At 73.1% G+C, this 56,487-nt stretch carries 54 protein-coding genes and 1 pseudogene (1 of these 55 only partly in view); 31 read left to right on the top strand and 24 right to left on the bottom strand.

Features of this window, described 5'->3' with window-relative positions:
• On the top strand, positions 1–64 hold the 3' portion of the coding sequence (locus F8568_RS23890; RefSeq protein WP_151595915.1) for a DUF4349 domain-containing protein. Its footprint begins 980 nt before the window's first position; only the last 64 of its 1,044 coding nucleotides appear in the window; the start codon falls outside the window, past its left edge; its stop codon occupies positions 62–64.
• Positions 65–68: 4 nt separating this feature from the next.
• Here the strand turns inward: F8568_RS23890 and hemE are convergent, their stop codons facing one another.
• Entirely contained in the window at positions 69–1,079 is a 1,011-nt protein-coding gene (hemE, locus tag F8568_RS23885) for a uroporphyrinogen decarboxylase (protein WP_202125283.1), read from the bottom strand.
• A 270-nt stretch (positions 1,080–1,349) separates the two neighbouring features.
• On the opposite strand from hemE, the gene F8568_RS46980 reads away from it, so the two are divergent.
• From F8568_RS46980 to efeU, 4 genes are all read left to right on the top strand, one after another.
• Positions 1,350–1,589 carry a hypothetical protein gene (locus F8568_RS46980; RefSeq protein WP_202125267.1) on the top strand — a complete coding sequence of 80 codons (240 nt, stop codon included), beginning with the start codon at positions 1,350–1,352 and terminating at the stop codon, positions 1,587–1,589.
• A 133-nt stretch (positions 1,590–1,722) separates the two neighbouring features.
• Positions 1,723–2,289, top strand: a complete 567-nt coding sequence (locus tag F8568_RS23880) for a DUF3000 domain-containing protein (RefSeq protein ID WP_151595912.1) — start codon at positions 1,723–1,725, stop codon at positions 2,287–2,289.
• A 340-nt stretch (positions 2,290–2,629) separates the two neighbouring features.
• A complete protein-coding gene (locus tag F8568_RS23875; protein WP_328601001.1) occupies positions 2,630–3,826 on the top strand; it encodes a ribonuclease D in 1,197 nt (398 codons plus the stop codon).
• 176 nt (positions 3,827–4,002) lie between these two features.
• The gene (efeU, locus tag F8568_RS23870) at positions 4,003–4,872 is read left to right on the top strand and encodes an iron uptake transporter permease EfeU (protein WP_151595911.1); all 870 of its coding nucleotides are present in this window, start codon (positions 4,003–4,005) and stop codon (positions 4,870–4,872) included.
• Positions 4,873–4,887: 15 nt separating this feature from the next.
• Here the strand turns inward: efeU and F8568_RS23865 are convergent, their stop codons facing one another.
• The 5 genes from F8568_RS23865 to F8568_RS48495 form a co-directional block, all read right to left on the bottom strand.
• On the bottom strand, positions 4,888–5,250 hold the full coding sequence (locus tag F8568_RS23865) for a hypothetical protein (RefSeq protein WP_151595910.1): 363 nt from the start codon (positions 5,248–5,250) through the stop codon (positions 4,888–4,890).
• A 120-nt stretch (positions 5,251–5,370) separates the two neighbouring features.
• On the bottom strand, positions 5,371–6,561 hold the full coding sequence (locus tag F8568_RS23860) for an ABC transporter permease (protein ID WP_151595909.1): 1,191 nt from the start codon (positions 6,559–6,561) through the stop codon (positions 5,371–5,373).
• On the bottom strand, positions 6,558–7,268 hold the full coding sequence (locus tag F8568_RS23855; RefSeq protein WP_151595908.1) for an ABC transporter ATP-binding protein: 711 nt from the start codon (positions 7,266–7,268) through the stop codon (positions 6,558–6,560). Before F8568_RS23855 ends, F8568_RS23860 begins: the two co-directional genes overlap by 4 nt.
• A complete protein-coding gene (locus F8568_RS48500; RefSeq protein WP_328600995.1) occupies positions 7,265–8,311 on the bottom strand; it encodes a peptidoglycan-binding protein in 1,047 nt (348 codons plus the stop codon). The genes F8568_RS23855 and F8568_RS48500 overlap by 4 nt, the downstream gene beginning before the upstream one ends.
• Positions 8,308–8,823 carry a hypothetical protein gene (locus F8568_RS48495; protein ID WP_236009081.1) on the bottom strand — a complete coding sequence of 172 codons (516 nt, stop codon included), beginning with the start codon at positions 8,821–8,823 and terminating at the stop codon, positions 8,308–8,310. The genes F8568_RS48500 and F8568_RS48495 overlap by 4 nt, the downstream gene beginning before the upstream one ends.
• A gap of 163 nt (positions 8,824–8,986) precedes the next feature.
• On the opposite strand from F8568_RS48495, the gene F8568_RS23845 reads away from it, so the two are divergent.
• From F8568_RS23845 to F8568_RS23825, 5 genes are all read left to right on the top strand, one after another.
• The gene (locus F8568_RS23845; protein WP_151595906.1) at positions 8,987–9,841 is read left to right on the top strand and encodes an RNA polymerase sigma factor; all 855 of its coding nucleotides are present in this window, start codon (positions 8,987–8,989) and stop codon (positions 9,839–9,841) included.
• 14 nt (positions 9,842–9,855) lie between these two features.
• Positions 9,856–10,470: a TMEM175 family protein gene (locus F8568_RS23840; RefSeq protein WP_151595905.1), complete on the top strand. Its 615-nt coding sequence runs from the start codon at positions 9,856–9,858 to the stop codon at positions 10,468–10,470.
• Between the two features lie 101 nt (positions 10,471–10,571).
• Positions 10,572–11,363: an SAM-dependent methyltransferase gene (locus F8568_RS23835; protein WP_151595904.1), complete on the top strand. Its 792-nt coding sequence runs from the start codon at positions 10,572–10,574 to the stop codon at positions 11,361–11,363.
• 55 nt (positions 11,364–11,418) lie between these two features.
• Positions 11,419–12,081, top strand: a complete 663-nt coding sequence (locus tag F8568_RS23830) for a response regulator transcription factor (protein ID WP_151595903.1) — start codon at positions 11,419–11,421, stop codon at positions 12,079–12,081.
• Positions 12,078–13,280: a sensor histidine kinase gene (locus tag F8568_RS23825; protein WP_328600994.1), complete on the top strand. Its 1,203-nt coding sequence runs from the start codon at positions 12,078–12,080 to the stop codon at positions 13,278–13,280. Before F8568_RS23830 ends, F8568_RS23825 begins: the two co-directional genes overlap by 4 nt.
• A 22-nt stretch (positions 13,281–13,302) precedes the next feature.
• Here F8568_RS23825 and F8568_RS23820 read toward each other — a convergent pair whose 3' ends face one another.
• Positions 13,303–15,144 carry an AMP-binding protein gene (locus F8568_RS23820; RefSeq protein ID WP_160573734.1) on the bottom strand — a complete coding sequence of 614 codons (1,842 nt, stop codon included), beginning with the start codon at positions 15,142–15,144 and terminating at the stop codon, positions 13,303–13,305.
• 132 nt (positions 15,145–15,276) lie between these two features.
• Here F8568_RS23820 and F8568_RS23815 point away from each other — a divergent pair.
• The 4 genes and pseudogenes from F8568_RS23815 to F8568_RS23800 all read left to right on the top strand — a co-directional run.
• Positions 15,277–15,945, top strand: a pseudogene (locus F8568_RS23815) (3-hydroxyacyl-CoA dehydrogenase family protein); the annotation flags it as partial.
• Between the two features lie 109 nt (positions 15,946–16,054).
• Positions 16,055–17,542, top strand: coding sequence for an amino acid permease (locus F8568_RS23810; RefSeq protein ID WP_151595901.1), 1,488 nt, complete (start codon positions 16,055–16,057; stop codon positions 17,540–17,542).
• Between the two features lie 82 nt (positions 17,543–17,624).
• Positions 17,625–18,974, top strand: coding sequence for an FAD-dependent oxidoreductase (locus F8568_RS23805; RefSeq protein ID WP_151595900.1), 1,350 nt, complete (start codon positions 17,625–17,627; stop codon positions 18,972–18,974).
• A 129-nt stretch (positions 18,975–19,103) separates the two neighbouring features.
• Positions 19,104–19,469 carry a hypothetical protein gene (locus tag F8568_RS23800; protein ID WP_151595899.1) on the top strand — a complete coding sequence of 122 codons (366 nt, stop codon included), beginning with the start codon at positions 19,104–19,106 and terminating at the stop codon, positions 19,467–19,469.
• 21 nt (positions 19,470–19,490) lie between these two features.
• Here F8568_RS23800 and dxs read toward each other — a convergent pair whose 3' ends face one another.
• The gene (dxs, locus tag F8568_RS23795) at positions 19,491–21,401 is read right to left on the bottom strand and encodes a 1-deoxy-D-xylulose-5-phosphate synthase (RefSeq protein ID WP_151595898.1); all 1,911 of its coding nucleotides are present in this window, start codon (positions 21,399–21,401) and stop codon (positions 19,491–19,493) included.
• Positions 21,402–21,549: 148 nt separating this feature from the next.
• On the opposite strand from dxs, the gene idi reads away from it, so the two are divergent.
• From idi to F8568_RS23770, 5 genes are all read left to right on the top strand, one after another.
• Positions 21,550–22,128 (top strand): isopentenyl-diphosphate Delta-isomerase, encoded by a 579-nt coding sequence (idi, locus tag F8568_RS23790; RefSeq protein WP_151595897.1) that lies wholly within the window; start codon positions 21,550–21,552, stop codon positions 22,126–22,128.
• Between the two features lie 174 nt (positions 22,129–22,302).
• Positions 22,303–23,610 carry an ABC transporter substrate-binding protein gene (locus tag F8568_RS23785; RefSeq protein ID WP_236009080.1) on the top strand — a complete coding sequence of 436 codons (1,308 nt, stop codon included), beginning with the start codon at positions 22,303–22,305 and terminating at the stop codon, positions 23,608–23,610.
• On the top strand, positions 23,607–24,527 hold the full coding sequence (locus F8568_RS23780) for a carbohydrate ABC transporter permease (protein WP_328600993.1): 921 nt from the start codon (positions 23,607–23,609) through the stop codon (positions 24,525–24,527). The genes F8568_RS23785 and F8568_RS23780 overlap by 4 nt, the downstream gene beginning before the upstream one ends.
• The gene (locus F8568_RS23775; RefSeq protein WP_151595896.1) at positions 24,524–25,393 is read left to right on the top strand and encodes a carbohydrate ABC transporter permease; all 870 of its coding nucleotides are present in this window, start codon (positions 24,524–24,526) and stop codon (positions 25,391–25,393) included. Before F8568_RS23780 ends, F8568_RS23775 begins: the two co-directional genes overlap by 4 nt.
• A gap of 260 nt (positions 25,394–25,653) precedes the next feature.
• Positions 25,654–26,097, top strand: coding sequence for an ASCH domain-containing protein (locus F8568_RS23770; protein WP_151595895.1), 444 nt, complete (start codon positions 25,654–25,656; stop codon positions 26,095–26,097).
• Here the strand turns inward: F8568_RS23770 and mug are convergent.
• Positions 26,051–26,650, bottom strand: coding sequence for a G/U mismatch-specific DNA glycosylase (gene mug, locus F8568_RS23765; RefSeq protein WP_151595894.1), 600 nt, complete (start codon positions 26,648–26,650; stop codon positions 26,051–26,053). The two genes, F8568_RS23770 and mug, sit on opposite strands and share 47 nt — an antisense overlap.
• 156 nt (positions 26,651–26,806) lie before the next feature.
• Here mug and F8568_RS23760 point away from each other — a divergent pair, with 156 nt between their 5' ends.
• Positions 26,807–27,454, top strand: a complete 648-nt coding sequence (locus tag F8568_RS23760) for a Uma2 family endonuclease (protein WP_151595893.1) — start codon at positions 26,807–26,809, stop codon at positions 27,452–27,454.
• A gap of 47 nt (positions 27,455–27,501) precedes the next feature.
• On the opposite strand, the gene F8568_RS23755 is transcribed toward F8568_RS23760, so the two are convergent.
• The 11 genes from F8568_RS23755 to F8568_RS23705 form a co-directional block, all read right to left on the bottom strand.
• The gene (locus tag F8568_RS23755) at positions 27,502–28,443 is read right to left on the bottom strand and encodes an aldo/keto reductase (protein WP_151595892.1); all 942 of its coding nucleotides are present in this window, start codon (positions 28,441–28,443) and stop codon (positions 27,502–27,504) included.
• A gap of 51 nt (positions 28,444–28,494) precedes the next feature.
• The gene (locus F8568_RS23750) at positions 28,495–29,532 is read right to left on the bottom strand and encodes an ABC transporter ATP-binding protein (protein WP_151595891.1); all 1,038 of its coding nucleotides are present in this window, start codon (positions 29,530–29,532) and stop codon (positions 28,495–28,497) included.
• Positions 29,529–30,563 (bottom strand): ABC transporter ATP-binding protein, encoded by a 1,035-nt coding sequence (locus tag F8568_RS23745; RefSeq protein WP_236009079.1) that lies wholly within the window; start codon positions 30,561–30,563, stop codon positions 29,529–29,531. Before F8568_RS23745 ends, F8568_RS23750 begins: the two co-directional genes overlap by 4 nt.
• Positions 30,564–30,574: 11 nt before the next feature.
• Positions 30,575–31,459, bottom strand: a complete 885-nt coding sequence (locus F8568_RS23740; RefSeq protein ID WP_151595890.1) for an ABC transporter permease — start codon at positions 31,457–31,459, stop codon at positions 30,575–30,577.
• 13 nt (positions 31,460–31,472) lie between these two features.
• The gene (locus F8568_RS23735; RefSeq protein WP_151595889.1) at positions 31,473–32,399 is read right to left on the bottom strand and encodes an ABC transporter permease; all 927 of its coding nucleotides are present in this window, start codon (positions 32,397–32,399) and stop codon (positions 31,473–31,475) included.
• Complete coding sequence (locus tag F8568_RS23730; protein ID WP_151595888.1) at positions 32,399–33,478, bottom strand: LacI family DNA-binding transcriptional regulator; 1,080 nt, start codon at positions 33,476–33,478, stop codon at positions 32,399–32,401. The genes F8568_RS23735 and F8568_RS23730 overlap by 1 nt, the downstream gene beginning before the upstream one ends.
• The gene (locus tag F8568_RS23725; protein WP_151595887.1) at positions 33,475–34,998 is read right to left on the bottom strand and encodes an ABC transporter substrate-binding protein; all 1,524 of its coding nucleotides are present in this window, start codon (positions 34,996–34,998) and stop codon (positions 33,475–33,477) included. Before F8568_RS23725 ends, F8568_RS23730 begins: the two co-directional genes overlap by 4 nt.
• A 12-nt stretch (positions 34,999–35,010) precedes the next feature.
• Positions 35,011–35,373, bottom strand: a complete 363-nt coding sequence (locus F8568_RS23720) for a hypothetical protein (RefSeq protein WP_151595886.1) — start codon at positions 35,371–35,373, stop codon at positions 35,011–35,013.
• Positions 35,374–35,387: 14 nt separating this feature from the next.
• Positions 35,388–36,338, bottom strand: a complete 951-nt coding sequence (locus F8568_RS23715) for a DUF6772 family protein (protein WP_151595885.1) — start codon at positions 36,336–36,338, stop codon at positions 35,388–35,390.
• Positions 36,335–37,435 carry an exonuclease/endonuclease/phosphatase family protein gene (locus F8568_RS23710; RefSeq protein WP_151595884.1) on the bottom strand — a complete coding sequence of 367 codons (1,101 nt, stop codon included), beginning with the start codon at positions 37,433–37,435 and terminating at the stop codon, positions 36,335–36,337. The genes F8568_RS23715 and F8568_RS23710 overlap by 4 nt, the downstream gene beginning before the upstream one ends.
• Before the next feature lie 158 nt (positions 37,436–37,593).
• On the bottom strand, positions 37,594–38,202 hold the full coding sequence (locus F8568_RS23705) for a TetR/AcrR family transcriptional regulator (RefSeq protein ID WP_151595883.1): 609 nt from the start codon (positions 38,200–38,202) through the stop codon (positions 37,594–37,596).
• 85 nt (positions 38,203–38,287) lie between these two features.
• Here F8568_RS23705 and F8568_RS23700 point away from each other — a divergent pair, with 85 nt between their 5' ends.
• Entirely contained in the window at positions 38,288–39,016 is a 729-nt protein-coding gene (locus F8568_RS23700) for an SDR family oxidoreductase (protein ID WP_151595882.1), read from the top strand.
• A 61-nt stretch (positions 39,017–39,077) separates the two neighbouring features.
• Here F8568_RS23700 and F8568_RS23695 read toward each other — a convergent pair whose 3' ends face one another.
• Entirely contained in the window at positions 39,078–41,843 is a 2,766-nt protein-coding gene (locus F8568_RS23695) for an aconitate hydratase (RefSeq protein ID WP_151595881.1), read from the bottom strand.
• A 250-nt stretch (positions 41,844–42,093) separates the two neighbouring features.
• Positions 42,094–42,501 carry an ATP-binding protein gene (locus F8568_RS23690; protein WP_151595880.1) on the bottom strand — a complete coding sequence of 136 codons (408 nt, stop codon included), beginning with the start codon at positions 42,499–42,501 and terminating at the stop codon, positions 42,094–42,096.
• A gap of 92 nt (positions 42,502–42,593) precedes the next feature.
• Here F8568_RS23690 and F8568_RS23685 point away from each other — a divergent pair, with 92 nt between their 5' ends.
• Entirely contained in the window at positions 42,594–43,466 is an 873-nt protein-coding gene (locus F8568_RS23685) for a helix-turn-helix domain-containing protein (protein ID WP_151595879.1), read from the top strand.
• Positions 43,463–43,645, top strand: a complete 183-nt coding sequence (locus F8568_RS23680) for a DUF397 domain-containing protein (RefSeq protein ID WP_151595878.1) — start codon at positions 43,463–43,465, stop codon at positions 43,643–43,645. Before F8568_RS23685 ends, F8568_RS23680 begins: the two co-directional genes overlap by 4 nt.
• A 3-nt stretch (positions 43,646–43,648) precedes the next feature.
• Here the strand turns inward: F8568_RS23680 and F8568_RS23675 are convergent, their stop codons facing one another.
• Positions 43,649–44,974 (bottom strand): HNH endonuclease signature motif containing protein, encoded by a 1,326-nt coding sequence (locus F8568_RS23675; protein WP_151595877.1) that lies wholly within the window; start codon positions 44,972–44,974, stop codon positions 43,649–43,651.
• Positions 44,975–45,768: 794 nt separating this feature from the next.
• Between F8568_RS23675 and F8568_RS23670 the strand changes: the two genes are divergently transcribed.
• The 8 genes from F8568_RS23670 (at position 45,769) to hpnH (ending at position 55,692) form a co-directional block, all read left to right on the top strand.
• Positions 45,769–47,319, top strand: coding sequence for an MFS transporter (locus F8568_RS23670; RefSeq protein WP_151595876.1), 1,551 nt, complete (start codon positions 45,769–45,771; stop codon positions 47,317–47,319).
• Positions 47,316–47,927: an acyl-CoA-like ligand-binding transcription factor gene (locus F8568_RS23665; RefSeq protein ID WP_151595875.1), complete on the top strand. Its 612-nt coding sequence runs from the start codon at positions 47,316–47,318 to the stop codon at positions 47,925–47,927. The genes F8568_RS23670 and F8568_RS23665 overlap by 4 nt, the downstream gene beginning before the upstream one ends.
• Positions 47,928–48,577: 650 nt before the next feature.
• On the top strand, positions 48,578–49,435 hold the full coding sequence (gene hpnC, locus F8568_RS46975; protein ID WP_328600992.1) for a squalene synthase HpnC: 858 nt from the start codon (positions 48,578–48,580) through the stop codon (positions 49,433–49,435).
• Positions 49,436–49,438: 3 nt separating this feature from the next.
• Positions 49,439–50,356: a presqualene diphosphate synthase HpnD gene (gene hpnD, locus F8568_RS46970; protein WP_202125266.1), complete on the top strand. Its 918-nt coding sequence runs from the start codon at positions 49,439–49,441 to the stop codon at positions 50,354–50,356.
• A complete protein-coding gene (gene hpnE, locus F8568_RS23655; protein ID WP_328600991.1) occupies positions 50,353–51,672 on the top strand; it encodes a hydroxysqualene dehydroxylase HpnE in 1,320 nt (439 codons plus the stop codon). The genes hpnD and hpnE overlap by 4 nt, the downstream gene beginning before the upstream one ends.
• Positions 51,673–51,727: 55 nt before the next feature.
• Positions 51,728–52,759 (top strand): polyprenyl synthetase family protein, encoded by a 1,032-nt coding sequence (locus F8568_RS23650; protein WP_151595873.1) that lies wholly within the window; start codon positions 51,728–51,730, stop codon positions 52,757–52,759.
• Entirely contained in the window at positions 52,759–54,687 is a 1,929-nt protein-coding gene (gene shc / locus F8568_RS23645) for a squalene--hopene cyclase (RefSeq protein WP_151595872.1), read from the top strand. The genes F8568_RS23650 and shc overlap by 1 nt, the downstream gene beginning before the upstream one ends.
• Complete coding sequence (hpnH, locus tag F8568_RS23640; RefSeq protein WP_151595871.1) at positions 54,688–55,692, top strand: adenosyl-hopene transferase HpnH; 1,005 nt, start codon at positions 54,688–54,690, stop codon at positions 55,690–55,692.
• Between the two features lie 34 nt (positions 55,693–55,726).
• On the opposite strand, the gene F8568_RS23635 is transcribed toward hpnH, so the two are convergent.
• Positions 55,727–56,487, bottom strand: a 761-nt coding sequence (locus F8568_RS23635; protein ID WP_151595870.1) for a WS/DGAT domain-containing protein, incomplete at its 5' end; no start/stop codon positions are given.

The following is a 56,487-nucleotide window of genomic DNA, read 5'->3' as shown; positions in this document are numbered from 1 at the left end:
CTCGGCGGACACGGGCGATCCCGGCGCCGAGCCGGTCCGCGGCGACCCGCCGCCTCCCCGGTAGGCGCTCAATGCGTGGAGCCCGCCTCGTGGACGAGGTCGACGAGGCGGGCCAGCACGTCCGGGTCCGTCGACGGCAGGACCCCGTGGCCCAGGTTGAAGATGTGGCCCTCGGCCGTCCGGCCGCGGGCCAGCACGTCCCGCGCCCGCCGCTCGACCGTCTCCCACGGCGCGAGCAGCACCGCCGGGTCGAGGTTGCCCTGCAGCGCCTTGCCCGGCTCGACGCGGCGGGCCGCCTCGTCCAGCGGGACGCGCCAGTCGACCCCGACCACGTCCGCGCCCGCCTCGCCCATCAGGCCGAGCAGCTCGCCGGTGCCGACGCCGAAGTGGACGCGCGGGACGCCGAGCGGCTCGAGCGCGGCGAAGATCCGGCGGGTGTGCGGCAGCACCGAGGCGCGGTAGTCCTCCGGGGCGACCGAGCCGACCCAGGAGTCGAACACCTGGATCGCGCTCGCACCGGCCGCGACCTGCACCTTCAGGAACGCGATCGTGATGTCGGCGAGCCGGCCCATGAGCCGGTCCCACAGGTCGGGGTCGCCGTACATCAGGGCCTTCGTGCGCTCCTGGTTCTTCGACGGCCCGCCCTCGATGAGGTAGGACGCGAGCGTGAACGGGGCGCCCGCGAAGCCGATCAGCGGCGTGGCCCCGAGCTCCCCGACCAGCCCCTGCACGGCCTCGGTGACGTAGGGCACGTCGCCGGGCTCCAGCGGGCGCAGCGCGTCCAGCCCCGCGGCGTCCCGGATCGGGTCGGCGATGACCGGGCCGACGCCCGGCTTGATGTCGACATCGATGCCGATCGCCTTGAGCGGCACCACGATGTCGCTGAAGAAGATCGCCGCGTCCACGCCGTACCGGCGCACCGGCTGCATCGTGATCTCCACGATCATGTCCGGGCGCGCGCACGACTCCAGCATCGGCACGCCCTCGCGGAGCCGCAGATACTCTGGCAGCGCGCGGCCCGCCTGCCGCATGAACCACACGGGGGTGCGGGGCACGGGCCGGCGGCGGCAGGCGAGCAGGAACGGGCTCTCCGCGAGCGGACCGGAATTGTCAGCCGGGTTCGCAGCGGTGTCGGCGGGGTGGGCGGCGTCAGCGGTCACGTTGTGATGGTCCCACGAGAACGCGTGCCGGGCGCACCGGGGTGACGACCGGAGTGACGGCGGTGACCCATGAAGTTCCGGACACGCCGAGCGAAGTCCCGCATTCTGTCACCGGCGCGTGCGAACGTGATGCGTGTCATAGCCGAGGGAGGTTCCCCCTTGCACTGCTCCACCTGCGGTGATGAACGTGTGTTCGAGCAGCCGCCGTGCCCGGACGGGCACGGCGCGGAGTGCCCCGAGCGGGTCTGCGTCGAGTGCGGAGCGGCCGTGCTGGTCGACCCGCCGCTGACGTCCCCTGGCGCCGTGCGCGGCGCGCCTCCCGGCCGGCCCGCCGCGTCCCCCGCGGACCCGGTTCCGGCGTCCCCCGGCGGGACGGGCCCCAGACGCGCCGCCTCCCCGCCGGCCGCATCCGCGCGGGCCGTGGCCTGAACGCCGCGGCCCCCGAGACGAAACCCACTGTGCTGTGCCTGCATCCCCTCCGTTCCCTCCCGTCGCGCGCGGCGGCACCCCGTCCCGGCACCACCGACACGAGTCCCGCCCCCGCACCCAGGCCGGTCCGCCCATGAACCCTCCCGCCTTCCAGCGGGCGCTCGACACGCTGCGCGAGATCCTCGACGGGCCCGGTCCGCGGCCCGAGCTCGACCTGGAGGACATGCCCGCCCCGCAGAGCCTGGCCCCGTACGCCGCGGCCCTGTCCGGGTCGGTGTACCGCGACGACGACACCGAGGTCGCGATGGGCCGGCTGATCGTGCTCTACGACCCCGACGGCGCCAAGGGCTGGACGAACGGCTTCCGGATCGTCGCCTACATCCGCGCCGACCTCGAACCCGACATCGCCGCCGACGAGCTGATCGGCTCGGTCGCCTGGGACTGGCTGCTCGAGGCGCTCGAGCCGGCCGGCTACGCGGGCGTCTCCGGGACGATCACCCGCGCGGTGTCGGAGAGCTTCGGCGACAAGCGCGACGAGCCGTCCACGACCGAGCTGGAGCTGCGCGCCTCCTGGTCCCCGACCGGCGACGATCTGGCCGGGCACGTCGCGGCCTGGTGCGAGGTGATGTGCACCACCGCGGGCCTGCCCCCGGCGGGCGTCGCCGCGCTGCCGGACAGGCCCGGCGGCACGGGCCCCTGAGTCCCCGGGGCACGTCCGGAGGGCGCGGGGGTCGCCCCTCCCCGGGAGGTACCGAGAGCGACGTACGGTAGGGGACGTGAGCACAGCGTCCGGAACCGAGGCGGCGGGGGAGAATACGGGAAAAGTGGGAGTGTCCGAAACGCGTGCCACCGGTCCCGAACGGGAGTCCGGTGGCGAGGAGGCCGCCGCGCTGCCGGCGGGCGCGAAGAAGGCGGGCGGGCCGGGCAAGGCCGTGCCCGCCGAGCCCGGCACGGCGCAGGAGCGGTTCGCCCCGGGCGGCACGGCGGCGGCCGGCACGACGGCGGCCGGCACGACGGCGGCCGTCGAGCGGCCCCCGGCCGTGCTGCTGCTGGAACCTCGCGAGGGCGTCCCCCCGGTCGTGGTCGACGCCGCCGAGCTGGAACGCGTCATCGCCGCGTTCGCCGCGGGCACCGGCCCGGTCGCCGTCGACGCCGAGCGGGCGTCCGGCTACCGGTACGGGCAGCGCGCCTACCTGATCCAGCTGCGCCGCGCGGGCGCCGGCACCGCGCTGATCGACCCGATCGCCTGCCCCGACCTGTCCGCGCTGGACGCGGCGCTCGCCGACGCCGAGATGGTGCTGCACGCCGCCAACCAGGACCTGCCGTGCCTGGCGGAGGTCGGCCTCGTGCCGAAGCGGCTGTTCGACACCGAGCTGGCCGGGCGGCTGCTCGGCTACCCGCGGGTCGGCCTCGGCTCCATGGTCGAGAACGTGCTGGGCTTCCTGCTGGAGAAGGGCCACTCCGCCGCCGACTGGTCCACCCGCCCCCTCCCCGAGGACTGGCTGCGCTACGCGGCGCTGGACGTCGAGCTGCTGGTGGAGCTGCGCGACGCGCTGGAGGCCGAGCTGCGCGAGGCCGGGAAGCTCGAGTGGGCGCTGGAGGAGTTCGAGGCGATCCTGACCACCCCGCCGAAGCCGCCGCGCCCCGACCCGTGGCGCCGCACGTCCGGCATCCACCGCGTGCGCAACCGGCGCGCGCTGGCGACCGTCCGCGAGGTGTGGGAGGCGCGCGACAAGATCGCCCGCGAGCGGGACCTGTCCCCCGGCCGGGTGCTGCAGGACGCGGCGATCGTCGAGCTGGCGCTGAACCCGCCGAAGACCCCCGCCGAGCTGCAGGCGCTGCCGACCATGCGGGGCCGCGGCGCCCGCCGGCACCAGTCGGCGTGGCTGCGCGCGGTGTCGCGGGCCCGCGCGGTGCCCGACCGGCAGTTGCCCGAGGCGAACCTGCCCGGCGACGGGCCGCCGCCCGCGCACCGCTGGGCCGACCGCGACCCGGAGGCCGCCAAGCGGCTGACCGCCGCCCGCGCCGTCGTCGCCGCGCTCGCCGACGAGCACTCGATGCCGTCGGAGAACCTGATCCAGCCCGACTACGTCCGCCGGCTGGCGTGGACCCCGCCGGACGAGCCGTCGGCGTCGGCGGTCGGCGCCGCGCTGCGCGGGCTCGGCGCGCGCCGCTGGCAGGTCGAGCTGACGGCGCAGCCGATCGCGCGGGCGTTCCTGCGGCTCGACTTCCCCTAGTGATCGCCCCTTGGTGATCGATGCGGCGGGCCGCGCCTGCTGGTCCCGCCGCATGTGAGGCGCGTCTCGTCGCGGCGAGGCCGGCCGATCGGGTCTTGCGAGGGGGCGCCGCCCGGGCACACACTGGCTTAGGTTAGCTTTGCCTAAACCATCCGTGCGTCTCGAGGAGGGCAGCGATGCTCCTGGGCAACTTCCTCATCGGAATGCGTGAGGGGCTCGAGGCCGCCCTGGTCGTCAGCATCCTCATCGCCTACCTGGTGAAGACCGGCAACCGCCGGGCCCTCGTCCCCGTCTGGACGGGCGTCGCGATCGCCATCGCGCTCGCCGCCGGCTTCGGCATCGCGCTGACCGCGGCGTCCTCGGAGATGCAGTTCAAGACCCAGGAGCTGTTCGGCGGCCTGCTGTCGATCGTCGCGGTCGGCCTGGTCACCTGGATGGTCTTCTGGATGCGCAAGACCGCCCGGTTCATGAAGTCGGAGCTGGAGGGCAAGCTCGAGGGCGCGCTGAACGTCGGGCCGCTCGCGCTCGCCGCCGTCGCGCTGCTGTCGGTCGGCCGCGAGGGCATCGAGACCGTGCTGTTCCTGTGGACGAACATCCAGAGCTCGTCCGGCGGCTCCACCCAGCCGATCATCGGCGCGGCGCTCGGCCTGGTCGTCGCGATCGTGCTCGGCTACCTGCTCTACCGCGGCGGCCTCAAGATCAACCTGGGCCGGTTCTTCACCTGGACGGGCGGCGCGCTGATCGTCGTCGCGGCCGGCGTGTTCGGCTACGGCTTCCACGACCTGCAGGAGGCCGACGTGCTGCCCGGCCTGAACTCGGTCGCGATCGAGCCGCACCTGTTCTTCGACAAGCTCGGCACCCCCGGCGACTGGCTGCAGACCGTCCTGCAGGGCGTGCTGAACGTCACCCCGCAGATCACCTGGCTGCAGCTGGTCATGTGGACGGTGTACCTGGTGCCGGTGATGGCGCTGTTCCTGCGCAAGACCGGCCCGTCGCGGCCGGCGCCCGCCGCGAAGAAGACCGTCGAGCCCGCGCCGAGCTCCTGACGCCCCGCTCCCCGGCTACAGGTCGGGCAGCGGGTCGCGGGGCAGGCTGTCGCGGGCGAAGACCTCGCTGTCGGCGGCGTTGACGACCGGGACGTACTCGTCGTCCACCTCGAACGCGGCGCCGGCGAACTCGAACGACGCGCCGGCGCCGGTCTCCACCGGGCCGATCCGCGTCCCGCGCGGGTAGGCGCCCCAGATGCTCTTCGGGGTGCTGCGGCCGAGCGGCCCGGTGGAGATCACGGCGACCTGGTCGTCGGTGACGACGAAGATGAAGCCCGCCCCGCCGCCGTAGGACGTCGCGGGGAAGATGTAGCGGATCTCGCCGTCGGTACCGAGGAACTCGCGGCAACGCTCGCGCAGCGGACGTGGCACGGGCATGGCTGTGCGGGCACCTCCCGGGCAGGACGTCGTCGGTGCCCTTATCATGCACCGGCCCGCCGGACCGAGACCAGAGCCGGATCAGGGACGCCGCCGCGGACCGAGGCCGGCCGGCACGTCTCACACAGCGGCCAGCGCGACCGTCGGCGACAGCCGCGCCGCCCGCACCGCCGGATACAGGCCCGCGACCGTCCCGATCAGCAGCGTCGCGCCGAGCGCGCCCGCCGGCGCCCACGCCGGCAGCACCGGCGGCCAGCCCTTCGCCGCCGCGAACCCGGCGGTCACCGCGGCGCCGAGCACCGCCCCCGCCGCGCCGCCGGACGCCGACAGCAGCAGCGACTCGGCGAGGAACTGCGTCCGCACCTGGCCGCGGGTGGCGCCGAGCGAGCGGCGCAGCCCGATCTCGCGGCGCCGCTCCAGCACCGACACCACCATCGTGTTCGCCACCCCGACGCCGCCGACCAGCAGCGCCACCGCGCCGAGCCCGAGCAGCAGCCCGGCGAACGCGCCCGCCGCCTCCGCCTTCGCCCGCAGCGCGTCCGACGGCCGGGCGACCTCGACCTCCTCGGGGTGCTCGGGGCTCACCGTGCGGGCGAGGACGTCCCGGACGTCGTTCACCGACGCGTCCGTGGACCGCTCGTAGATCGTCGTCGGATGCCCGTCGAAGCCGAGGTAGCGCTCCGCCGCGTCCCAGCCGACGAGCGCGGACCGGTCGATCTCCGGGGCCAGCTCCGCGGGCCGCAGCACGCCCAGCACCACGAACCAGCGGCCGCCCGCGAACACCCGGCCGCCCGCCGCGTCCACGCCGAGCCGCCGCGCCGCCTCCGACCCGAGCACCATGCCGGGATACCGCTCGGTCGCCGCGTTCAGCCACCGGCCGCTCGCCGTGCCGGTGCCGAGCGTCGCGAGCAGGTCCGGCGAGGCCGCCTGCACCGCGATGCCCTGCGTGACCTCCACCGGGATCCGGTCGGTGCGGCGCACCGTCGCGTCCACCTCCCCGGTCGCGCCGACGCCGGTGACCGGCCCGATCCGGCGCACCATCTCCGGCGCCGTCTCCGGCAGCTCCGCCTGGTCGCCGAACAGGGTGCTGCCCGGCTTCGCCGTCAGCAGGTTCGTGCCGAGCCGGTCAAGGCGCCGCAGCAGGTCCTCCTTGCTCGACGACGAGATCCCGATGACCGCGACCATCGTCGCGATCCCGATCGCGACGCCGAGCGCCGACAGCGCCGCGCGCGCCGGACGCGTCCGCAGCCCCGCGAGCCCGGTCCGCACCACGTCCCGCGGCCCGAGCCGCGCCGGGACGAGCCCGCTCATCGGCCCACCGCCCCCGCCCGCTCGTCCGCGACGACCAGCCCGTCGCGGACCCGGACCCGGCGCGGCGCGCGGGCCGCGACGTCCAGGTCGTGCGTGATGATCGCGACGGTGGTGCCGGCCCGGTGCAGCTCGTCCAGCAGCGCGAGCACCCCGGACCCGGCCGCCGTGTCGAGGTTGCCGGTCGGCTCGTCGGCCAGCAGCAGGTCGGGGCCGCCCGCCACCGCGCGCGCCACCGCGACCCGCTGCTGCTCGCCGCCCGACAGCTGGTGCGGCCGGTGCCCGGCGCGGCCGCCGAGCCCCACCCGCTCCAGCGCCTCCCGCGCGCGCTTGCGCCGCTCCTTCAATCCCGCGCCGCTGTAGAGGAGCCCGTCGGCGACGTTGTCGAGGGCGCTGACGCCCGGCGCGAGATGGAACTGCTGGAAGACGAACCCGATGTGCCGGGCCCGCAGCGCCGACAGCTCCCGGTCGCTCAGCCCCGCCACGTCGTGGCCCGCGACCCTGACCCGGCCCGCCGTCGGCCGGTCCAGCGTCCCGATCATGTGCAGCAGCGTCGACTTCCCCGACCCGGACGGCCCGACGATCGCCACCATCTCCCCCGTCCCGATCAGCAGGTCCACGCCGCGCAGCGCCGCGACGCTCCCGTACTTCTTCGTCACCGCGGCCAGCTCCACGATCGCGTCGCCGGCCGCGCCGTCCCCGAACCTCATTGCGCCGGCACCCCCACCCGGACGCCCTCCCGGATCCCGGCGCCCTCGACCTCGACCCGGCCTCCGCCGAACGACCCCGTCCGCACCGGGACGAGCCGCCGCCGAGCCCCGTCCACGACCTCCACCCCGAAGCCGCCCTCCTTGAGCGCAAGCAGCGCCTCCACCGGCACCGACAGCACGTTCTCGCGCCGCTCGCTCTCCAGCTCGACGCTGACCGGCGCCTCGTCGAGGCGGCCCGTCCCCTTCCCGCTCAGCGACACGTCGACGCTCACGGTGGTCTTCTGGTCCTGCCCCGACCCGGTCGTCTCGGCGACGCTGCCGACCTCGCTGACCGTCCCGTCCACGGTCGTCCCGCCGGGCAGCTCGACCCGCACCTTCTCCCCCTCGCGCGCCATGTCCTGCTTGTCGGCGTCGAGGTCGATGTGCACGACCCGCCGCGTCCCGGCCACCGTCAGCACCGGCTGCCCCTGCACGGCCCGCTTCCCCTCCGGCGCCTTCACGTCCTTCACCTTCACCGCGCCCGAGAGGAACACCACCTGCCCCGGCGAGACCGTCCCCGTCTGCTCGAGTCCGCGGTCGTCCTGCCAGTCCTCCACCGCGTCCGCGGTCGCGCCGGTGAACTCGTCGTCCACGGTCATCCCGCCGTACCCGAGGGCCCGCAGGTTCTCCTCCAGCTCCCGGACGTCCTTGCCCGAGTCGCCGTCCTTGAGGACCCGGTACATCGGCACGCCGCCGTACATCAGCGTGACCGGGTCGCCCGCGACCTTCAGCAGCGTCCCGCCCCGCCTCACCGTCGCGCCCTGCGCCGGCGCCCACGTCACGACTCCGGAAGCCCCCGCGTACACCTCGCGCTCGTCGCCGTAGGTGAGCTTCCCGTCCACCTTCTCGGTGTCGACGAGGTCGCCCCTGGTCACGGCCGCCGTGCCGAGCCGCGCCGGCGGCGGCTCCGCGCCCTTCCCGTCGCCCGACGTCCAGGCGAGCACTCCCCCGCCGGCCGCCACCACGACGGCCGCGGCGCCGCCCGCCGCCACGGCGCGCCTCACTTCCCGGCCCCCGGCGCGAGGTTCTTGCACGCCTCCCGCGCCCTGTTGACGGTCTCCGGGTTCGTCTTCCCCACCGGGATATGGATCGTCCCGTCGGGATCCGGGTCCTTCATGTCGGCCCCGTGCTCCCGCATGCACTGCGCGAACTTCACGTACTGGTCGCGCACCTTCGGGTCCTTCAGATCCGGCAGTTTCCCGCCGGCCTGCAGCCACGACTGGCATTTCTTGAGCGCGGCCTGCAGCTTCCCCTTTTCGGCGCCCTTCCCGATCCGCATCGTCTCCGCGTGCCCGCTGCCCGGGTCCGGGACGTCCACCCCGTTCTGCCGCATGCACTGCGCGAACTTCAGCTGCGCGTCCTCCGGGCTCAGCGACCGGCTCGGCGACGCGGACGCCTTGGCCGCCGCGCCCCCGACGCTCGCCACGCCGTCCCCGCCGTCACCCCCGCCCCCGCACGCCACCGCCCCGACCAGCACGCCCCCGGCCACCGCGATCATCCGAACCCGATTCCCCATGTCTCCCTTCCCGCGGACCCCACGGCCCAGCGCCCCCACCGAACCGACCCGGGCGTTAAACGTGCATTAGGCGGGCGGGGTGTTGGTTCGGTGATAAAGAGCGGGGCGCGTATGTGTGGTCCGGGCACATAACCGAGCGTGGCCGGTCGGCCATAATCCGTTCGTGCCCAGCAACGCCGCGCCCCCGCTGAACGAGGATTTCCGGCTGGTCGAGGAGCTCCGGGGGCAGCGGCCCGGGGCGGTCGGCCACGTCTACAACGTGTACGGGCCCGAGCTCGTCGAGTACGCGGAGGGGCTGCTCGGCGACCACGGGCGGGCGGTGCGGGCGGTCCGGGAGGCGCTGCTCGCGCTGCGCGCCAAGGGGGCGGACGTCCCGGACGCGGGGACGTTCCGGGACTGGCTGTACGAGATCGTCCGCGACGAGTGCCGCCGGCCCGCGCGCGGACGCAGGCGGGTCGCGGTGATCGGGGCGGCGGCCGCGGCGGTGCTGGCGGCCGGTGTGGTCGCGGCGTTCGAGGCGGGCGGGGACGCGAAGCCCGAGTCGGCTCCGCCGGCGGCGCCGGCGACGCCGGAGCCGAGCCTGCCGCCGGTGACGGTCTCGCCCGCGCAGAAGGGCGCGCAGGAGAAGAAGGACGAGAAGAAGCGCGGAAAGGACGAGCCCGCCGGGAAGAAGCCGGCGAGGCACAAGCCCGGCGGCGGAAGCGGGGGCGGGGCCGGGCGGCTGGCGGTGAGCGACGGCGGGTGCCACGGCCTCGGCGTCGCCGGTCTGCCGAGGTCGTGCCCGGTGCGGCTGACGGCGGTCGGCGGGACGGTCCGCTGGGCGGTGGCGTCGGTGCGGTCGCGGGGCGGGCGGGTCAGCGCGTCCGGCGGCGGGACGCTCAAGGCGGGGCGTTCGGCGACGGTGACCGTGGTGGTGCGGCCGACGGTGCTCTGCTACATCGGCGGTGGCGGCGGAGGGTCGGTCTCCTTCTCTCCGGGCGGCACCGCCACCGTGTCCTACACCTGCTGGCGCCGCTAGTAGCATCACCCTCCATGTCGCGAGCGATCTCCCGGGACCCCGATCGGCTGGTCCTGTTCACCGACGCGGTCGTGGCCATCGCCGTGACGCTGCTGGTCCTGCCCCTGGTCGACGTGGTGCCGGAGACGGTGCGCGGGCACGGGGCGTCCAGCGAGGTGTTCACCGAGCACAAGGCGCAGATCTACAGCTTCCTGCTGAGCTTCGCGGTGATCATCCGGCTGTGGCTGGTGCACCACCGGACGTTCGAGCACATCCGCGGCTACACGCGCGCGCTGATGCTGTGGAACGCGGGCTGGGTGCTGGCGATCGTCGTGCTGCCGTTCACCACCGAGATGGTCGCGTCCTACTCCTCGCACGACCGCTTCACCATCGGGTCCTACATCGTCAACGTGCTCGCCGCGGCGGTGTGCCAGACCGTGATCACGGTGATCGCCTACCGGACCGCCGGCGTGGCGTCGGAGGAGGACCCGCCGACGATCGACGCGGTGCGCGGCGGCCTCTCCACCGTCCTGCTGCTGGTGGTCGCCCTGGTCCTCGGGGTCGTGTTCCCCGCGGTCTCCTACTGGGCCCTGCTGCTGCTCGTCCTGGAACCGCTGGTGAGCAGGGGCTGGCGGTTCGCCGGACTCTAGCGCCCGGACGGGCGGCGCCGGCGCGGCGCGACGGGTATCCGGGCACGGTCCGGGGAAGGTTCCCGGTGGTCGGCACCGCCTCCGGAGACCGAGGAGCTTGCATGGACCAACGGCCCGAGATCGACACGACCGTGCCGCATTCGGCGCGGATCTGGAACTTCTTCCTGGGGGGCACGGACAACTTCCCCGTCGACCGCCAGGCGGGCGAGCAGATCTTCCAGGCCTTTCCCGGGATGGTCGACATGGCCCGCCGGTCGCGGCAGATGCTGACGCGGGTGGTGCGGTTCCTGGCCGCCGAGGCGGGGGTCCGGCAGTTCCTCGACATCGGCACGGGCCTGCCGACCATGGACAACACACACGAGGTCGCGCAGCGGATCGCGCCCGAGGCGCGCGTCGTGTACGTCGACAACGACCCGCTGGTGCTCGTGCACGCCAAGGCGCTGCTGACCAGCAGTCCGGAGGGCGCCACCGACTACATCGAGGCCGACGTGCGCGACCCCGGGCCGATCATCGAGCAGGCCGGGCGCACGCTCGACTTCGAGGAGCCCGTCGCGCTGATGCTGATGGGCATCCTCGGGCTCGTCCAGGACTACGACCAGGCCCGCGACGTGGTGCGGCGGCTGGTCGAGCCGCTGACGTCGGGCAGTTACGTGGCGGTGTACGACGGCACCGACGACGACCCCGCGTACATGGCGGCGATCGCGGCGTTCAACTCCGGCAGCGGCGCCGTCCCGTACACGCCGCGCAGCCCCGAGCAGATCGCCCGCTTCCTCGACGGCCTGGACGTGCTGCCGCCCGGCGTCGTGCCGGTGACGCGGTGGCGTCCCGACCCGGGCCCCGAGGAGGATCTCCCCGACGTGGCGTGCGCCGGCGGCGTCGCGCGCAAGCCCTGACCCGCGCGGCGCCGCCCTTACGGGGGTTTAACCTCGGCCCGGCCATGCTCGCCTCATGCGTGTGCTGATCGTGGAGGACGAGCGGGTCCTCGCGGACACGATCGCCGACGGCCTGCGCGAGGAGGCCATGGCGGTCGACGTCGTGTACGACGGGGACGACGCGCTCGAGCGGGCGTCCTACAACGAGTACGACGTCGTCGTGCTCGACCGGGACCTGCCGACCGTGCACGGCGACGAGGTGTGCCGGGAGCTCGCGCGGCGGCGCGGCCCGGCGCGGATCCTGATGCTGACGGCGGCCGGGGACGTCGAGGACCGGGTGGACGGCCTGTCGCTCGGCGCCGACGACTACCTGCCGAAGCCGTTCGTGTTCGGCGAGCTGGTGGCGCGGGTGCGGGCGCTGTCGCGGCGCTCGGGGGCGCCGGTGCCGCCGGTGCTGGAGCGCCGCGGGATCCGGCTGGACCCGCACCGCCGGCGGGTGGCGCGGGACGGCCGGGAGCTGCGGCTGACGAACAAGGAGTTCGCCGTGCTGGAGGAGCTGCTGCGCGCCGAGGGCGGGGTGGTGAGCGCGGAGCGGCTGCTGGAGCGGGCCTGGGACGAGAACATCGACCCGTTCAGCAACATCGTCCGGGTGACGATGGCGACGCTGCGCCGCAAGCTGGGCGAGCCCGCGGTGATCGAGACGGTCACCGGGTCGGGGTACCGGCTGGAGGCGCGGTGAGCGTGCGGGAGCGGGTGCGGACGCCGCGGCTGAGCGTCCGGACGCGGCTGACGCTGGTGTACGGGTCGCTGTTCCTGGTGACGTCGGCGGTGCTGGTCGCGGTGATGTACGTGCTGACGGCGCGGACGCTGGACCAGCGGCTGCCGGAGCGGACGAGCGTGGACCCGCAGGTCGCGGCGAAGCTGCGGGTGCTGGTGGCGTCGAAGGACTTCAGCCAGATCCTGGCGGTGAAGGCGGAGCAGGACCGGCAGCTCGCGCAGCAGAAGCACGACGTGCTGGAGGGGCTGCTGCAGACGTCGCTGCTGACGATGGTGGCGCTCGGCGTGCTGGCGGTGGTGATCGGGTACCTGGTGGCGGGGCGGATGCTGCGGCCGCTGCACAAGGTGACGGCGACGGCGCGGCGGCTGTCGGAGAGCACCCTGCACGAGCGGATCGCGCTGGACGGCCCGCAGGACGAGATCAAGGACCTGGCCGACACGTTCGACCGGATGCTGGACCGGCTGCACCGGGCGTTCGACGCGCAGCGCCGGTTCGTCGCGAACGCCTCGCACGAGCTGCGCACGCCGCTGACGATCAACCGGACGGTGCTGGAGGTGGCCCTCGCGAGCCGGAAGAACCCGCCGGAGACCAAGGCGCTCGCGGACGTGCTGCTCGGCAACACCGAGCGGCACGAGCGGCTGATCGAGGGGCTGCTGCTGCTCGCGCGGTCGGAGCGGGAGCCGGCGTCCCGGACGCCGACGCCGCTGCCGGAGGTGGTGCGCGGCGCGCTCGACGACCTGGACGGGCGCACCGGCGAGCTGGACGTGGAGGTGCGGCTGGCGCCGGCGGAGGTGGCGGGCGATCCGGTGCTGCTGGAGCGGTGCGCGATGAACCTGCTGGAGAACGCGGTGAAGTACAACGTGCGGGACGGCCGGGTGTGGGTGCGCACGGGGGTCCGGGACGGCCAGGCGTTCCTGCAGGTGGTGAACACGGGGCGGCCCGTCCCGGCGTACGAGGCGACGCGGATCTTCGAGCCGTTCCGGCGGCTGCGGGCGGACCGGGTGGGGTCGGCGGACGGTGCGGGGCTGGGCCTGTCGATCGTGCGGGCGGTGGTGGGCGCGCACGGCGGGTCGATCGAGACGGTCCCGCGGCGGGGCGGCGGGCTGTCGATCACGGTCCGGCTGCCCGCGCTGACGCGGCCGGCCCTCGCCCCGGCCTGAGCGCGCCGCCGGCCGGCGCGGGTCAGCCCGCGGTCTCGGCGGGCAGCGGCCACGGCGGGGGCTGCGGCCAGTCGACGCGCCCCTCGGGCCGGGTCTGCTCGCTGCCCGCGGTGAGCCAGCGGTGCACGACCTTGCCGGTGGCGTTGCGGGGCAGTTCGGGGATGAAGTGGACGTCGCGCGGCACCGCGTACCGGGCGACCTGCGTGTGCACGTACGCGCGGACGGCCTCGGCGTTCAGCCGGGCGCCGGGCCGCAGCACGATGTAGGCGGCCAGGCGCTGCCCCCAGTCGTCGTCCGGGACGCCGATCACGGCGGCCTCGTGGACCTCGGGCAGCCGCAGGACGGCGTCCTCGACGTCGCGCGGCACGACGTTCTCGCCGCCGGAGACGACCATGCCGTCGGCGCGACCGTCCACGAACAGCAGGCCGCGGTGGTCGATGTGGCCGAGGTCGCCGGTGGCGAGCAGCCCGTCGCGGACCCGCGTCGGCTCGCCGCCGGTGTACCCCTCGAAGAGCAGCTCGTTGGCGGCGAAGATCTCCCCGATGGTGGAGCGGCCGACGCGGCGGCCGTCGGCGCCGACGATGGCGAGCGAGGTGTTGCGCGGCGGGCGGCCGGCGGTGCGCGGGTCGATCCGCAGGTCGCGCGGGGTGGCGATGGACACCCAGGACGCCTCGGTGGAGCCGTAGACGTTGTAGAGCTTGTCGCCGAAGGCGTCCATGAACCGGGTGGCGAGGTCGCCGGGCAGGGCGGCGCCGCTGAGCGCGACGATCCGCAGCGTGGACGTGTCGTACAGCGCGCGGGTCCGCGGGGCCAGCTCCAGGATGCGCTGCAGCATGATCGGGACGGCGAACAGGACGGTGTCGCGGTGGGCGGCGATCGAGCGCAGCGCCTGCTCGGGGTCGAACCTGCGGTGCAGCACGATCGGGGCGCGCAGCGCCCAGGCCATCTGCAGCGCGGCGTAGCCCCAGGTGTGGAACAGCGGCGCCTCGATGATCATGGTCTGCCGGGCGCGCAGCGGGATCCGGGAGGTCATCGAGGCCAGCGGCCACAGCCCGGGGCGGGGCGGGCGGCGGGCACCCTTGGGGCGGCCGGTGGTGCCCGAGCTGAGCATGATCGTGCGGCTCTGGATCTGCGGCGGGCCGGGCGCGGTGTCCGGCGCGGGCACCGAGTCGATCACCTCGTCGATGCTCGGCCCGGTCCCGGCGGGAGCGGGGGCGCTCTGGTCGGCGGGGCCGGGGAGACCGGGGAGGGACGGTGCCGGGGCGGGCGGCGCGGCGACGGGCGCGGCCAGCGGGGTCCCGCCGGCCGGGGAGCCGCCGGGCGGGCCGGGACGGCGGTCGGCCCACAGCACGGTGCGGCGCAGCGCGATCGGCACGCCGGCCAGCAGCGGCGCGAACTCGGCGTCCGCGACGATCAGCGCGGGGCGCAGCTCGCCGAGCACGGCGCGGATCTGGCCCGTTCCGAAACCGGTGTTGAGCAGCACGACCTCGGCGCCGCGCTTGCTGCACGCGACGAGCGTCTGCACCATGCCGCGGTGGTTGCGGCACAGCACGCCGACGCGCGGGCGGGGACCGTGCAGCGGCAGCCCGAGGGCGAGGCGGGTGGCGCGGTCGTCGAGCTCGTCGAAGGACAGCACGCCCTCGTCGTCGATGAGGGCGGGGCGGGACGGCGAGTGCGCGGCCGCGGCGGCGAGGACGCCGGCGAGGGTGGTGCCCCAGCGGCGCAGCGCGCCGAGCTGGCGGCCGACGCGGCGCGGTCCGCCGGACAGCAGCAGCCCCGTGCGCAGCAGGAGTCCGGTGAGGTCGCGGACGTGCCCGATCCGCCGGCGCAGCCCCGGCCGGTATACGGGCCTCGCGTGCGTCACCGCGCCTCCTCCGGTGATTTCACGCCACGTTACCCACGAGCCACCGGGCGAACAAGGGCACCGCCCGGTCAGTGGTTACTGACGAGTAGCCTTAGTGGTTACCAACGAGTAGCATCGCTGGCGCGCTTCCACGGCGTCGGCTACGCGCACGGCGAGATCGACAAGCTGCTCGGCAAGGGCCGCCTGTCCCCCGACAAGGCGAACCGGCTGAAGGCGCTGATCACCGGCTCGCTGACCAAGGACGCGTTCGCCGACGCCGACTTCGTCATCGAGGCCGTGTTCGAGGAGATGGCGGTCAAGCAGCGGGTGTTCGCCGAGGTCGAGGAGCACGTCTCCGCCGACTGCGTGCTCGCGACCAACACCTCGTCCCTGTCGGTCACGCGGATGGCGTCGGAGCTGGCGCACCCCGAGCGGGTCGTCGGGTTCCACTTCTTCAACCCGGTCGCGGTGCTGCCGCTGCTGGAGGTCGTCCGGGGCGAGCGGACCGACGACGCCGCGCTCGCCACCGCGTTCGCGACCGGCCGGGCGCTGAAGAAGTCGTGCGTGCTGGTCAAGGACGCGCCCGCGTTCGTGGTCAACCGCGTCCTGCTGCGGCTGCTCGCCGCGCTCGCCGACGAGATCCGGATCATGCTGGACGGGGGCGTCGTCGCGGCGCCCGAGGACATCGACCTGTGCATGATCCTCGGCGCGGGCTGGCCGTTCCACCTCGGCGGCATCACCCCGTACCTGGACAGGCCGGGCGTCGCCGAGAGGACGACCGGGCGCCGCTTCCTCGCCCCCGGCACGGCTTCACTCGCCTGACCGGGCGGGGATCGTCCACCGCCCGCGCACTACGGGCGGTGGACGATCATAAGCGGCACGCATCGGGGCATAGGGGGGTCACAACGACGTGACGCCGAGGAGCCGCCGAATGAACCTGCTGCGCACCAAGTCGGTCGAACAGTCGATCAAGGACACCGAGGAGCCCGGGCACCGGCTGCGCCGCGACCTGTCCGCGCTCGACCTGGTCGTGTTCGGGATCGGCGTCATCGTCGGCACGGGCATCTTCGTCCTCACCGGGCAGGTCGCCAAGGACAAGGCGGGCCCGGCGGTCGCGCTGTCGTTCATCTTCGCCGCCGTCGTGTGCGCGCTGGCCGCGCTGTGCTACGCCGAGTTCGCCTCGACCGTCCCGGTCGCGGGCTCGGCCTACACGTTCTCCTACGCCACCCTCGGCGAGTTCCCGGCCTGGATCATCGGCTGGGACCTCATCCTGGAGCTGGCGCTCGGCGCGGCGGTGGTGTCGGTCGGCTGGTCCGGGTACTTCGCCTCGCTGCTGGACAGCGCGGGCCTGCACCTGCCCGCCGCGATCCTCAACCCGCCGGGCAGCAGCGGCGGCGTGGTCAACGTCCCGGCGATCGCGCTGGTGGTGGTCGTGACGGGGCTGCTCGTCCTCGGCGTGAAGATCTCATCACGGGTCAACGCGGTCGTCGTCGTGGTGAAGGTGGCCGTCGTCCTGCTGGTGATCGTGGCGGGCCTCTTCTTCGTCAAGGGCGAGAACTACCACCCGTTCATCCCGCCGTCGGAGCCGAACCCGTCGGTGAAGGGCGCGGCGGCGCCGCTGATGCAGGTGATCTTCGGGATCACCCCGGTGAGCTACGGCTGGCTCGGCATCTTCGCCGCGATCGCCATCGTGTTCTTCGCCTACATCGGCTTCGACATCGTCGCGACCGCCGCCGAGGAGGCCCGCCGGCCGCAGCGCGACCTGCCGATCGGCCTGATCGGCTCCCTCGTGATCACCGCGCTGCTCTACGCGGCGGTGTCGACCGTCGTCGCCGGGATGCAGAACTACAGGAAGCTCTCCGACGCCGCGCCGCTCGCGGACGCGTTCAAGGCCGTCGGGCATTCGGCGTTCGCCACGATCATCGACGTCGGCGCCGTCGTCGGCCTCATCGCCGTCGTGCTCATCCTGCTGCTCGGGCAGAGCCGGGTGTTCTTCGCGATGAGCCGGGACGGGCTGCTCCCGCCGTGGCTGTCGGCCATCCACCCGCGGTTCGGCACCCCGTGGCTGTCGACGGTCATCATGGGCGGCATCGTCGCCGTGCTCGCCGGGTTCATCCCGCTGGCCAAGCTCGCCGAGCTGGTCAACATCGGCACGCTGTTCGCGTTCCTGCTGGTGTCGGTCGGCGTGCTGGTCCTGCGGCGCACCCGCCCCGACCTCCCGCGCGCGTTCCGCACCCCGCTCGTCCCGGTGATCCCGATCCTGTCGGTGCTGGGCTGCCTGTTCGTCATGATCAATCTGCCGCTGGAGACCTGGTACCGGTTCCTGGCCTGGATGGCGATCGGCGCGGTCATCTACTTCGCCTACGGCCGCCACCACAGCCGCGTCGGGCTCGCCGCCGCCGCGTCCGAGCGCCCCTGACCGCGCCCGCCGGAGGCCGTTGAAGGATCCCGTGACCGGTGTCACGGTGTTCTTTTGCCGTCCGGGTCGGCACAATACGCGCATGGCATCCCCTGTGCTCGTCGCGGTGATCGGTTCCGGGCCCGCCGGCATCTACGCCGCCGAGGCCCTGGTGAAGCAGACCGACGGGAACGTCCGGGTGGACGTGTTCGACCGGCTGCCGACCCCGTACGGCCTGGTCCGCTACGGCGTCGCGCCCGACCACACGTCGATCAAGTCGATCGCCAACTACCTGCGGCGGGTCCTGGAGAACCCGGCCGTGCGGTTCTTCGGCTGCGTCGAGCTCGGCCGCGACCTCACCCGCGCCGACCTGCTCGACTGCTACGACGCCGTCATCTACTCCACCGGCGCGATGGTCGACCGGCAGATGCGGATCCCCGGCGAGGACCTGCCCGGCAGCATCGCCGCAACCGACTTCGTCAACTGGTACTGCGGGCACCCCGACGCCGCCGACCACTCCTTCGACCTGTCCGTCGAGGAGGTCGCCGTCATCGGCGTCGGCAACGTCGCCGTGGACGTCGTCCGGATCCTGGCCAAGACGGCGGACGAGCTGCGCTCCACCGACGTCCCCGAGCAGGTCATCGAGGCGCTGTCGAAGAGCCGGGTCAGGCGCGTCCACATGATCGGGCGGCGCGGGCCCGCGCAGGCGAAGTTCACCACCAAGGAGGCCCGCGAGCTCGGCGAGCTGCCCAACGCCAGCATCCACGTCAGCGCCGAGGACATGGACCTCGACCCCGCCAGCGCCGAGCTCGCCGAAAAGGACCGGCACGTGCGCGGCAACGTCAAGGTGCTGAACGCCTGGACGGGCGAGCCCGCCCCCGGCCGCGCCCGGCACATCGACGTCCGGTTCTGGCGGGCGCCCGCCGAGATCCTCGGCACCGAGCGCGTCGAGGGCCTGAAGCTGGAGAAGACCGCGCTCGACGAGTCGGGCCGCGTCACCGGCACCGGCGAGTTCGAGACGCTGCCCGTCGGGCTGGTGCTGCGCTCGGTCGGCTACCAGAGCGTCCCGCTCGACGGCGTCCCGTTCGACGAGCGGTCCTTCACCGTGCCGAACGACGGCGGCCGCATCCTCGCCGCGGACGGCTCCCCCGTCCCCCGCGAGTACGTCGCCGGGTGGATCAAGCGCGGGCCGTCCGGCGTCGTCGGCACCAACAAGTCCGACGCGGCCGAGACCGTCCGCAACCTCCTGGCGGACCTGGAGGGCACCGACAGCGCGCCGAAGCGCACCATCGAGGAGCTGCTGGAGGCGCGGGGGCTGCCGGTCGTCTCCTACGCCGACTGGCTCAACCTCGACGCGGCCGAGATCGCCCTGGCCCGCAGCCTCGACCGCGGCGAACGCGTCAAGCTCGCCAGGTGGGAGGCCATGACGTCCGCCTGCCGCGGGGACGAGTAGCGGTCGGGGCCGGCGTCCGGTGGTCCCCGCCTCCGGCCCGTGCCGCGTGGCCCCCACTGGACCGATGAGACGGAAGAACCCGCCGGGAAACTAGTGACGAAAGCGTGCACGGGCCGCTACCGTGCGCCTGTGACCGTCGGTCCAGAACTGTACGGGTTCCCCCCACCCGAGACGGTGCCCGACCTCAGGTGGCTCGGACCCGACTACGTCTCCGTGCTCGTGCACGACCTGACGCGGGGCCTGCTGCGCCAGGATCCGCGCACGTCCGTGATGGGCGTGCGGTGCGAGGGCGAGCCCAGCCTCGCCCCATCCGTCGACCCGGCCGGTGTCATCCGCGCCCACGACGCGTGCTTCCCGCTCCAGGTCTACGTGCAGGACGGCGCCGGGCGGCCCTGGCGGCTGCGGGGCCGGTGGACCTACTCGGGCCGCGAGCTCGGCACCCGCGCCGCCTCCATCACGCACTTCTGGCAGCTGCTGTCCGCCGAGGGCATCTGACCCCCCATCAGGCTCAGCCGTTCAGTCCGATGTGGCGGGCTCGTGCGCGTCCGTCGCGGTGACGCGGGCGACGGCCTCGGTGATGTCGCGGGCCAGGTCCTGGGGGGTGAGACCGCAGTCGGCCAGGATCAGGTCGCGCTTGGCGTGGTCGAGGAACTCCTGCGGGATGCCGAAGGTGCGGACCGGGGTGTCGACGCCCTCGTCGCGCAGCAGGCGGGCCACGGCGTCGCCGACGGCGCCGACGCGGCCGTTGTCCTCGACCACGGCGACCATGCTGTGCGCGGCGGCCGCGGCCGACAGCGCCGGGTCGAGGGGCTTGACGAAGCGCGGGTCCACGACGGTGGCGCCGATCCCCTGGTCGGCGAGGCGCCCGCCGACCTCGACCGCGGGCGTCGCCATCGCGCCGACCGCGACGATGAGCACGTCGGCGCCGTTGGCGCCCTGGTGGCGGGCCAGCACGTCCATCGAGCCGATGCGGTCGACGGCGTCCAGGTCGGCGGCCACGGCGCCCTTGGGGAAGCGCAGCGCGGTCGGGCCGTCGGAGACCGCGAGGCACTCGCGCAGCAGCTCGGCGACGCGGGCGCCGTCGCGCGGGACGGCGATCCGCATACCGGGCACCAGCTGCAGGAGCGACAGGTCCCACATGCCGTTGTGGGACGGCCCGTCGTCGCCGGTGACGCCGGCCCGGTCGAGGACGAACGTGACCGCCTGGCGGTGCAGCGCGACGTCCATCAGCACCTGGTCGAACGCCCGGTTCAGGAACGTGGCGTAGACCGCGACGACCGGGTGCAGGCCGCCGAGGGCGAGCCCGGCGGCGGACGTCACCGCGTGCTGCTCGGCGATGCCGACGTCGTAGATGCGGTCGGGGTAGGCGGCGGCGAAGGCGGCGAGCCCCACCGGGTGCAGCATCGCGGCGGTGATGCCCACCACGTCGCGGCGCTCCCGGCCGATCTCGACCATCTCCTCGCTGAACACGTCGGTCCAGATGCGGCCCTTGGGCTTCTGCACGCCGGTCTCGCGGTCGTACGGGCCCGGCGAGTGGAACTGCTCCTCCTCGTCGTTCTCCGCGGGCGAGTAGCCGTGGCCCTTGCGGGTGATGCAGTGCACGATCACCGGCCCGCCGAACGCGCGGGCCTTGCGCAGCGCGTGCTCGACGGCCTGCTCGTCGTGGCCGTCGATGGGGCCGACGTACTTCAGGCCGAGGTCCTCGAACATGGCCTGCGGCTGCAGGATGTCTTTCAGGCCCTTCTTGATCCCGTGCAGCGCCTCGTAGGCGACGGTCCCGACGACGGGCGCCCGTGGAACGGTCCGCTTGACGAGGTCGAGGGCCTGCTCGTAGGTCGGGGTGACGCGCAGGGCGGCCAGGTGGCTCGCGAGGCCGCCGATCGTCGGCGAGTAGGAGCGGCCGTTGTCGTTGACGACGATGATGACCTTGCGGTCCTTGCCCTCGGCGATGTTGTTGAGGGCCTCCCAGCACATGCCGCCGGTGAGCGCGCCGTCGCCGACGACGGGCACGACCACCCGGTCGCCCTCGCCGCGCAGCTCGAACGCCTTGGCCAGGCCGTCGGCGTAGGACAGCGCGGTGGAGGCGTGCGAGTTCTCGATGACGTCGTGCTCGGACTCGGCCCGGCTGGGGTAGCCGGAGATGCCGCCGCGCCGCTTGAGCAGGGTGAAGTCGTGCCGGCCGGTGACCAGCTTGTGCACGTAGGACTGGTGCCCGGTGTCCCAGAGGATCTTGTCCTTGGGCGAGTCGAACACCCGGTGCAGCGCGATGGTGAGCTCGACCACGCCGAGGTTGGGGCCGAGGTGGCCGCCGGTCTTGGCGACCGCGTCGATGAGGAAGTCGCGGATCTCGTCCGCGAGGCCTGACAGCTGCGCGGCGTCCAGTCGTTTGAGGTCGTCGGGACCTTTGATCGACTCCAGCAGGCTCACGCGTGTCAACTCCTCCGTCGGGGACCGGTTCCCCTGGCTCGGGCCGTTCCGAGTTTAATCCCGGTTCGCCCGCGACGCGCCGGAGGGAACCTGCCCGCCGGGTGTGAAACGACTGACCCCGGCGGGGCCGATGGGGTAGGAAAAGAGCATGGCCGTCGAAGAGATCGTACTGCTCAACGCGGATGACGAGGCGGTCGGAACCGCCCCCAAGGCCGCGAGTCACCATAGAGACACGCCGTACCACCTGGCCTTTTCCTGCTATGTGGTGGACACGGAGGGTCGCGTTCTGATCACTCGCCGCGCCCTGTCGAAGCGGACGTTCCCCGGCGTCTGGACGGGCAGCTGCTGCGGCCACCCCGGTCCGGGCGAGGGGCTCCGCGACGCCGTGCTGCGGCGATTGCGGGACGAACTGAACATCTCCGGCGTGTCCCTGACATCCGTCCTGCCGGCGTTCCAGTACCGGGCGGTCGCCGAGGACGGCACCCTGGAGAACGAGCGCTGCCCGGTGGTGCGCGCCGACGTCCCGGCGGGCACCCCCGTCCGCCGCAACCCCGACGAGGTCGAGGACGCCGAATGGTGGACGTGGCGGCAGTGCCTCGACCTCGCCGCGCGGCCGGAGGCCTCGCCGTGGTACCGGCTGCAGCTCGCCGAGCTGGCGCCGCTGGGCGAGCCGCGCGAGTGGCCCGACGCCGGCACGGCGACGCTCCCGCCCGCGCTCGGCTGGTAGCCGCGGGAGGCGGTCCGGGAGCCGCGTCCGCCGGACCATTGCGCCGGGGCCGGCGCGCGCCGCGCGCCGGTCCCGGCCCGATAACCGGATGATCACTTTTCCGTCCCCGGTGTTGACCCGGTCACGGCCCGAACGGACGCTTGCTTACCCGGGGGGTTACCGAAGGGACGGACGATGCTAGGACGTGTTCCCCGGCGTCGCTGGACGGCGTTCGCGGCCGTCGCGATGACCGGTGCTCTCGCCTTGTCGGCGTGCGGCGGAAATGACAGCAAGGGCAACAACGACAAGTCCCAGGTCGAGGTCTTCTCCTGGTGGACCGGTCCAGGCGAGGCCGACGGGCTGGCCGCGATGAAGGCCGACTTCGAGAAGAAGAACCCCGGCACGAAGTTCGTCAACGCGGCTATCGCCGGCGGCTCGGGCACGCAGGCCCAGGCGGTGCTGGCGAGCCGGCTGCAGAACCGCAAGCCGCCGGACTCCTTCCAGGGCCACGCGGGCGCCGAGCTGCTCGACTACATCAAGGCCGGGCAGATCGAGCCGCTCGACTCCTTCTACGACGAGAACAACCTGAAGTCGGTCTACCCGCAGCAGCTCATCCAGCAGATCAGCTACAAGGGCCACATCTACTCGGTGCCGGTGAACATCCACCGGTCCAACATGCTCTGGTACAACCCCGGGATCCTGAAGGACGCCGGCATCTCCGACGCGCCGAAGTCGATCCCGGAGTTCATCGCCGACCTGAAGGCGGTCAAGGAGAAGACGAAGAAGGTGCCGCTGTCGCTCGGCGCCCAGTGGACCGCCGACCACCTGCTGGAGAACGTGCTGCTCGGCGACCTCGGCACCGACGCCTACAACGCGCTGTGGAAGCCGGGCGCCGACTGGAGCAGCCCGGCGATGACGAAGGCGCTGGGCGACTACGCCGAGATCCTCAAGTACACGACCACCGAGGCCGCCTCCACCGACTGGCAGGGCGCCGCGAAGGCCGTGGTGGACGGCAAGGCCGCGTTCAACATCATGGGCGACTGGGCGTACGGCTACTTCGTCGGCAGCGCGCCGAACGGCCTCGGCAAGAAGCTCGACACCGACTTCAAGTACGCGCCGACCCCCGGCACCGACGGCACCTACCTGTGGCTGTCGGACAGCTTCACGCTGCCGAAGGGCGCGCCGCACCGCGCCGGGGCGCTGGCGTGGCTGAAGGAGGTCTCCGGCCGCGAGGGCCAGGACCTCTTCAACCCGAAGAAGGGCTCGGTCCCCGCCCGTAAGGACGCCGACAAGAGCCTGTACAGCACCGGCTACCTGAAGTACGCGTTCGAGCAGTGGAACAACCCGGCCACCAAGCTCGCCGGCTCGTTCTGGCACGGCGTCAACGCCAGCAAGAAGCAGCACACCGACATCGACACGGCGGTGGGCCTGTTCCTGCAGAGCAAGGACGTCGCCAAGCTGCAGTCACAGCTCGTCGCCGCCGCGAAGAACAGCGGTCAGTGACGGGAGGGGGCAAAGGACGCCGCTGGAACCTGCGCCGCAGCAGGAGGTGGCTGCCGGGTCTGCTGCTGGTCTCGCCGTCGATCGTGGCGATCGGCCTGTTCGTCTACGGGCTGATCTTCTGGAACACGCGGGTGGCGCTGAGCGGCAAGCACGACGAGGTGTCGCCGTACGGGTTCGACAAGGGCAAGAACTTCGTCGACCTGTGGCACCAGCCGAGCTGGCCGGGCGCGGTGAAGCACGCGCTGCTGTTCACGGCCGTGTTCGTGCTCGGCGCCCTCCTGCTCGGCGCGTTCCTGGCGTTCCTGATGGACAAGGGGATCCGGGGCGAGGCGTCGTTCCGGGTCGTCTACCTGTTCCCCATGGCGGTGTCGTTCATCGCCAGCGGCGTGGTGTGGCGGTGGCTGATGAACCCGGCGCCGCCGCAGCGCGCCGTCGGGTTCAACCAGCTGTTCGACAAGCTGCATCTGAGCGGGCTGGCGAACGACTGGTGGCAGGACCCGTCCTGGGGGATGGCCGCGATGGCCCTCCCCGCGATCTGGCAGATGTCGGGCTACGTCATGGCCCTGTACCTCGCCGGGTTCCGCAGCGTCCCGGAGGAGCTGCGCGAGGCCGCACGCGTCGACGGCGCGTCCGAGTGGAAGGTGTACCGGTACGTGGTGTTCCCGCAGCTGCGCCCGGTGACGCTGTCGGCGCTGATCATCCTCGGGCACATCTCGCTGAAGGTGTTCGACCTGATCATGGCGATCGCCGGCAAGCAGATCATCACCTACGTCCCGGCGATCGCGACGTACGTGGAGATCTTCGACCGGCACGACCCCGCCAACGGCGCCACGATCGCCACCTACCTGCTGCTCGCGGTGGCGGTGCTGGTGATCCCGTACCTGGTGTGGTCGGTGCGGACGGAGCGGAACCGATGACCGCGGCGGCGAGCGGGGCCCGTCCCCCGGCCGGCGCCGGCGCCGCGGCCCGCACGCTGCGGATCGCCAGGCCGGTCGTGCTGCTGGCGTTCGTGATCCTGTTCCTGATCCCGGTGTACGTCCTGGTCGTCACGAGCTTCAAGCCGCTGCAGGAGGCCGACCCGAGCAGCGCGTGGAACCTGCCGCACCACTGGAGCACCTCCGGGTGGAGCTCGGCGTGGGACGCGCTGAAGCCGGGCCTGGAGAACAGCGTCAAGATCGCGGTGACCGGCTCGCTGATCTCCGCGGTGCTCGGCTCGCTGAACGGCTACGTGCTGTCGAAGTGGCGCTTCCCCGGCGCCGACGCCGTGTTCACGCTGTTCCTGTTCGGCATGTTCATCCCGTACCAGGCGGTGATGATCCCGCTGGCCGGGCTGCTGACGAACATGGGCCTGGTCGGCACCATCCGCGGGCTCGTGCTCGCGCACGTCGTCTACGGGCTGCCGATCTGCACGCTGATCTTCCGCAACTACTACGTGACGATCCCGGACGAACTGATCGAGGCGGCCCGGGTCGACGGCGCGGGCATCATCCGCACGTACTGGTCGATCATCGTGCCGGTGTCCGGGCCCGCGTTCGCGGTGACGGTCATCTGGCAGTTCACCTCGATGTGGAACGACTTCCTGTTCGCGGTGTTCCTCGGCGCACCCGACAGCTGGCCGGTCACGGTGATGCTGAACAACACCGCCGGGTCGGGCGCGGTCGCCGTCCAGTACAACCAGCAGATGGCCGAGGCGCTGCTCGCGTCGCTGCCCACGCTGCTGGTCTACCTGCTGCTCGGACGGTTCTTCATGCGCGGGCTGATGGCGGGCGCCCTGAAGGGCTGAGCGGACGCGGAGGGGCGCCCCGGCGAGCACGCGCCGGGGCGCCCCTCCCGTCCCGGTGATCCGTCAACCGGACACCGTCCTCGCGCGTCCCACTGGTGATCGAAGGGGATCGGAATGGCCTCGCACGAGCCGCTCGCCTCCCGCATTGGCAATCGCGCGAAGATGCGCCTAGCCTCTCGGGCATCATCGCGCGGCATCCCGGCGGCGACCGTCCCGCCGGACCCGCGCGATCACGCTTCGGGCCGACAGGAGGTGACCGCGTGCAGGCGTTGAGCGTTCAGCAGCCGTGGGCGTTCGCGATCGCGCGTGGCGGGAAGAGCGTGTCGAACGAGAGCGTGCCGACGGCCTACCGCGGCCCGCTCCTGGTGCACGCCTCCATGCGCGTCGACCTGAAGGCGTGCGACTCGCCGCTGATCCAGGCCGCCGGCTGGGACCCGCGCGACCCGCTCGCCACCATCGGCGCCATCATCGCCGTCGCCGAGCTCGACGGCGTCTGCTCCGCCGCCGTGCGCGGCGGCTCCTGCGACTGCGGGCCGTGGGCGGAGCCGGGCGCGCACCACTGGCACCTCGGCGGCGTCCGCGCCCTGCCCCGGCCCATCGTGGCGCTCGGCCGCAGCCCGGGCCTGTGGGAGCCGAAACCGGCGCTCGTCACCGAGATCAGCACGATGTTCGCGGCGACCGCGGCGCTCGACCACTCGTCCTGAGCGCGTCGGCGGCCTCGCGGAGCCGGGCGAACTCGGCGGCGAGCCGGTCGAGCTGCCAGCTCGCGTTGAGCCCGCTCGGGTTGGGCAGGATCCACAGGCGCGCGGGGCCGAACGCCTCGTCCTGCGGCCCGATCCTCGCGTCGGGGCGGCCGAACGCGGTGCGGTAGGCGGTGACGCCGCAGACGGCGAGGCAGGCGGGGCGGTGCCGCTCGACCAGCTCGGCGAGGCGGCGCCCGCCGTCGCGCAGCTCGGCGCCGGTCAGCTCGTCGGCGCGGGCGGTGGCGCGCGGCGCGAGGTTGGTGATGCCGAGGCCGTGGCCGGGCAGCAGGTCCTGCTCGGACGGGTGCAGCAGCCGGTCGGTGAAGCCGGAGCGGTGCAGCGCGGGCCAGAACCGGTTGCCGGGGCGGGCGAAGTGGTGACCGGTCGCGGCGGAGTACAGGCCCGGGTTGATGCCGCTGAACAGCACCCGCAGCGGCGCGCCGTCCGGGGGCAGGACGTCGGGGAGCAGGCGGTCGCGGGCGGCTTCGAGGTCGGCCTTGGTGGGGCGGCGCATCAGAACAGGTTACGGACGATCAGGACATCCGCGGACGTCCCGACGACGATCCCCCGCGCACATCCGGGCGAGCACATCGAATCCGATCAACGGCCGCTCCACAACGTCACCGTGCCACTACCATGAGCGGCGAATCTCGGGCGGGGTAGGTTGGTCATGCATCGTTCTGTCGCGCCTTTCGATGGGAGCAGGACCGTGAGCGTCGCACATGACCGTGACGGTTTTGGTCCGTACACGGCCGAAGATCTGCATGCCCGGGAGGACGAGGGCCGAGGCCTTGAACTCGAGGATGGGTGGCTGATCGAGTTGTCCCCGAGCGCACCGCACAACCTCGCTTACCGGCGGATCCACGAGTTCGTGGAAGCCGCCGTCGCGGAGGCGGGCGCGGCGGTGTACGCGGACAGGGGCGGCGACTGGGAGATCGGCACGCCGGCGGGCATCCGCAGGCCGGACGTCTTCGCGGTACCCTCCGAGGTCGTCCGTGCCGCCATGGCGGCGCGCAGCCCGGCGCCTCTTCCCGGCCACGAGGTGCTGCTGGTCGTCGAGGTGGTGTCGCCGGGCAGCGGCAGCGAGCGCACCGACCGGGTGCGCAAGATCGAGGACTACGCCGCGGCCGGCATCCCGCAGTACTGGATCACCGATCTGCTTCCGCGGCCGAGGGTCCAGGTCTTCGTTCTGGACGGCCGGACCGGGACCTACCGGCTCGATCTCACGGCCGAGGCCGGAGAGGTCCTGGAGGTCAAGGTCGACGCGGATCGGCCCTTCACCGTCCGGTTCGATCCGCAGCAGCTCGCCGGCTTCTGAGACCGTCCCGGGACGGTGCCATCCCGGCTTTTCCGATCTGCGACGGGTTATCCGGCGGACGCGTCGGTGAGCGCGGCGAGCTGGGCCTCGGTGAGGGCGGTGCGGGACAGCTGGAGAAGCGGCTGGAGCTGCTCCAGCGTGCGGGCGCTCGCGATCGGCGCGGCGACGGTCGGCTGCGCGGCGAGCCACGCGAGCGCCACCGTGGCGACGGGCACGCCCTGCTCCTCGGCGACCAGGTCGAGGGCGGCGAGCACCCGGCGCCCCCGCTCGGTCTTCAGGTACTCCCCCGCCCGGCCGGCGCGCGGGCTGTCCACCTCGGATCCCGGACGGTACTTGCCGGTGAGGAAGCCCGACGCCAGCCCGTAGTACGGGACGCAGGCCAGCCCGTACCGTTCGGCGAGGTCGCGGCGCGGCCCCTCGTAGGTGTCGCGGGACACCAGGTTGTAGTGCGGCTGGATGGCCACGTAGCGGGCCGTGCCCTCGCGCTCGCTGAACTCCAGCGACGCCTCCAGCCGGTCCAGCTCGATGTTGGACACGGCGATGTTGCGGACCTTGCCCGCGCGGACCAGCTCGTCGAGCGTCCCCATGATGTCCTCGACCGGGACGGACGGGTCGTCGAAGTGGGTGTAGTACAGGTCGATGCGGTCGGTGCGCAGCCGCCGCAGCGAGTCGTCGGCGGCGGCGCGGATGTTCGCGGGCGCGAGGCCGCGCCGGCCGGGGTGCCGCCCGACCTTGGTGGCCACCACGACGGCGTCGCGGTTGCGGCGGTCCGCCATCCAGTCGCCGATGATCGTCTCGGACTCGCCGCCGGCGTTGCCGGGCGCGGAGGCCATGTAGGAGTCGGCGGTGTCGACGAAGTTGCCGCCCGCCGCCGCGTAGGCGTCGAGGATCTCGAAGGAGGTGTCGCGGTCCGCGGTCCAGCCGAACACGTTGCCGCCGAGCGACAGCGGGTGGACGTCGAGGTCGCCGATCTTCTTGGTGTCAGCCATGCTCCGATCCAATCAAAGGACGCCCCGCGGCCGTTCACCCAGCGACCGGAATCATTCCCCGCCGGTGCCGGCCGCGTCCGCGAAGTGGCAGGCGACCGGGTGCGCCGTGCCCTCCCGGACGGTCAGCTCCGGCACGTCCTGCGCGCACCTTTCGGCGGCCATGAAGCAGCGGGTCCGGAACCTGCATCCGGTCGGCGGCGCCGCGGGCGACGGCACCTCGCCCTCCAGGACGATCTCCCGGGCGGCGTCGTCCGGCCGGTCCCGCACCGACGGGACCGCCGACAGCAGCGCCCGCGTGTACGGGTGGCGGGGGTCGCCGAACACCTGCTCGGCGGTGCCCTGCTCGACGACGGTGCCGAGGTACATCACCGCGACCTCGTCCGCGATGTGCCGGACGACGTCCAGGTCGTGCGAGATGAACAGGTACGCCACGCCGAGCTCGGACTGCAGGTCGGCCAGCAGGTTGAGGATCTGCGCGCGGACCGACACGTCCAGCGCCGACACCGCCTCGTCGCACACGATGAGCCGGGGCCGCAGCGCGAGCGCGCGGGCGATGGCGACGCGCTGGCACTGCCCGCCGGACAGCTCGTGCAGGCGCCGGGCGGCGTGCTCGGGGCGCAGGCCGACCAGCTCCAGCAGGCGGGCGACCTCGGCGTCCTCGCGGTCGCGCGGCACGATGCCGGGGTGGACCCGCCAGCCCTCCGCGACGACCGCGGCGACGGTCATCCGCGGGTTCAGCGAGGTGTAGGGGTCCTGGAACACCATCTGCACGTCGCGGGCCACGCGGCGGCGGCACCTGCGCGGCATCGACGCGAGGTCCGCCCCGCCGAACTCGATGGTCCCGGCGAACGCGGGGATCAGCCCGACGATCGCGCGGGCGAGCGTGGACTTGCCGCAGCCGGACTCGCCGACGACGCCGAGCGTCCGGCCCGCCCGGACGGTCAGGTCGAGCCCGGCGACGACGGGCACCCGCCGCCGGCCGAACCCGTGCCGGCCGGGCCGCTGGTACCCGGCCTCCAGGCCGACGGCCCGCAGGACGACCTCGGCGTCCCCGGCCGGTGCCGCGGTGTCGTGCGCGGTCGCCGTCATCGGTCCTCCTCGACGCTGGAAGCGGCTCCGACCTCGTCGGCGTGGTGGCAGGCGACGGACCGGCCGCCGGTCTCGGTGAGCGGCGGGTCGTCGGTGCGGCACACGTCGGTCGCGAACGGGCAGCGGGGATGGAAGGCGCAGCCGCCGGGCGGGCGCCGCGGATCCGGCGGCAGGCCGGGGACGGGGATCAGCCGGGCGCCCTCCCGCCCGTCCGGCATCGCCCGGAGCAGGCCGAGCGTGTAGGGGTGCGCCGGACGGGTGTAGACGGCGTCCAGCGGCCCCTGCTCCACGATGCGTCCCGCGTACATCACGGCGACGTCGTGGGCCATCCGCGCCACCACGCCGAGGTCGTGCGAGACCAGCAGCGTCGCGAGCCCCGCCTCCTGCTGGCGGCGGGCCAGCAGGCGCAGGATCTGGGCCTGGACGGTCACGTCGAGGGCGGTGGTGGGCTCGTCGGCGAGCAGCACGGACGGGCCGAGCGCCAGCGCCATCGCGATCACGGCGCGCTGCCGCATGCCGCCGGAGAACTCGTGCGGATGGTCGCCGTAGCGCGCGGCGGCGTCGGCGATGCCGACCTCGCGCATCAGCGCGACGGCCCGCTCGCGCGCCTCCCGGCGGCTCAGGCCGAGCCGCCGCCGGAACGGCTCGGCTATCTGGGCGCCGACGGCGAAGCCGGGGTTGAGCGCGGCCATCGGGTCCTGGAAGACCATCGCGACGCGGCTGCCGCGCGCCTCCCGCCACTGCCGCGCGGTGAAGCCGGCGGTGTCGTCGCCGCCGAGGGCGACGGTCCCGGCGGTGATCTCGGCGCCGGGCGGCAGGAGCCCGATGAGGGCGAGGGACGTGAGGCTCTTGCCGCTGCCGGACTCGCCGACGAGCGCGAGGACGCGTCCGGGCCGCAGCCGCAGCGTGACGCCGCGGACGACGGGGGTGACGTGCCGGCCGGAGCGGAACCCGATGTGGACGTCGCGCAGTTCCGCGGCGGCGTCCCCGGCGGGCGGGGCGGGGGCGGGGTGGACGGCTGACATGGTCATGGGGGTGCCTCTCAGAGCTGGGCCCGGGGGTCGGCGAGGTCGCGGAAGGCGTCGCCGACGAGGCCGACCCCGGTGACCACGGCGGCCAGCGCGGCGGCGGGCATCGTGGAGATCCACCAGGCGGAGCCGAGGTAGTCGCGGCCCGCCGAGACGGTCGCGCCCCAGGAGGCCTGGTCGGGCGGGATGCCGAGACCGAGGAAGCTCAGCGACGCCTCGGCGACCATCACCAGTCCGATCTGGACGGTGGCGGCGACCAGCAGCGGCTGCCAGCACGACGGCAGCACGTGCCGCACGATGATCCGCGGGTGGCCGGCGCCGAGGACGCGGGCCGAGTCGACGAACTCCAGGTCGCGGGCGGCGAGCGCGGACGCCCGCACGACCCGGGCGAACACCACCCAGCGGGTGACGGCGAGGGTGATGACGACGTTGGTGACGCTCGGGCCGAGGACGCCGGCGATGAGGATCGCCAGCAGGATCGACGGGAACGCCAGCTGGACGTCCCCGATGCGGGACAGGACCGCGTCGGCCCAGCCGCCGAAGTAGCCGGAGACGAGCCCGGCGACGAGCCCCACGGCGCCGCCGGCGAGGACGGTGGCGGCGCCGACCAGCAGCGAGACGCGGCTGCCGGCGAGCAGGGTGGTGAGCATGTCCCGGCCGACCTGGTCGGTGCCGAGCCAGGCGACCGACCCGTCCCCGAGCCGCGATCCGGGCGGCAGGAGGCGGTGCGGCAGGTCCGTCGCGACCGGGTCGTAGGGCATCAGGACCGGCCCGAGGAGCGCGGCCAGGACGAACAGCCCGACGACGGCGAGCCCGATCCACGCCCGCACCGGCAGCCGGCGCCGGCGGGGCTCGGCGGCGGCCGGCGCGGACGCGGGCGCGGCGGCGATGGCGCTCATGATGTGCTCCCGTTCATGCGTTCTGCGGGGTGAGGCGCGGGTCGAGGGCGACGCACAGCACGTCCACGACGAGGTTCAGCGCGATGTAGCAGACGGTGATCGTGACGATGGCGGCCTCGACCACGGCGTAGTCGCGGTTGGTGATGGCGTCGACCATCAGCGAGCCGAGGCCGGGCCAGGAGAACACGACCTCGACGATGACGGCGTTGGCGATGAAGTTGCCCATCAGCAGGCCGAGGACGGTCACGACGGGCAGCGCGATGTTGCGGGCGACGTGCACGTACAGCACGGCGCCCTCGCCGGTGCCCTTGGCGCGCGCGGTGCGGACGTAGTCCTTGCCGATCTCCTCCAGGGCGCCGTTGCGGACGAGCCGGGCGAGCCAGCCGACGAACGGCAGCGCGAGCGTCACCGACGGCAGGATCACCGCCTCGGGGCCGCCGCCCGCGGTGCTGGGCAGCCAGTGCAGCTGCCGGGCGAACAGCAGGATCAGCACGATGCCGAGCCAGAACGACGGCAGCGCCTGCCCGACGAGGGAGCCGGTGGAGACGAGCGCGTCGAGGATCCGGCCGGGCCGCCGCGCGCACAGCATGCCGAGCGGGAACCCGGCGGCGAGGGTGATGAGCAGGGCGAGGGCGGCGAGTTCGAGGGTCGCGGGGAAGCGGTCCAGGGTGGCGCCCATCGCGCTGCCGCCGAGCCGCCACGAGTCGCCGAAGTCGCCGTGCAGCACGTCGCCCATGTGCGTGAGGTACTGCTGCCACAGGGGCTTGTCGAGGCCGAAGTCGGCGCGGACGGAGGCGAGCTGGTCGGCGCTGGCGTCCGGGCCGAGGATGAGGGTGGCGGGGTCGCCGGGGACGATCCGGACGACCACGAACACCAGCGTGACGGCGCCCCAGGCGACGAGGAGGGCCTGGCCGGCGCGGCGGAGCAGGAAGCGGCCCATCAGGACGTCCCTCCGGTCCGGGCGCCCGCAGGGCCCGCGGTCGAGGAGCGGACGACGAGCTCGGCCTCCAGCAGCGTCCGGCTCGGCACGTCCGCAGCGGGCGGGGCGCCCGCCATCCGCTCCAGCAGCCGGTCGACGGCGGTCGTGCCGACGCGCGCGGCGGGCAGCCGGACGGTGGTCAGCGGCGGGGCGAGGTAGGCGGCGAACGGGTGGTCGCCGTGCCCGGCGACGGCGACGTCCCCCGGGATGGACAGGCCGTGCTCGGTGAACGCGCGGTACAGGCCGAGCGCGAAGTAGTCGTTGCCGGCGAGGACGGCGGAGCCGGGCTCTATCCGGGCTGCGAGCCGGCGGCCGACCGCGTAGGAGTCGACCGGGTCCCAGGGCTGCGAGCTGGCCTCCCGGCGGCGGGTCGGCACCCGCAGGACGTGGTCGTCGCGCAGCTCGATGCCGCGCTCGTCCAGCACGGCGCGAAAGCCCCGGATGCGCTCGGCGACCGGGGAGATGTCGAGGTCCTCCTCGACCAGGTACAGCTCGCGGGCGCCGCCGTCCACCAGGTGCTCGGTGGCGCGGCGGGCGCTGTCGTAGTAGTCGACGCCGACGAGGTCGGCGTCCAGGCCCGGCAGGTCGCGGTTCAGCAGCAGGACGGGCGTGCCCGACTTGCCGAGCCGCTCCCAGTGGTCGATGCCGTGCTGGACGGGGACGGCGAGGACGCCGTCGACGCCCCACCGCATCAGCTCCTCGGCGACGCGCCGCTCGTTGTCGGCGCTGTCCTCGGTGACCATCAGCATCAGCGAGTAGCCGTGCACCCGGCCGCGCTCCTCGATCGCGCTGATCAGCCGGGCGTAGAACGGGTTGGACGGGTTGGTGATGACCAGCCCGATCGTCATCGCGTTCTGGAGCACCAGCGACCGCGCCATCGTGTTCGGCACGTACCCGAGCCGGTCGGCCTCGGCGCGGACCCGCTCGCGGGTCTCGGCGCTCACCGCGTCCTTGCCGGCGAGGGCGCGGGACACGGTGTTGACCGACAGGTCGAGCGCGGCGGCGATGTCGCGCAGGGTGGCCCGGCGGCGCGGCGTCATGGCGTCCTCCTCGTGACCGTGGACAGGTCGGGCTGGTTGTTCGCGGCCGGTGTGAACCCGGTGATCCCGGTGCCGAGGCCGTAGGCGGTGGTGAGCGCGGCGGGGAAGACGCCGACCGCGTCGTCCCAGACGATCCGGCACGCCTCGGCGTACAGGCGGGCCCGGTCGCCGGACCCGGCGGCCTGCCCCGCCGCGGCGAGGATCTTGTCGAGGGCGGGGTTCTTGTAGCCCATCCGGTTCGCCTTGGAGGTGTAGAGGCGGCCGAGGGTGAAGGCGGCGTCCCCGGTCGTCACGGTGTTGGTCTGCAGCTCCATGTCCCAGTCGAGGGTGTTGAGGCGCTGCAGCCACTGGGCCTTCTCGATGCTCTGCGGCCGGACGGTCACCCCGATGTCCCGCCACGCCGAGATCATCGACTGGGCGAGTTCGCGGGCGAGGGGGCCGGTGGCGTCGAACCACATCATCGTGGTCGTGAACCCGTCGCCGAGTCCCGCGTCGCGCAGCGCCCTGCGGGCGGCGCCGGGGTCGTGGGCGTAGGGCCGCTGCGCGGCGTGGCCGAACACCGTCGACGGGATCGGGGCGTCCATCCGCTGCGCGCCCGCCCCGAACAGCTTCCCGACGATCTCGTCCATGTCGAGGGCCTGCACCATGGCCCGCCGGACGCGCGGGTCGGTGAACGGTTTGCGCCCGCAGTTGAACCAGGTCAGGTAGTACGTCCAGCTCGGCACGGACGCGACCCGCACGCCGTGCTTGCCCTTCACCTCGCCGAGCTGGTCGGACGGGACGGGCCACAGCAGGTCGACGTCGCCGTTGCGCAGCGCCGTGATCGCGCTGGAGGTCTCGGCGATGAACGGCATCGAGATGCCGGGCAGCCGGGCCGGCCCCGCCCAGTACCCGTCGAAGCGGGCCAGCTCGACGTCGGTGGACGGGGTGAACCCGGTGACGCGGAACGGCCCGGAACCGATGGGGCGGCGCTTCTGCGCCGGGTCGGCGACGAGCTTCGCCGGGACGATGAACAGCAGCGTCAAATTCACCGGCAGCGTCCCCATCGGCCCGTCCGTGACGAACGTGACCGTCGTGTCGTCGTCGGCCCGCGCGGACTTCACCGTCGCCCACAGCGCACTCTGTGCCGACTTGACCGCCTTCGTCCGCTCGAGGCAGGCGACGACGTCGCGGGCCGTCAGCGCGCTCCCGTCATGGAAGCGCACGCCGGAGCGCAGCCGGAACACCCAGGTGGTGTCGTTCTCGCGCCGCCACGACGCGGCCAGGCCGGGCACCAGCCGGCCGGCCGCGTCATGGCGGACGAGGGTGTCGAAGACCAGCCGCTTGACGATCAGCGACGCCTCGTCCACCGCGGTGCCCGCGTTGTACGGGTCGAGGTCGGTGACCGGCTGCCCGAACGCGGCGCGCAGCGACCCGCGCGGCGCGGCCCCGCCCGCGCCCGCGGTGCCGCAGCCGCCGAGCGCCACGGCCGAGGCGCCGAGCCCGGCCAGCGCGAGGAACTCGCGCCTTCGCAGGTCCATGGCGGCGCTCCCTCAGCTCTTCAGCGCGAGATAGATCATCACGGTGGCCGTCCCGGTGCCGTCGCCCCCGGCGTCCGCCCCCGCGCCCGCGCCCGCGTCGACGGTGCCCTTCAGCCGCAGCCAGCCGCCGAAGCCGGCCGACTCCCAGCTGACCAGGTCGCCGGTGATCTCGCGTTCCGCGTCGAGGTCGCACCAGTGCAGGCCGTCGGGCGAGATCTGGGTCGTCACCCGCAGCCGGGTGCCGGCGCCGGTCCGCTTCAGCGTCCGGACGAACCAGCGCGCCTCCGCGGCCCAGGCCGCCTCGTAGGGTTCCGTCGCGAACTCGCCCGCGAGAGTGCGGTTGCGTTCCAGGACGGCCGTGAACGACTCGCGCATGCTGCCGGGGCTCCTCACCAGTCCGCCGAGATCAGTACCGAGTCCAGGTACAGGAAGTTGCGCACGTCGGTGTGCGTCCTGACCGAGACGTAGAAGTTGAGCAGGTTCTGCAGGGACCCGTACTCCTCGTCGTACGGGGGGACGGGCACGTCGCGCATGTCGTAGACGGTGTCGTTGACCTGCAGCTCGACGTTGGAGCGGGTGCTCGTGTCGATCAGCCACCGCACGTAGTGCCAGTTGACCTTGGTGGGCACCTCGTTGTAGCAGAGCTCCTGCGGCCCGCCGAACGCCTTCCAGTCGTCCGGGTCGGGGGCGGTGAAGTCGGCGGTCGGCGGCAGCTTGAGCTTGCCTTCGAAGTGCTCGCGCGGCGTCGGCTCCGGCACCGTCGGGTAGACCCACTCGCGCCGCAGGTTGTTGTCCAGGTCGGTGTTCAGGTACCGGGCGACGCAGTGGTAGCGGACGCCGTCGCAGATGTCGGTCGCGATGGTGAACGCGCCGAACTGCTGCTCGGACGGGTGCAGGTTCGCGTCCCACTCCCCCGCGCCCGCCTTGGTCGCCGCCTGGTTCTCCTCCGACGCCGCCTCGGTCTTGAACGTCAGGTACGCCTCGAACTGCACGCGCCCGCGCCCCGCCATCGTCAGCCGGCGGATCGCGACGCCGGTGTGCCCGGCGAGCGGCCGGGTCGCGACCTTCAGCGCGTACGTCCCCGACATCGCGCCGTGCGTGCCGACGTCGAAGAAGTTGCACGAGCTGAGCTGCGGCGGCCGGAAGTCGCGCATGTGGTCGTCGACGGTGTCGAGGTTCCCGTGCCCGTCGTAGTTGCCGAGCAGCTCGATCCAGCCGTGCGTGCCGGTGTTGAAGTCGTCGTGGACGAGGATCCGGTCCAGCGGGTCGAACCGGGACAGCGCCGGATCGGCCTTGCGCAGCTCGGCGGCCAGGGAGCGGTTACCCGCGGCGGCGGTCATCGTCCGGCCCCCGCGATCCGTACGGTGGCGTTCACCAGGTTGTGGTCCGAGCGCAGCAGGTCGCGCGGCTCGCCCGCCTGCGCGGTGGTCTGCGGCACGAGCGTCCACTGCCGGACGGGCGTGCCGGCCTTGACGAAGATGTGGTCGATCTTGTCCTCCGACTTCGGCAGCGGGATCTTCCCGCCGTTGAACGAGGCGTACTCGGCGTTCGCGCGCCGGTTCGCCGGGGCCGCCTCGAAGGAGTCGGCGTAGCCGAGGTCGGCGAACGCGTCGTAGGCGCTGGCGCCGTCCTCCTTCGAGGCGGAGTTCATGTCGCCCGCGAACACGATCGGCAGCCGCCGCGTGGACGGGTTGTCGCGGGTCAGGTACTGTGCGGTCCGGGCCGCGTCGGCGTAGCGGACCTGGTCCCAGTTCTTCGTCCAGCCGTTGGGGTCGGTCGCGCCGTTCTTGCGGTACTCCAGGTGCATGTCGACGACGACGAACCGGATGCCGGTGCGGCGCTCGCGCAGCACGTTCCACGTCATCGTCTTGCCGTAGATCTCGGTGGAGTCGGGCAGCCACAGCAGGTCGTGCGGGAGGGCCCGGCCGCGCTCGTCCTTGTCGGAGAACCGGCGGGCGTCGTAGTAGGTGAACCGGCCCGCGCCCGACTTGAGCGGGTAGCCGTACCAGGGGTTGCGCGTTCCGGCGTAGTCGGCGGGGGCCTCGGCGTAGCCGCGCGCCCGCATCGCCGCGGTCAGCGGGGCGCGGAACGACTCGACGTCCACGCCCGGCTGGGTCGGCGTGGGGTTGTTGCCGATCTCCTGGGTGACGACGACGCCGGCGCGGGCGCGGACGATGTCGTCGGCGACCTTCGCGGCGCGGCCGTCCGCCCAGGGCGCCAGCTTGGTCGCGCAGTCGCGGCCGATCGTGTCGATGCACTCCTGCTTGGTCGGCAGGCAGCCGTGCCCGCACGTGTTGTAGGTGGCGATCCGCAGGTCGAAGCCGCGCGCGTGCCGGGCCGGCGCGGCCTGCGCGGCGGAGGGGAGGAGCACCGCGGCGGCGCAGGCGGCCGCGGCGAGCGCCGCGGCCGGGCGGGCGGAGGGACGGGGGGTCCTCATGCTGGAGGGAGCCTTCCGGTGTCGACTGAGTCACATTAACGTTCACGTGATCGTTCACACACCATGGATGTCCAGCCCCCGCCCTGTCAAGAGCGGAAAAGAAGAAGACCCGTCCACCCACACGAGCGAACGGCAGGGGACGCGGCGGTCCCGGACCGTCAGCCGGCGGCGTCGCCGAGACGGGCGGCGGCCTGGTCGGACAGGGCGCGGGCCAGCTCCGCGGCCTGCGCGTCCCCGAGCGGCCCGTGCCCGACGAGCACCCGGTACCAGAGCACCCCGTAGACCTGGTCGACCATCAGGGCGAGGTCGGCGCCGGCCGCGATCTCGCCGCGGTCGCGCGCCCGTTCCAGCAGCCCGGTCAGCACGCGGCGCCGCGACTCGACGAACGCCCGCATGTGCTCGCGGGCGTGCGGGTCGCGCTGCGCCTCGGCCATCGAGTTGCGCAGGACGGACGCGGTGAGCCGCTGGCCGGCGCCCCGGAACGTCGCGGCCAGGAACGCCTCGAGGTCGCCGCGGAGCGTGCCGGTGTCGGGCACGGGGATGTCGGTGCCCGCTCGTTCGGCCATCGCCTCCAGCAGCACCGCGCCCTTGGACGGCCACCAGCGGTAGATCGTCTGCTTGCCGACGCCGGCGGCCGCGGCGAGCGAGTCGATCGTGACGGGGGCGCCGTCGTCGCGCCCGAGCAGGTCGACGGCGACGTCGAGGATCGCGCGCCGCGCGGCCTCGTTGCGGCGGCGCCCGGTGTGCGGCCGTCGGCTGTCACTCATGACACCACCCTAACCATTTGACGAGACCACCGGTCTCGAATAACACTTGCCGAGACAGAATGTCTCGACAACTTGGGAGCCGGACATGTCGCTCACCGGAAAGCGCACCCTCGTCTTCGGCGGCACCTCCGGCATCGGCGCGGCCACCGCCGCGCTGTTCGCCGGCCGGGGCGCCGACGTCGTGGTCACCGGCCGGGACGAGGAGCGCCTCGCCAAGGCCGCCGCCGGCGGCCTCACCGCCCGCCGCGTCGACGCCTCCGCGCCCGGCGAGGTGACCGCGTTCTTCGCCGAGGACGCCCGCTACGACCACCTGATCCTCGCGCTGAGCGGCGCGGCGGGCGGCGGCCCGTTCGCGACCCTCGACCTCGCCGACCTGCGGCACGGCTTCGAGGCGAAGTTCTGGGCGCACCTGCGGATCGTCCAGGCGGCGCTGCCGCGGCTCGCGCCGGACGGCTCGGTCACCTTCATCACCGCCTCGTCCGCCCGCGCCGCGCTGCCCGGCACCGCCGGCCTCGCCGCGATCAACGGCGCGCTGGAGGCGATGGTGCGGCCGCTCGCGACCGAGCTGGCGCCGCTGCGCGTCAACGCCGTCTCCCCCGGCGTCATCGAGACGCCCTGGTGGGACGGGATGCCCGCCGAGCAGCGGGACGCGATGTTCGCCGCGCACGCCGCCGCGCTGCCGGTCGGCCGGGTGGGGCGGCCCGAGGACGTCGCGCAGGCCGTCCTGCTCGCCGCGGCCAACGGCTTCGTCACCGGCCAGGTCATCGAGTGCAACGGCGGCCTCACCCTGCCGACCGGCCGCGCACACACCTGACCGCCCAACGGGAACGGGCCGCCTCCCCTCGCAGGGAGACGGCCCGTTTCTCGGCGGTCCGTTACTTGCGGATCAGGTTCCGCAGGACGTACTGCAGGATGCCGCCGTTGCGGTAGTAGTCCGCCTCACCGGGGGTGTCGATGCGGACGTCGACCTTGAACTCCTTGCCGTCCGCCTTCACCGTCACCTCGTTCGGGACGCCGCCCTCGTTGAGCGCCGTCACGCCGGTGATGTCGAACGTCTCGGTGCCGGTCAGGCCGAGGGACTCGGCCGAGTCGCCCTCCTTGAACTGCAGCGGCAGGACGCCGAGGCCGATCAGGTTCGAGCGGTGGATGCGCTCGTAGGACTGCGCGATGACGGCGCGGACGCCGAGCAGCGCGGTGCCCTTGGCCGCCCAGTCGCGGGACGACCCGGAGCCGTACTCCTTGCCCGCCAGCACCACCAGCGGCGTGCCCGCCGCCGCGTAGTTCTGCGCGGCGTCGTAGATGAACGCCTGCGGCGCGCCGTCCTGGGTGAAGTCGCGGGTGTAGCCGCCCTCCACGTCGTCCAGCAACTGGTTGCGCAGCCGGATGTTGGCGAACGTCCCGCGGATCATCACCTCGTGGTTGCCGCGGCGCGAGCCGTAGGAGTTGAAGTCCTTCACCGCGACGCCGTTGTCCTGCAGGTACTGCGCGGCGGGCGTGCCGACCTTGATGGACCCGGCGGGCGAGATGTGGTCGGTGGTGACCGAGTCGCCGAGCTTGGCGAGCACCCGCGCGCCGTGGATGTCGGCGACCGGCTCCGGCTCAGCGCCCATGCCGTCGAAGTACGGCGCCTTGCGCACGTAGGTGGACGCCTCGTCCCACTCGAACAGGTCGCCGGTCGGGATGTCCAGGCCGCGCCAGCGCTCGTCGCCCTTGAAGACGTCGGCGTAGTCCTTGCTGAACATCTCCTTGCCGATCGACGACTCGACGATCGCGGCGACCTCCTCGGCGGACGGCCAGAGGTCGCGCAGGTACACCGGGCCGTCGGTGCCCTCGGCGATCGGGTCGTTGAGGATGTCGATGTCCATCGTCCCGGCCAGCGCGTAGGCGATGACCAGCGGCGGCGACGCCAGGTAGTTCATCTTCACGTCGGGGCTGATGCGGCCCTCGAAGTTGCGGTTGCCGGACAGCACCGCGGTGACCGCGAGGTCGTTGTCGTTGACGGCCTTGGAGATCTCCGGCTGCAGCGGGCCGGTGTTGCCGATGCAGGTGGTGCAGCCGTACCCGACCAGGTTGAAGCCGATCTTGTCGAGGTACGGGGTGAGGCCGGCGCGCTCGTAGTAGTCGGTGACGACCTGCGAGCCGGGTGCGAGGGAGGTCTTCACCCACGGCTTGCGGGTGAGGCCCTTCTCGACGGCGTTCTTGGCCAGCAGCGCCGCGCCGATCATCACGTACGGGTTGGAGGTGTTGGTGCACGAGGTGATGGCCGCGACGGCGACGTGGCCGTGGTCGAGCTCGAAGCTCGTGCCGTCGTCCAGCGTCACCGGCACCACGTTGTGCGGGCGGCCCGAGCCGTTCGCGTCCACGTGCCGCGGCTTGTCCCCGTCGCCGCCGTGCTCTATGGCCGGGGAGTCCGAGGCGGGGAAGGACTCGTCGGACGCCTCGTCCGCCGGGCCGAGCACGCTCTTGACGTAGTTCTGCACGTCGCGGCGCCAGGTCTGCTTGGCGGCCGACAGGGAGATGCGGTCCTGCGGGCGCTTCGGGCCGGCCAGCGACGGGACGACCGTGCCGAGGTCCAGCTCGAGGTACTCGGAGAAGTCCGGCTCGACCGACGGGTCGAGCCACAGGCCCTGCTCCTTGGCGTAGGCCTCGACGAGCGCGACCTGCTCCTCGTCGCGGCCGGTCAGCCGCAGGTAGCTGAGCGTCTCGTCGTCGATCGGGAAGATCGCGCAGGTGGAGCCGAACTCGGGGCTCATGTTGCCGATCGTGGCGCGGTTGGCCAGCGGCAGCGCGTGCACGCCCTCGCCGTAGAACTCCACGAACTTGCCGACGACGCCGTGCTCGCGCAGCATCTCGGTGATCGTCAGCACCAGGTCCGTCGCCGTCGTGCCGGCGGGCAGCTCGCCGGTCAGCTTGAAGCCGACGACGCGCGGGATCAGCATGGAGATCGGCTGGCCGAGCATCGCGGCCTCCGCCTCGATGCCGCCGACGCCCCAGCCGAGCACGCCGATGCCGTTCTCCATCGTCGTGTGCGAGTCGGTGCCGACGCACGTGTCCGGGTACGCGGTGCCGTTCCGGTCGAACACCACCCGCGCGAGGTGCTCGATGTTCACCTGGTGCACGATGCCGGTCCCCGGCGGGACGACCTTGAACTCGTCGAAGGCCGTCTGCCCCCAGCGCAGGAACTGGTAGCGCTCCTTGTTGCGCTCGTACTCGACCTGCACGTTGCGCTCGAACGCCTGCGGCGAGCCGAAGTACTCGACGATGACGGAGTGGTCGATGACCATCTCGGCGGGCGCCAGCGGGTTGATCTTCGTCGGGTCGCCGCCCAGGTCCCGCACGGCCTCGCGCATCGTCGCCAGGTCCACCACGCACGGCACGCCGGTGAAGTCCTGCATGATCACCCGGGCCGGGGTGAACTGGATCTCCTTGCTGGGCTGCGCCTTGGCGTCCCACTGGGCGAGCGCGCGGATGTGGTCGGCGGTGACGTTCGCGCCGTCCTCGGTGCGCAGCAGGTTCTCCAGCAGCACCTTCAGGCTGTACGGGAGACGGGCCGAGCCCTCGACGGCGTCCAGCCGGTAGATGTCGTACGACTTGCCGCCCACCTGCAGCTTGCTCAGGCTGCCGAAGCTGTTCGCGGACACGGACTCCTCCTCCGTCGCACGCCGCGCGCCCGGTCCGGGACAAGACCGCGCGGCGGCGTTCATCGTGGTGTTCAATGTGCGCCCGCCCTCGCGGCCGGCGCGGGTCGGGCGGCGCGGCGCGCGGCGAGGCGGGTGTGCTCGTCTACCTTGATCCTGCCCTAGTCACACCCCTGGCCGGGAACCGGGTCGGCCTAACTTCCGCAGGATTTTTCTTGATGTCAAGATACATCCAATTTATCTCGACATCAAGCTACTCCGCCCCCGGCAGCTTCGCCCACACCGCCTTCCCGCCCTCGTTCAGCGGCCGGACGCCCCAGCACCCCCGCGCGAACCCGGCGACCAGCACAAGCCCCCGCCCGCACACCGCCCCGTCGTCCGGCGGCCGCACCACCGGCCGCCCCGCCCCCGCGTCCCAGACCTCGACCACCGGCCGCCCGTCCCCCTCCTCCAGATACAGCCGGACCACGATCGGCCCCTCCCCATGCCGCCAGGCATTGGTGACCAGCTCACAGACCACCACGCGCCCGAGATGGTCATCCTCGATCCCCCACTCGGCGAAGCACCCCGCGAGAAACCGCCGCGCCAGCAGCGGCGCATGCACCGTGGGTTCGAGGACGAGCGTGCGCGGACTTTCGGGCGCGAGCGCCATAGCGGACATACCGGTTCACCTCGGAAGACTCCCTGAATTCCTGTGACCGAAGCGTCTCCGCAGGGCGATGCTTCGGGCAGGCGAAGCGCGAGGTGACGCACATGACCGCTACTTCGCGTACATCACCGGTCATCGCCCGGTCATCACTGGAGGTGGACATGCCGCAACCCCCCAAGCGCCTGACGCCGTCCCGAGGGCCGCTCGACCTCTTCGGATCCGAGGTGCGCCGCTACCGGACGATGGCGGGACTGTCACTGGCCCAGCTCGCGGAGCAGATCCCCTACGCCCCCTCCACCATCGGGGAGATCGAGCGCGGCGAGTCAGGCTGCGACCGCGGCTTCGCCGAGCAGTGCGACCGCGTCCTCGACACGCGCGACGCGCTCACCCACCTCCACGACGGCCTCTTCGACGGCCGATCAGCGGCGTTTCCCGAGTACTTCGCGGGGTGGCCGGAGTACGAGAGCCAGGCGGAGGTGCTGCGTTCCTACGAACCGCTCGTGATCTACGGCCTGCTGCAGACACCGGGCTATGCCGACGTGCTCTTGTACGGCGACCAGCAGGCGATCGAAGCCCGGATGGACCGCCAGGCAGTCCTCACGCGAGCAGAACCATCGCCGCCGAGACTGATCTATCTGCTTCCCGAACGCGTCCTGCGGTCACGCGTGGGCGCGTCCACGGTGATGCACGAGCAACTCCACCGTCTCGCCGATCCGGTGTCACCACGCTTGTCGGTTCAGGTCATTCCAGATGGGGCGCCGCACCCGGGAAATTCGGGAGCGTTCGTGATCGCCACCCTGCCGGGAGAATCGCGTATCGCCTACTCTGTAGCCGAGCCGCACGGCAGGATTCTCGACGGGCGTTCCGACGTTGAACGGCTGCACGAACGGTTCGCGGACATCGCGACGTATGCGCTTCCGACTGACCTATCGGTAGCGCTGATCAGGGAGATTGCGGACGAAGTATGGAAGCCATGAGTGCTCATCCGGCGTGGCGCAAGAGCAGCTACAGCAGCTCACAGGGCGACAACTGCGTAGAACTGGCCGACCTCGGCGACACGGTCGGCGTCCGCGACAGCAAGGACCCGCACGGTGGCCACATCAGCCTCGGCCGGGATTCGTTGCGTTCTCTGCTGGACGGGTTGAAGAAGCGGTAGCGGTCAGGTTCGATCGGGGCGGACGATGTACCAGGCGCCGGCGGGGGTCGTCCAGATGAGCAGGCCGGGCCAGATCTGGAAGAGCGACCAGCCGGGGCTCTGCTTGAGCCGGTGATGCCTGCGGCAGAGCGGCGCGAGGTTGCAGCGGCAGGTGAGGCCGGGCCGCCACGGGATCGTGTGGTCGAGGTCGCACCTGCGCGAAGGCTGATTGCAACTCGGATAGACACACGTCCCGTGCCGCTCCTCGACCTCCCGCCGCAGAGCAGCGGAGGGCCGGTAACCCGGACGTCCGTGCGTTTCTTCATCGCCCTGGCAGACCGTGTCGCGCCGTTCCGCAAGCTCGTCGTGAATCCGCTGCGCCGCCTGCCGGACGGCGACGGGCCGGACGTCCAACGACACACGGGCGCGCACGTGAGCAAGCCGCCGTTCGGCCATGGCCGCCAACGCGGGAATGGCGACGTCGTCGCCCGGCTGCGGCGCCGGGGGCTCCTCAACGACATGTGGAGCCTGCTCGAGCAGGGCGCGAACGGCCTCGGGAAACTCGGCGCCACCGAGAAGCCGCGTGGCCAGCTCAACGCGAAGGACGTCGAGAGACCGGCCGTCCCCCTCATGCTTGAGGCCGCGCGCCGCCGCGGTGATCTTGTTGTAGACGGCGTGGGCTTCTTCCGGGGGAAGATCGCACAGAGCCAGGTTCGCGGTGCCGGACGGGTTGTCCCACACCTCCAGCCGCCGTCCGCGCACCGCTTCGCGCTTGCGCTCTTCAACTGCATCCGGGGCCAGTCGACGTGCCATCCGGCTGATGCGACGGCGCAACTGCCCGGACGTCTGATCGGGCGCCTTCTCCAGAGCCGCGGTTTCGAGGCGTTCGGCGGCGTCTGCGGGAAGGCTCTCGGTGACGTCGCAAATGACGCGGGCCTTGGTGAGGTCGATGCGCCCGGCTTCGAGCGCTTCGCGCGTGCCGGGCAGGTCGTCCGCGAGCCGTTCCGCCAGATGCACGAGCGAGGCGGCGGCATTGCCCGTGACGGTCAGCGCCGCCGCCACTTCATCGGTGACCGACTCATGCGCCGACAGGACTCGTGGATCGTCTTCGACCCCACCGGCGGCGCGCCGTCCCGCCAGCTCGGCGATCGCGGCCAGCTCGCGCGCCTGCGCCCATGACGTCTGGCGCCGCGCCGCGGCAGCGACCTCCAGCAGTTCACCGTCGGTCAGATCGGCCAGCGACTCCTTACCGCCCGACAGGCAGACGGCCAATTGCGGCCCCGGCGGAAACCAGCTCCGCCCCTCCCATTCACGGACCTCGCCGATATAACCGGGCAACACCACGACCATTCACCCCCCACCACAACTTTCCACCACATTATAAGGGAGAACACCAGAACAATCGACAGACAATCCGGACAGGACACATTACTGTCCCCCCCTTTCGCGGGGCCAGCGCAGCCCTAGCTGACCGCTTTTAATGCGCAGCGCGAAGCGCTGCGCAAACCGCGCCCCGCACAGACAACAGCGCGAACACCAAACCCCGCCCCCACCACTTCAACCAACGTGACAGCAACCTGCGACCAGCAGAAACGCTCGCACGAGCCTACGGAAGGCACCTCAGCCACCCACCGGCCGCAACCAAAGTGATCCGAGAGAAAATAGCCAGCCACGGCCGCATAAGCAATGCTCTCGACGGAGAGATACCGGGGCGCCGGCGGGCACTGCAGCCCAGCAGTCGCAACCCGCCTTCTTGAAGCACCTGCACTCATAGGACACAAACCGAAGGCTTCACCCCTGAATACTGGATGGCGAGCAGCGTCAGCCCATCTCATAGACAAGACCACCGGGCTTTCCTCTGCCATTCCGCACCCAGACATGACACCGAGGAACTCGACCGCCTCAGGGCCGAGGACGGCGGGACGGCCAGGCTCCGAAAACGCCCGATGCGGCCGGCGCAGACCCCCATCACGAAGCAGCTCATCCCACCCGAAGCGACTCATCCCCCCGGAGCGACTCATGGCGAGCGCGGGCACGGAGCACCCGGCTCGCGCGGATCACCACCGGTCGGAGCGCTCGCTTGACATCCAAAATCTGACAGTCAACTATCATTTGGTAGTGAACCGTCAGATTGGAGAGGAACCATGGTGGAGAAGACCGGACGCCGGTGGTGGGCGCTGGCGGCGCTCACGCTGAGCGTGCTGATCGTGGGGCTGGACGGGACGATCATCAGCGTCGCGCTGCCCACGCTGTCGGACGAGCTGGGCGCGACCAGCGCGCAGCTCCAGTGGATCGGCGGCGGCTACCTGCTGGCGCTGTCGGTGGGGATGCTCCCGGCGGGGCTGCTCGGCGACCGGTACGGCCACCGGCGGCTGCTGGTGAGCGGGATCGCGCTGTTCGGGCTGGCGTCCGCGGCGGGCGCGCTCGCCGGGACGGCCGGGCAGGTGATCGCGGCGCGCGCGGTCCTCGGCCTCGGCGCGGCGATGATCACGCCGCTGTCGATGGCGATCCTGCCGAAGGTGTTCGGCAAGGACGAGCTGCCGCGCGCCGTCGGCGTGTGGACGGCGGCGACGGCGGTCGGGATGCCGGTCGGCCCGCTCGTCGGCGGCTGGCTGCTCGACCACTTCTGGTGGGGCTCGGTGTTCTTGTTCAACGTCCCCGTGACGGTGCTCGCGGCGGCCGCGTGCCTGCGGCTGCTCCCGGCGGACGGCCCGCGCGTCCGGGACGGCGCGCCGTTCGACTATGCCGGCACGCTGCTCGGCACCCTCGGCATCATCGGCCTCGTCTACGGAACCATCCAGGTCCCTGAGCACGGCTGGGGCAGCGCGTCCGTGCTCGTCCCGCTCGCCGCCGGCGCGGTGCTGCTGGCCCTGTTCGTGCGGCGGCAGCGGCGGGCGGCGGCGCCGCTGGTCGACATCGGCCTGTTCGCGGACGGGACGTTCCGGTGGGGCGCCGTCATCGCCGTCTTCGTCAACTTCGCGGTGATGGGGCTGCTGTTCGTCGTCCCGCAGTACCTGCAGGCCGTGCTGGGCAACGATGCGTTCGGCAGCGGGCTGCGGCTGCTGCCGCTGATCGCCGGGCTGATGGCGGCGGCGACGCTGGCCGAGTCGCTCGTCCCGCGGCTCGGCGCCCGCGTCGTGATCCCCGCCGGGCTGCTGCTCCTCGCCGTCGCCACGCTGCTCGGCGCCGCCACGAACCCCGGCGACGGCTACGCCATGGCCGCAGGATGGCTGTCGATGGCGGGCCTCGGGTTCGGGCTGGCGGTCGTCCCGGCGACGAGCATGGTGATCGGGGCGCTTCCGGAGGACGGGGCAGGTACGGGGACGAGCCTGCTGGAGACGATCCAGCAGCTCGGCGGGGTGCTCGGCGTCGCGGCGCTCGGCAGCGTCCTGAACGCGGGGTACCTGGCGCGGCTGTCGGTGGCGGGGCTCCCGGCCCCGGCGGCGCACGCGGCGCGCGGCTCGGTCACCGGCGCGGACGCGGTGGCCGCGCGTCTGCACGACGAGGCGCTGGCGGCGTCGGCGCACGGCGCGTTCGTCCACGGGATGAACCTGACGCTGCTGGTCTGCGCGGGCACCGCCCTGCTCGCCGCCGTCCTCGGGGTCGTCTTCCTGCCGGGCCGGGCGCGCGGCGCGCAGGCCCCGCCGGCCGCCGCCCCGCAGGAGGCAGCGCGCGCGGGAGAATTGCCGGCATGAGCACCAGGGAGACCCCGGCCGGCAAGCCGTGCGGGCTGCGCGAGCGCAAGAAGGCGAAGACGCGGCTGGCGATCCGCCGCGCCGCGTATCGGCTGTTCGCCGAGCAGGGCTACGAGGCGACGACCGTCGACCAGATCGCCGCGGCGGCCGAGGTCTCCGCCAGCACGTTCTTCCGCTACTTCCCGGCGAAGGAGGACGTGATCCTGTCGGACGAGTACGACTCGGCGCTCGTCGACGCGCTCGCCGCGCGCCCGGCGGACGAGCCGGTCCTGCTGTCGCTCCGGCATTCGATGACCGACTCGCTGGGCCTCGTCCTGGAGGCCGATCGCGAGGAGCTGTTCACCCGGATCCGGCTGTCCTTCACCGACCCCGGCATCCGGGCCCGGGCGATGGACGAGCAGCTGCGCAACCAGGACGCGGTGGCGGCGGCGATCGCGGGCCGGACCGGCCGGGACGCCGCCGAGCTGGACGTGCGGTGCGCGGCGGCGGCGATCATCGCGGTGTCGATGACGGTGATGCGGCACTGGGTGGACGGCGGCGGCGCCGAGGACCTTTCCGCCCTGTACGACCGCCAGCTGAGCACCCTGTTCGAGGGCCTGAGGCTCTGACGAGCCGGGGCCTGCGGCTCTGATACGACAGCGCGGCCGTTCCGGCGGCACCGGGACGAGTCCCGCCGCTGGTCAGGACTTGTCGATGTGGCCGGGACGGGGTCGGAGGCGGGCGGGCCGGTGATGATGGTGCCGCAGCCGCCGCAGCCCTCCTGGACCTGCTTCAGCAGCGTCAGTTTGTTGACGCCGAGATAGCCGATGTTCACGGTGACGGCGGTGTTGTCCGAGACCAGCACCGCGACGGCCGAGATGTTCGTCTTCGCCTGGTTTCCGTAGGCGGTCGCCCGGGCCGGCGTGCCGAACTCGGCATAGGTCATCTGTCCCGCCGCATTCGGGAACAGCTCGCCCTTTTTCCTCATAGCAGCTGTATTCGCGATAGAACACCGCCGGCTCGGAGCAGGGCTGCGTTCCCGCAGCCGGCGGCCAGGACCATGCTCACCCCCGTGAGCCCCACCATCGTCCCCCAACGCGTGCCGGTCCCCCGCATGTCCGGACTTCCTCTCTCAACGGCCTGCACGCGAATGATGGGCAGTTCAATGGCCCAGACGCCAGGGACTCTGGAACGGTTCAGCCCGGGACGCGCGGCGCTTCAATAAGTCCATACCTTGGCCAGAGTTTCTTTAGTGCCGGGACCGGCGAATCCCACAAAGGTGATCACCGATTCACCCTGGAGCGCGTTCGACCACGACCGCATGCTGGACGCGCTGGCGGCCCGGGAGAACTTTCCGGTCGCCGCCCGGCTGCTGCCCGCCCGGCACCAGGCCGACCTGCGCGCCGTGTACGGCTTCGCGCGGCTCGTCGACGACATCGGGGACGAGGCGCCGCCCGCGCAGCGCGCGGACCTGCTGGCACTGGTCGACGACGACCTGGACCTGGTCTACAAGGGCGGGACGCCGAAGCTGCCGCAGCTGCGCCGGCTGGCGGGCACGGTGCACGCGCACGGGATCCCGGCCGAGCCGTTCCGGCGGCTGGTCGAGGCGAACCGGCAGGACCAGGTCGTCCACCGCTACGAGACGTTCGAGCAGCTGGTGGAGTACTGCGCGCTGTCGGCCGATCCGGTCGGCCGCGTCGTGCTGCACGTGTTCGGCGCTCAGAACGCCGGGCTGGAGGGGGCGTCGGACCGGGTCTGCACGGCGCTGCAGATCATCGAGCACTGCCAGGACGTCGCGGAGGACCACCGCGCCGGGCGCGTCTACCTGCCGGCCGAGGACCTGCGCAGGTTCGGCTGCGAGGACGCCGACCTGGCGCGCCGGACGACGCCGACGCGGCTGCGCGGGGTGCTGGCCCTGGAGGCCGGGCGCGCCCGCGACCTGCTGGACCGCGGCGCCGCGCCGCTGATGAGGGGACTGTCCGGATGGGCCCGGGTCGCCGTGGGCGGCTACGTGGCGGGCGGGCGGGCGGCGCTGGCGGCGCTGGCCGGCGCCCGCTACGACGTGCTCGCGCATCCGCCGCGTCCCCGCCGGGCCGCAGTCCTGGCCGGGTGGGCGCGCGCACTGGGAAGGGGCTGAGCGATGACGGTTTCAGGGACGTGGGAGCGGACCGACGAGGTCGCGGGGGCGTATCGGCACTGCGAGCGGGTGGTGCGCGAGGAGGCCCGCAACTTCTCCTACGGGATCCGGCTGATGCCGCCGCCGAGGCGCCGCGCGATGAGCGCGATCTACGCGTTCGCGCGCGGCGTCGACGACATCGGGGACGGCCCGGAGCCGGCGTGCGTGCGGCTGGACCTGCTGGACCGGTCGCGGCAGCGGCTGCTGACCGTCCAGGAGGTGCTGCGCAGGCGCACCGACGTGCGGGCGCTGGAGGGCCATCCGGTGCTGACGGCGCTGGCGGACGCGGCGGCCCGGTTCCCGATCCCGCTCGTCGCGTTCGACGAGCTGATCGACGGCTGCGAGAGCGACGTGCGGGGCGCCCGCTACGAGACGTTCGACGACCTGCTGCGCTACTGCCAGCAGGTCGCGGGGTCGGTGGGGCGGCTGTCGCTCGGGGTGTTCGGGTCGGACGGCCGGCAGCGCGCGGAGGGGCTCGCGGACTCGCTGGGCGTCGCGCTGCAGCTCACCAACATCCTGCGGGACGTCCGGGAGGACCGGATGGCGGGGCGGGTGTACCTGCCCGCCGAGGACCTGGAGCAGTTCGGCTGCACGCTGGAGCTGGACGAGTCGGGCGTGTTCATCGACCCGCCGTGGCGGCTGCACAAGCTGGTCGGCTTCCAGGCCGAGCGGGCGCGCGCGTGGTACGCCGAGGGGCTGCGGCTGCTGCCGCTGCTGGACCGGCGCAGCGCCGCGTGCACGGCGGCGATGGCGGGGATCTACCGGCGGCTGCTGGAGAGCATCGCGGAGAACCCGGCGGCGGCGCTGAGCTCGCGGGTTTCGCTGCCGACGTGGCAGAAGGCCGTGGTCGCGGCGCGCGCGCTGACGGGGGTGGAGCGGTGAGCGTCGTCGTCGTCGGCGGCGGGCTGGCCGGCATCAGCACCGCGATCGCCCTGCAGGAGTCGGGTGTTCCGGTCACGCTGGTGGAGGCCCGGCCGTGGCTCGGCGGCGCGACGCACTCGTTCCGCCGCGACGAGCTGAACGTCGACAACGGCCAGCACGTGTTCCTGCGCTGCTGCACCGCCTACCAGGGGCTGCTGCGGCGGCTGCGCGCCGAGCACCTGGTGCGGATGCAGGACCGGTTCGACGTCGCGGTGCTGCGGCCGGGCGCGCGGCCGGCGCGGCTGCGCAGCTCGCCGCTGCCGAGCCCGCTGCATCTGCTGCCGTCGCTGGCGCGGTACTCGCACCTGCCGGTCGCCGACCGGCTGCGGGCGGTGCGCGCTGCGGCGGGGCTGCAGCGCCTCGACCCCGACGACCCGGCGCTGGACCTGGTCTCGGCGGGCGCGTGGCTGGCCGAGCGCGGGCAGCGGCCGTGGGCGCGGGAGGCGCTGTGGGGGCTGTTCATCACCGCGGCGCTGAACGCGGAGGTGGGCGACGCGGCGCTCGGCCTGTCGGCGATGGTGTGCCGGCGGGCGCTGTTCGGGCGGCCGGACGCCGCCGACATCGGCGTCCCGACCGTCCCGCTGGGCGAGCTGCACGGCGGCCCGGCGCTGCGCCGGATCGCGGAGATGGGCGGCACCGTCCGGCTGAAGGCGAAGGTCGAGGCGGTCACCACCGACCCGAAGGTGGTCGTGGACGGCGTGCCGATCGCGGCGGACGCGGTGGTGCTGGCCGTCCCGCACGAGGCGGCGGCGCGGCTGCTGCCCGCCGAGGCGCTGCCGCAGCCGCTGCGCTGGCACGAGCTGGACGCGAGCCCGATCGTCAACGTGCACGTGGTGTACGACCGGCCGGTGCTGGACGAGCCGTTCGCCGCGGCGGTCGGCTCCCCCGTCCAGTGGATCTTCGACCGGTCGGGGGTGGCGGGGCTGCGCGACGGCCAGTACCTGGCGATCTCGCTGTCGGCCGCGGACCGCTGGATCGACCGGCCCACCGCCGCGCTGCGCGCGGAGTTCGTGCCGGAGCTGGCGCGGCTGCTGCCGGCGGCGCGGCGCGCGCGCGTCCGCGAGCTGTTCGTGACGCGGGAGCGGCGGGCGACGTTCCGGCAGCGGCCGGGCAGCCGGTCGCCGCGCCCGGGGGCCGCGACCCGGGCCCGCGGCCTGTTCCTGGCCGGCGCGTGGACCGACACGGGCTGGCCCGACACGATGGAGGGCGCGGTGCGCAGCGGCCTGACCGCCGCCCGCCTGGTCCGCCGCCACCTGGAGGGGGTGCGGGACCGGTGACCGCCGCGTCCGCCGTGCCTCTTCCGGCTGACCGCCGCTTCGAGAGGTGTGATCCATGACGGCCGTTCCGGTCTCGATGACCGATGTTCGCGGGCTGGTCGACGGGGCGCTGCGCGCCGCGGTCGGCCGGCTCGATCCGCGCACCTACCGGGTCGCGGCCTACCATCTCGGCTGGGCCGACGAGGAGGGCCGCCCGCTCGCGGCGCCCGCCGGGAAGGCGCTGCGCCCCGCGCTGGCGCTGCTGTCGGCGCGGGCGGCGGGGGCGCCGCCGGAGAGCGCGCTGCCGGGTGCGGTCGCGGTGGAGCTGACGCACGCGTTCTCGCTGCTGCACGACGACATCATGGACGGCGACCGGACCCGCCGGCACCGCCCGGCGGCGTGGACGGTGTTCGGGGAGCCCGCCGCGATCCTCGCGGGCGACGCGCTGCTCGCGCTCGCCCTGGAGGTGCTGCTTGAGGCGCCCGGGCAGGGGTCGGCGCGGGCGGCGCGGGCGCTGACCGTCGCGACGCGGCGGCTCATCGCGGGCCAGTCCCTCGACCTGGAGTTCGAGACGCGCCGCCAGGTCGGGCTGGAGGAGTGCACGGCGATGGCGGCGGACAAGACCGCCGCGCTGCTCGCCTGCTCCTGCGCGATCGGGGCGGTGCTGGACGGCGCGCCGGAGCCGCTGGCCGCCGCGCTGGAGGCGTTCGGCGCCGACCTCGGCCTTGCGTTCCAGCTGGTCGACGACCTGCTCGGCATCTGGGGCGACCCCGCCACGACCGGCAAGCCGGCGCTGTCGGACCTGCGGTCGCGGAAGATGTCGCTGCCGGTGGTGGCCGCGCTGAACTCCGGCACGCCGGAGGGGGCGCGGCTCGCCGAGCTGTACGCCCGGCCGCCGGACCCCGAGGATCCCGAGGACCCCGACGAGGAGGATCTGGCGGAGGCCGCCGCGCTCGTCGAGGCGGCGGGGGGCCGGGCCTGGGCCGAGGCGGCGGCCGACGAGCGGATCGCGAGCGCCGCCGCGCACCTGGCGTCCGCCCCGCTGCCCGAGCCCGTCCGCGCCGAGTTCCTCCGCATCGCCGCCTTCGTCACCCGCCGGGACCACTGATGACCGCGACCGAACCAACCGAGACCACCGCGACCGAACCCACCGCGACCGCCGCGTCCGCCGGGGCGGCCCGCACGCCCGCCGAGGCGATGGCGGCCGCCCGCGACCACCTCCTCGGCCTCCAGGCGCCCGAGGGCTGGTGGAAGGGCGAGCTGCAGACCAACGTGACCATGGACGCCGAGGACCTGCTGCTGCGCGAGTTCCTCGGCATCCGCACCGCCGACGACACCCGCGAGGCGGCCCGCTGGATCCGCTCGCAGCAGGCGCCCGACGGCACCTGGGCCAACTTCCACGACGGGCCGCCGGACCTGTCCACGACCGTCGAGGCGTACGTGGCGCTGCGGCTGGCCGGCGACGAGCCGGACGCCCCGCACATGCGCCGCGCCGCCGCGTTCATCCGGGGCGAGGGCGGCATCCCCGCCACCCGCGTCTTCACCCGCTTCTGGCTGGCGATGTTCGGGCACTGGCCGTGGGACGAGCTGCCGGTCGTGCCGCCGGAGATGGTGTTCCTGCCGCGCTGGTTCCCGCTGAACGTCTACGACTTCGCGTGCTGGGCGCGGCAGACGATCGTCCCGCTGACGGTCGTCGCGGCGAAGCGGCCCGTCCGGCCGCTGCCGTTCGCGCTGGAGGAGCTGCGGTCGGGGCGCCCGGTACGGCGCGGGCGGCGCGGGAGGTGGGGCCTGCCCGGCTGGGACGAGGCGTTCGGCGCGCTCGACCGGGCGCTGCGCGTCTACGAGCGGCGGCCGCTGCCCGGCCTGCGCAAGGCGGCGCTGCGCCGCGCCGGCGAGTGGATCATCGCGCGGCAGGAGCCGGACGGGTCGTGGGGCGGCATCCAGCCGCCGTGGGTGTACTCGCTGCTCGCGCTGCACCTGCTCGGCCACGGGCTGGACCACCCGGTGGTGCGGCGCGGCCTGGAGGGGCTGGAGCGCTTCACCATCCGGGACGCGAAGGGCCGCCGGCTGGAGGCCTGCCAGTCCCCCGTCTGGGACACCGTGCTGGCGATGAACGCGCTGGTCGACGCGGGCGTCCCGGCGGACCATCCGGCGCTGGAGGCGGCCACCGAGTGGGTGCTCGGCGAGGAGGTGCGGGGGCCGGGCGACTGGTCGGTGCGCCGCCCCGACCTGCCGCCGGGCGGCTGGGCGTTCGAGTTCGACAACGACTACTACCCCGACACCGACGACACCGCCGAGGCCGTCCTCGCGCTCGGCCGCGTCGGCCGTCCGGAGGCCGAGCCGGCGATCGAGCGCGGCGTGCGGTGGATGGCCGGGATGGTGTCGCGGGACGGCGGGTTCGGCGCGTTCGACGCCGACAACACCCGCGCGCTGTGCCGGCGGTTGCCGTTCTGCGACTTCGGCGAGGTCATCGACCCGCCGTCCGCCGACGTCACCGCGCACGTCGTGGAGGCGCTCAGCCTGCGCGGCATGGCCGACTCGACGCTGGTGAAGCGGGCCGTGGTGTGGCTGCTGAGGGCGCAGGAGGACGACGGGTCCTGGTTCGGCCGGTGGGGCGCCAACCACGTCTACGGCACCGGGAGCGTCGTGCCCGCGCTCGTCGCGGCGGGCGTCCGGCCGGAGAAGCCGGTGATCCGGCGGGCCGTCCGCTGGCTGGAGCGTTACCAGCGCGAGGACGGCGGCTGGGGCGAGGACCTGCGCTCCTACCGCGACCCGGAATGGGTCGGGCACGGCGTGTCGACCGCGTCGCAGACGGCGTGGGCGCTGCTGGCGCTGCTCGCGGCCGGGGAGCGCGGCCGGGCCGTCGAGCGGGGCGTGCGGTGGCTCGTCGAGCGCCAGCGCCCCGACGGCACGTGGGACGAGGAGCACTTCACCGGGACCGGGTTCCCCGGCGACTTCTACATCAACTACCACCTGTACCGCCTGGTGTTCCCGCTGTCGGCGCTGGGCCGCTACGTGAAGGAGATCGGTTCCTAAATGGCCATGCCACTGCGCCAGAGCCTGCGCGTCGGCGGGTACGTCCTGCGCAACAAGCTGGCGGGGCGGAAGAAGTTCCCGCTCATCGTCGAGCTGGAGCCGCTGTTCGCCTGCAACCTGGCGTGCGCGGGCTGCGGCAAGATCCAGCATCCGGCGGACGTGCTCAAGCAGCGCATGCCGGTCGAGCAGGCCGTCGCGGCGATCCGCGAGTGCGGTGCGCCGATGGTGTCGATCGCGGGCGGCGAACCGCTGATGCACCCGCAGATCGGCGAGCTGGTCCGCGAACTGATCCGGATGAAGCGGTACGTGTTCCTGTGCACGAACGCCGCACTGATCCCGAGGAAGATCGACGACTTCGCGCCGTCCCGGTACTTCGCGTGGGCGGTGCACATCGACGGGCTGCGCGAGCGGCACGACGCGTCGGTGTGCAAGGAGGGCGTGTTCGACGAGGCGGTCGCGGCGATCCGGATGTGCCGGGAGCGCGGGTTCCGGGTGACCACGAACACCACCGTGTTCAACACCGACACCCCGCAGACCGTCATCGACGTCCTCGACTACCTCAACGACGACCTGCGCGTCGACCAGATGATGATCTCGCCGGCGTACGCCTACGAGAAGGCGCCCGACCAGGACCACTTCCTCGGCGTGCAGGAGACGCGGGCGCTGTTCCAGAAGGCGTTCGCGGGCGGCAACCGCAAGCGCTGGCGGTTCAACCACTCGCCGCTGTTCCTGGACTTCCTCGAGGGCAGGGTCGACTTCCCGTGCACGGCGTGGGCGATTCCGTCGTACTCGCTGAAGGGCTGGCAGCGTCCCTGCTACCTGATGGACGACGGCTACGCCGCGTCCTATAAGGAGCTGCTCGAGGAGACCGACTGGGACGCCTACGGCCGCGGGCGCGACGACCGCTGCGCCAACTGCATGGCGCACTGCGGCTACGAGCCCACCGCCGTGTTCGCGACGATGGGCTCGCTGAAGGAGTCGCTCCGCGCGGTGCGAAGCGTGTGATCAGCGTGCGGAGCGTGTGACCGGCGGCGCCTGATCACGTGTCCCGCAGCTCGCGGACGACCTCGCGGACGGCGGCGGCGAGGGCGCCGGCGTCGTCCACCAGCCCGGTGTCGGCGCAGATGCCGAAGCACAGCTCGCGGTCGACGCCGAGCGCGGCGACGGCGAGCGGCGCGCCGGGGGCGAGCGGGACGACCGGGTACACGCCGGTCACCGGGACGCCCGTCAGCAGCAGCCGCTCGCGGCTGGCCGGCAGGCTCGACACGATCCCCTGCAGGAACCGGCCGCCGTAGACGGCCCGCGCGAACCGCGCGTGCAGCGGCGCCGGCATCAGCCGCCCGACCTGCCGCATCACGAACCACGCGGCGAGCGCGCGGGTGCCGGAGCGCAGCACCCGGCTGCGCCGGGCGATCTCGGCGAGCCGCTCGCGCTCCGGCATCGGGCCGATCGGCAGGTCGACCATGACGGCGGTGGTGTGGTTGCCCTCCATGCCCTGGCCGGGCGCCCGCATCATCAGCGGCACCGCGACGCGGCACTTGCGCGGCGCCTCCCCCGCCGGGAACCGGACGGTCCGCCGCAGCGCGCCCGCGACCGCGCACATCACCACGTCCGAGACGCGGGTGCCGTGCCGCCGGGCGATCTCGCGAGCCTCGTCGAGCGGGACGCGCAGGGTGCCGAAGCGGCGCCCTGCCGTCCGCCGGGACGGCAGCCGCGCGGGCGGCGCCGCGCCGGCGCCGCTGCCGGCGGCGAGCTGCGCGAGGCCGAGGGCGCCGGCGAGCGCCTCGCGGACGCGGCGGC

It is taken from the genome of Actinomadura physcomitrii, assembly GCF_008923205.2.
GTDB lineage: Bacteria > Actinomycetota > Actinomycetes > Streptosporangiales > Streptosporangiaceae > Spirillospora > Spirillospora physcomitrii.
Note: the sequence above shows the minus strand (reverse complement) of the source record. Positions and strands in the feature narration are given on the sequence as shown.

Coding starts and splice junctions, on each gene's coding strand:
- idi (WP_151595897.1), top strand. CDS start 21,550: ATGGCCGTCGAAGAGATCGTACTGCTCAACGCGGATGACGAGGCGGTC.
- F8568_RS23775 (WP_151595896.1), top strand. CDS start 24,524: ATGACCGCGGCGGCGAGCGGGGCCCGTCCCCCGGCCGGCGCCGGCGCC.
- F8568_RS23665 (WP_151595875.1), top strand. CDS start 47,316: ATGAGCACCAGGGAGACCCCGGCCGGCAAGCCGTGCGGGCTGCGCGAG.
- F8568_RS23785 (WP_236009080.1), top strand. CDS start 22,303: ATGCTAGGACGTGTTCCCCGGCGTCGCTGGACGGCGTTCGCGGCCGTC.
- efeU (WP_151595911.1), top strand. CDS start 4,003: ATGCTCCTGGGCAACTTCCTCATCGGAATGCGTGAGGGGCTCGAGGCC.
- F8568_RS23750 (WP_151595891.1), bottom strand. CDS start 29,532: ATGACGGCGACCGCGCACGACACCGCGGCACCGGCCGGGGACGCCGAG.
- F8568_RS23735 (WP_151595889.1), bottom strand. CDS start 32,399: ATGGGCCGCTTCCTGCTCCGCCGCGCCGGCCAGGCCCTCCTCGTCGCC.
- F8568_RS23730 (WP_151595888.1), bottom strand. CDS start 33,478: ATGACGCCGCGCCGCCGGGCCACCCTGCGCGACATCGCCGCCGCGCTC.
- F8568_RS23805 (WP_151595900.1), top strand. CDS start 17,625: ATGGCATCCCCTGTGCTCGTCGCGGTGATCGGTTCCGGGCCCGCCGGC.
- F8568_RS23705 (WP_151595883.1), bottom strand. CDS start 38,202: ATGAGTGACAGCCGACGGCCGCACACCGGGCGCCGCCGCAACGAGGCC.
- F8568_RS23715 (WP_151595885.1), bottom strand. CDS start 36,338: ATGACCGCCGCCGCGGGTAACCGCTCCCTGGCCGCCGAGCTGCGCAAG.
- F8568_RS23810 (WP_151595901.1), top strand. CDS start 16,055: ATGAACCTGCTGCGCACCAAGTCGGTCGAACAGTCGATCAAGGACACC.
- F8568_RS23755 (WP_151595892.1), bottom strand. CDS start 28,443: ATGGCTGACACCAAGAAGATCGGCGACCTCGACGTCCACCCGCTGTCG.
- F8568_RS23855 (WP_151595908.1), bottom strand. CDS start 7,268: ATGAGGTTCGGGGACGGCGCGGCCGGCGACGCGATCGTGGAGCTGGCC.
- F8568_RS23680 (WP_151595878.1), top strand. CDS start 43,463: ATGAGTGCTCATCCGGCGTGGCGCAAGAGCAGCTACAGCAGCTCACAG.
- F8568_RS23710 (WP_151595884.1), bottom strand. CDS start 37,435: ATGAGGACCCCCCGTCCCTCCGCCCGCCCGGCCGCGGCGCTCGCCGCG.
- F8568_RS23720 (WP_151595886.1), bottom strand. CDS start 35,373: ATGCGCGAGTCGTTCACGGCCGTCCTGGAACGCAACCGCACTCTCGCG.
- F8568_RS23830 (WP_151595903.1), top strand. CDS start 11,419: ATGCGTGTGCTGATCGTGGAGGACGAGCGGGTCCTCGCGGACACGATC.
- F8568_RS23740 (WP_151595890.1), bottom strand. CDS start 31,459: ATGAGCGCCATCGCCGCCGCGCCCGCGTCCGCGCCGGCCGCCGCCGAG.
- hpnH (WP_151595871.1), top strand. CDS start 54,688: ATGGCCATGCCACTGCGCCAGAGCCTGCGCGTCGGCGGGTACGTCCTG.
- mug (WP_151595894.1), bottom strand. CDS start 26,650: ATGCGCCGCCCCACCAAGGCCGACCTCGAAGCCGCCCGCGACCGCCTG.
- F8568_RS23690 (WP_151595880.1), bottom strand. CDS start 42,501: ATGTCCGCTATGGCGCTCGCGCCCGAAAGTCCGCGCACGCTCGTCCTC.
- F8568_RS23685 (WP_151595879.1), top strand. CDS start 42,594: ATGACCGCTACTTCGCGTACATCACCGGTCATCGCCCGGTCATCACTG.
- F8568_RS23670 (WP_151595876.1), top strand. CDS start 45,769: ATGGTGGAGAAGACCGGACGCCGGTGGTGGGCGCTGGCGGCGCTCACG.
- F8568_RS23865 (WP_151595910.1), bottom strand. CDS start 5,250: ATGCCCGTGCCACGTCCGCTGCGCGAGCGTTGCCGCGAGTTCCTCGGT.
- F8568_RS23860 (WP_151595909.1), bottom strand. CDS start 6,561: ATGAGCGGGCTCGTCCCGGCGCGGCTCGGGCCGCGGGACGTGGTGCGG.
- F8568_RS23650 (WP_151595873.1), top strand. CDS start 51,728: ATGACGGCCGTTCCGGTCTCGATGACCGATGTTCGCGGGCTGGTCGAC.
- F8568_RS23840 (WP_151595905.1), top strand. CDS start 9,856: ATGTCGCGAGCGATCTCCCGGGACCCCGATCGGCTGGTCCTGTTCACC.
- F8568_RS23745 (WP_236009079.1), bottom strand. CDS start 30,563: ATGACCATGTCAGCCGTCCACCCCGCCCCCGCCCCGCCCGCCGGGGAC.
- hpnD (WP_202125266.1), top strand. CDS start 49,439: ATGACGGTTTCAGGGACGTGGGAGCGGACCGACGAGGTCGCGGGGGCG.
- shc (WP_151595872.1), top strand. CDS start 52,759: ATGACCGCGACCGAACCAACCGAGACCACCGCGACCGAACCCACCGCG.
- F8568_RS23835 (WP_151595904.1), top strand. CDS start 10,572: ATGGACCAACGGCCCGAGATCGACACGACCGTGCCGCATTCGGCGCGG.
- F8568_RS23725 (WP_151595887.1), bottom strand. CDS start 34,998: ATGGACCTGCGAAGGCGCGAGTTCCTCGCGCTGGCCGGGCTCGGCGCC.
- F8568_RS23700 (WP_151595882.1), top strand. CDS start 38,288: ATGTCGCTCACCGGAAAGCGCACCCTCGTCTTCGGCGGCACCTCCGGC.
- F8568_RS23760 (WP_151595893.1), top strand. CDS start 26,807: ATGCATCGTTCTGTCGCGCCTTTCGATGGGAGCAGGACCGTGAGCGTC.
- F8568_RS48495 (WP_236009081.1), bottom strand. CDS start 8,823: ATGGGGAATCGGGTTCGGATGATCGCGGTGGCCGGGGGCGTGCTGGTC.
- F8568_RS23880 (WP_151595912.1), top strand. CDS start 1,723: ATGAACCCTCCCGCCTTCCAGCGGGCGCTCGACACGCTGCGCGAGATC.
- F8568_RS23675 (WP_151595877.1), bottom strand. CDS start 44,974: ATGGTCGTGGTGTTGCCCGGTTATATCGGCGAGGTCCGTGAATGGGAG.